Annotated in this window: 41 protein-coding genes and 1 pseudogene (1 of these 42 running past the window's edge); 22 read left to right on the top strand and 20 right to left on the bottom strand. The window is 72.3% G+C overall.

Translation table 11 applies throughout. The features are described from left to right. Both ABZ374_RS29710 and ABZ374_RS29705 read right to left on the bottom strand, forming a co-directional pair. Positions 1–647: the start of a hydantoinase/oxoprolinase N-terminal domain-containing protein gene (locus ABZ374_RS29710; RefSeq protein WP_360316616.1), read on the bottom strand. It extends 706 nt beyond the left edge of the window; the window shows 647 of its 1,353 coding nt (coding positions 1–647); the start codon lies at positions 645–647; its stop codon lies beyond the left edge, outside the window. Then, the gene (locus tag ABZ374_RS29705) at positions 644–1,681 is read right to left on the bottom strand and encodes a DUF917 domain-containing protein (protein WP_360316614.1); all 1,038 of its coding nucleotides are present in this window, start codon (positions 1,679–1,681) and stop codon (positions 644–646) included. Before ABZ374_RS29705 ends, ABZ374_RS29710 begins: the two co-directional genes overlap by 4 nt. Before the next feature lie 91 nt (positions 1,682–1,772). On the opposite strand from ABZ374_RS29705, the gene ABZ374_RS29700 reads away from it, so the two are divergent. From ABZ374_RS29700 to ABZ374_RS29665, 8 genes and pseudogenes are all read left to right on the top strand, one after another. After that, the gene (locus tag ABZ374_RS29700) at positions 1,773–3,200 is read left to right on the top strand and encodes a helix-turn-helix domain-containing protein (protein ID WP_360316685.1); all 1,428 of its coding nucleotides are present in this window, start codon (positions 1,773–1,775) and stop codon (positions 3,198–3,200) included. A 188-nt stretch (positions 3,201–3,388) separates the two neighbouring features. Continuing rightward, on the top strand, positions 3,389–4,561 hold the full coding sequence (locus tag ABZ374_RS29695) for a cytochrome P450 (protein ID WP_360316612.1): 1,173 nt from the start codon (positions 3,389–3,391) through the stop codon (positions 4,559–4,561). Positions 4,562–4,937: 376 nt separating this feature from the next. After that, a pseudogene (locus ABZ374_RS29690) lies at positions 4,938–6,164 on the top strand (M14 family metallopeptidase); the annotation flags it as partial. Then, positions 6,156–6,533 carry a proprotein convertase P-domain-containing protein gene (locus ABZ374_RS29685; protein WP_360316683.1) on the top strand — a complete coding sequence of 126 codons (378 nt, stop codon included), beginning with the start codon at positions 6,156–6,158 and terminating at the stop codon, positions 6,531–6,533. The pseudogene ABZ374_RS29690 and the gene ABZ374_RS29685, both read left to right, overlap by 9 nt. Positions 6,534–6,724: 191 nt before the next feature. Then, complete coding sequence (locus ABZ374_RS29680) at positions 6,725–8,062, top strand: hypothetical protein (protein WP_360316610.1); 1,338 nt, start codon at positions 6,725–6,727, stop codon at positions 8,060–8,062. Positions 8,063–8,144: 82 nt separating this feature from the next. Further along, on the top strand, positions 8,145–9,590 hold the full coding sequence (locus ABZ374_RS29675; RefSeq protein ID WP_360316608.1) for a hypothetical protein: 1,446 nt from the start codon (positions 8,145–8,147) through the stop codon (positions 9,588–9,590). After that, a complete protein-coding gene (locus ABZ374_RS29670; RefSeq protein ID WP_360316606.1) occupies positions 9,590–10,870 on the top strand; it encodes a CHAT domain-containing protein in 1,281 nt (426 codons plus the stop codon). The genes ABZ374_RS29675 and ABZ374_RS29670 overlap by 1 nt, the downstream gene beginning before the upstream one ends. Then, positions 10,867–12,270 (top strand): hypothetical protein, encoded by a 1,404-nt coding sequence (locus tag ABZ374_RS29665; protein ID WP_360316604.1) that lies wholly within the window; start codon positions 10,867–10,869, stop codon positions 12,268–12,270. The genes ABZ374_RS29670 and ABZ374_RS29665 overlap by 4 nt, the downstream gene beginning before the upstream one ends. A 4-nt stretch (positions 12,271–12,274) precedes the next feature. Here ABZ374_RS29665 and ABZ374_RS29660 read toward each other — a convergent pair whose 3' ends face one another. Next, a complete protein-coding gene (locus tag ABZ374_RS29660) occupies positions 12,275–13,426 on the bottom strand; it encodes a hypothetical protein (protein WP_360316602.1) in 1,152 nt (383 codons plus the stop codon). A 225-nt stretch (positions 13,427–13,651) separates the two neighbouring features. On the opposite strand from ABZ374_RS29660, the gene ABZ374_RS29655 reads away from it, so the two are divergent. Continuing rightward, complete coding sequence (locus tag ABZ374_RS29655) at positions 13,652–14,656, top strand: DUF2278 family protein (RefSeq protein WP_360316599.1); 1,005 nt, start codon at positions 13,652–13,654, stop codon at positions 14,654–14,656. Between the two features lie 178 nt (positions 14,657–14,834). Continuing rightward, positions 14,835–16,199, top strand: coding sequence for a S28 family serine protease (locus ABZ374_RS29650; protein WP_360316597.1), 1,365 nt, complete (start codon positions 14,835–14,837; stop codon positions 16,197–16,199). Positions 16,200–16,247: 48 nt separating this feature from the next. Here the strand turns inward: ABZ374_RS29650 and ABZ374_RS29645 are convergent, their stop codons facing one another. The 5 genes from ABZ374_RS29645 to ABZ374_RS29625 form a co-directional block, all read right to left on the bottom strand. Then, positions 16,248–17,417: an alkaline phosphatase PhoX gene (locus tag ABZ374_RS29645; protein ID WP_360316595.1), complete on the bottom strand. Its 1,170-nt coding sequence runs from the start codon at positions 17,415–17,417 to the stop codon at positions 16,248–16,250. A gap of 149 nt (positions 17,418–17,566) precedes the next feature. Beyond that, on the bottom strand, positions 17,567–18,382 hold the full coding sequence (locus ABZ374_RS29640) for a class I SAM-dependent methyltransferase (RefSeq protein ID WP_360316592.1): 816 nt from the start codon (positions 18,380–18,382) through the stop codon (positions 17,567–17,569). Positions 18,383–18,490: 108 nt separating this feature from the next. After that, on the bottom strand, positions 18,491–20,005 hold the full coding sequence (locus ABZ374_RS29635) for an MFS transporter (RefSeq protein WP_360316590.1): 1,515 nt from the start codon (positions 20,003–20,005) through the stop codon (positions 18,491–18,493). Between the two features lie 116 nt (positions 20,006–20,121). Then, complete coding sequence (gene sigJ, locus ABZ374_RS29630; RefSeq protein WP_360316587.1) at positions 20,122–21,132, bottom strand: RNA polymerase sigma factor SigJ; 1,011 nt, start codon at positions 21,130–21,132, stop codon at positions 20,122–20,124. Between the two features lie 422 nt (positions 21,133–21,554). Next, positions 21,555–23,201, bottom strand: a complete 1,647-nt coding sequence (locus ABZ374_RS29625; RefSeq protein ID WP_360316585.1) for an ABC transporter substrate-binding protein — start codon at positions 23,199–23,201, stop codon at positions 21,555–21,557. Positions 23,202–23,535: 334 nt separating this feature from the next. On the opposite strand from ABZ374_RS29625, the gene ABZ374_RS29620 reads away from it, so the two are divergent. Together ABZ374_RS29620 and ABZ374_RS29615 are read left to right on the top strand one after the other, a co-directional pair. Further along, entirely contained in the window at positions 23,536–23,667 is a 132-nt protein-coding gene (locus ABZ374_RS29620) for a hypothetical protein (RefSeq protein ID WP_360316583.1), read from the top strand. Beyond that, on the top strand, positions 23,667–24,776 hold the full coding sequence (locus ABZ374_RS29615; RefSeq protein WP_360316581.1) for a methyltransferase domain-containing protein: 1,110 nt from the start codon (positions 23,667–23,669) through the stop codon (positions 24,774–24,776). Before ABZ374_RS29620 ends, ABZ374_RS29615 begins: the two co-directional genes overlap by 1 nt. A gap of 18 nt (positions 24,777–24,794) precedes the next feature. Here the strand turns inward: ABZ374_RS29615 and ABZ374_RS29610 are convergent, their stop codons facing one another. Continuing rightward, positions 24,795–25,751: a LysR family transcriptional regulator gene (locus tag ABZ374_RS29610; protein ID WP_360316579.1), complete on the bottom strand. Its 957-nt coding sequence runs from the start codon at positions 25,749–25,751 to the stop codon at positions 24,795–24,797. A gap of 69 nt (positions 25,752–25,820) precedes the next feature. On the opposite strand from ABZ374_RS29610, the gene ABZ374_RS29605 reads away from it, so the two are divergent. Then, positions 25,821–26,783, top strand: a complete 963-nt coding sequence (locus ABZ374_RS29605) for an EamA family transporter (RefSeq protein ID WP_360316577.1) — start codon at positions 25,821–25,823, stop codon at positions 26,781–26,783. A 149-nt stretch (positions 26,784–26,932) separates the two neighbouring features. Here ABZ374_RS29605 and ABZ374_RS29600 read toward each other — a convergent pair whose 3' ends face one another. After that, entirely contained in the window at positions 26,933–27,934 is a 1,002-nt protein-coding gene (locus ABZ374_RS29600; protein ID WP_360316575.1) for a hypothetical protein, read from the bottom strand. 71 nt (positions 27,935–28,005) lie between these two features. After that, positions 28,006–29,280: an MFS transporter gene (locus ABZ374_RS29595; RefSeq protein ID WP_360316573.1), complete on the bottom strand. Its 1,275-nt coding sequence runs from the start codon at positions 29,278–29,280 to the stop codon at positions 28,006–28,008. Positions 29,281–29,419: 139 nt separating this feature from the next. Here ABZ374_RS29595 and ABZ374_RS29590 point away from each other — a divergent pair, with 139 nt between their 5' ends. The 4 genes from ABZ374_RS29590 to narI are packed head-to-tail and all read left to right on the top strand — an operon-like array spanning position 29,420 to position 36,396. Continuing rightward, a complete protein-coding gene (locus tag ABZ374_RS29590) occupies positions 29,420–33,265 on the top strand; it encodes a nitrate reductase subunit alpha (protein ID WP_360316571.1) in 3,846 nt (1,281 codons plus the stop codon). Position 33,266: 1 nt separating this feature from the next. After that, on the top strand, positions 33,267–34,982 hold the full coding sequence (gene narH, locus ABZ374_RS29585) for a nitrate reductase subunit beta (protein ID WP_360316569.1): 1,716 nt from the start codon (positions 33,267–33,269) through the stop codon (positions 34,980–34,982). Further along, positions 34,979–35,674, top strand: coding sequence for a nitrate reductase molybdenum cofactor assembly chaperone (narJ, locus tag ABZ374_RS29580; protein ID WP_360316567.1), 696 nt, complete (start codon positions 34,979–34,981; stop codon positions 35,672–35,674). The genes narH and narJ overlap by 4 nt, the downstream gene beginning before the upstream one ends. Then, positions 35,671–36,396, top strand: coding sequence for a respiratory nitrate reductase subunit gamma (gene narI, locus ABZ374_RS29575; protein ID WP_360316565.1), 726 nt, complete (start codon positions 35,671–35,673; stop codon positions 36,394–36,396). The genes narJ and narI overlap by 4 nt, the downstream gene beginning before the upstream one ends. 43 nt (positions 36,397–36,439) lie before the next feature. Here the strand turns inward: narI and ABZ374_RS29570 are convergent, their stop codons facing one another. Both ABZ374_RS29570 and ABZ374_RS29565 read right to left on the bottom strand, forming a co-directional pair. Next, the gene (locus tag ABZ374_RS29570) at positions 36,440–37,744 is read right to left on the bottom strand and encodes a hypothetical protein (RefSeq protein ID WP_360316563.1); all 1,305 of its coding nucleotides are present in this window, start codon (positions 37,742–37,744) and stop codon (positions 36,440–36,442) included. 113 nt (positions 37,745–37,857) lie between these two features. Continuing rightward, entirely contained in the window at positions 37,858–38,490 is a 633-nt protein-coding gene (locus ABZ374_RS29565; protein WP_360316561.1) for a TetR family transcriptional regulator C-terminal domain-containing protein, read from the bottom strand. 96 nt (positions 38,491–38,586) lie between these two features. Here ABZ374_RS29565 and ABZ374_RS29560 point away from each other — a divergent pair, with 96 nt between their 5' ends. From ABZ374_RS29560 to ABZ374_RS29550, 3 genes are all read left to right on the top strand, one after another. After that, complete coding sequence (locus tag ABZ374_RS29560) at positions 38,587–40,011, top strand: cytosine permease (RefSeq protein WP_360316559.1); 1,425 nt, start codon at positions 38,587–38,589, stop codon at positions 40,009–40,011. Positions 40,012–40,088: 77 nt separating this feature from the next. Then, positions 40,089–41,741, top strand: coding sequence for an amidohydrolase (locus ABZ374_RS29555; RefSeq protein WP_360316557.1), 1,653 nt, complete (start codon positions 40,089–40,091; stop codon positions 41,739–41,741). Continuing rightward, positions 41,738–42,841, top strand: coding sequence for a C45 family peptidase (locus ABZ374_RS29550; RefSeq protein ID WP_360316555.1), 1,104 nt, complete (start codon positions 41,738–41,740; stop codon positions 42,839–42,841). Before ABZ374_RS29555 ends, ABZ374_RS29550 begins: the two co-directional genes overlap by 4 nt. 36 nt (positions 42,842–42,877) lie before the next feature. Here ABZ374_RS29550 and ABZ374_RS29545 read toward each other — a convergent pair whose 3' ends face one another. From ABZ374_RS29545 to ABZ374_RS29535, 3 genes are all read right to left on the bottom strand, one after another. Next, positions 42,878–44,167 carry a GAF domain-containing SpoIIE family protein phosphatase gene (locus ABZ374_RS29545; RefSeq protein ID WP_360316553.1) on the bottom strand — a complete coding sequence of 430 codons (1,290 nt, stop codon included), beginning with the start codon at positions 44,165–44,167 and terminating at the stop codon, positions 42,878–42,880. Between the two features lie 444 nt (positions 44,168–44,611). After that, positions 44,612–45,535 (bottom strand): RNA polymerase sigma-70 factor, encoded by a 924-nt coding sequence (locus ABZ374_RS29540; RefSeq protein WP_360316551.1) that lies wholly within the window; start codon positions 45,533–45,535, stop codon positions 44,612–44,614. 159 nt (positions 45,536–45,694) lie between these two features. After that, a complete protein-coding gene (locus ABZ374_RS29535) occupies positions 45,695–46,168 on the bottom strand; it encodes a carboxymuconolactone decarboxylase family protein (protein ID WP_360316548.1) in 474 nt (157 codons plus the stop codon). Positions 46,169–46,372: 204 nt separating this feature from the next. Here ABZ374_RS29535 and ABZ374_RS29530 point away from each other — a divergent pair, with 204 nt between their 5' ends. Both ABZ374_RS29530 and ABZ374_RS29525 read left to right on the top strand, forming a co-directional pair. Continuing rightward, a complete protein-coding gene (locus tag ABZ374_RS29530) occupies positions 46,373–47,344 on the top strand; it encodes an ATP-binding cassette domain-containing protein (protein WP_360316546.1) in 972 nt (323 codons plus the stop codon). A gap of 7 nt (positions 47,345–47,351) precedes the next feature. Further along, positions 47,352–48,164: an ABC transporter permease gene (locus ABZ374_RS29525; protein ID WP_360316543.1), complete on the top strand. Its 813-nt coding sequence runs from the start codon at positions 47,352–47,354 to the stop codon at positions 48,162–48,164. A 40-nt stretch (positions 48,165–48,204) separates the two neighbouring features. Here the strand turns inward: ABZ374_RS29525 and ABZ374_RS29520 are convergent, their stop codons facing one another. The 4 genes from ABZ374_RS29520 to ABZ374_RS29505 all read right to left on the bottom strand — a co-directional run. Continuing rightward, positions 48,205–49,020 carry an alpha/beta hydrolase gene (locus tag ABZ374_RS29520; protein WP_360316540.1) on the bottom strand — a complete coding sequence of 272 codons (816 nt, stop codon included), beginning with the start codon at positions 49,018–49,020 and terminating at the stop codon, positions 48,205–48,207. A 184-nt stretch (positions 49,021–49,204) separates the two neighbouring features. Further along, positions 49,205–50,365: a DUF2156 domain-containing protein gene (locus ABZ374_RS29515; protein WP_360316537.1), complete on the bottom strand. Its 1,161-nt coding sequence runs from the start codon at positions 50,363–50,365 to the stop codon at positions 49,205–49,207. A gap of 248 nt (positions 50,366–50,613) precedes the next feature. Next, complete coding sequence (locus ABZ374_RS29510; protein ID WP_360316535.1) at positions 50,614–54,750, bottom strand: beta-ketoacyl synthase N-terminal-like domain-containing protein; 4,137 nt, start codon at positions 54,748–54,750, stop codon at positions 50,614–50,616. Between the two features lie 5 nt (positions 54,751–54,755). Beyond that, positions 54,756–57,671, bottom strand: a 2,916-nt coding sequence (locus ABZ374_RS29505; protein ID WP_360316533.1) for an SDR family NAD(P)-dependent oxidoreductase, incomplete at its 5' end; no start/stop codon positions are given.

Here is a 57,671-nt window from a genome sequence, read left to right as displayed (position 1 = left end):
GTCAACGCGTCGGCCAGGGCCCGGGTGTGTCGCGACAGCGCCGCGTCCAGGACGGTGCTGTTCTCCCGTTCGATCAGGCCCAGCCCGCCCGAACCGGCGGACAGGCCCACGAACACGTCGGTGCCCGCCTCGCGGCGGATGATCTCGGCGGCCCGGTGCTCCTGCGTGTCGTCGATCGGCGAGAACACCCCGGTGACGGCGAACGCGTCGCACCGACCGGCCAGGCCGGCCGCGAAGCGGGCCACCGCGTCCCGGTCGAGCGCGGTGGCATCGGCGGGGGTCAGGCCGGCGCCGCCCTCGACCATCGCGCTGCCGGCGTGCACGGCCAGGCGCAGGTCGGCGGGCCAGTGGGCGAGCGGCGGCACCGCGTCCGAGACCGGCCCGCCGATCCGCAACACGCCGACCCGGGTCAGGCCCTCGCGCCGGGTGACCGCGTGCGCGGCGCCGCGCAGCCCGATCGCCACGTGGGCCACCCGCGGGGTGCGCGGTGCGTCGCGCAACAGGGCGGCGACGGCGGTGCGCACGCTGTCCACGGGATGCTCGGCCGAGGGCACCTTCACCGTGGCAGCCGGCAGCTCGCCCACCAGCAGGGCGCCGTCGGTGTTGGTGGGGCCCACGTCCACCCCGATCGTGCGCGCGTCGGTCATCGGCCGACCTCCGCCCGGTCGGGCAGGTCCAGTCCGAAGGCCGCGGGGCCGCCGAGTCGAAGGCCCGCCTCGGTGTGCCAGACCGGCGCGCAGTCCAGCGCCAGGAGCGTCACCCGAAGCCCGTAGCGCAGCACCTCGACCGGCAGGGCCTCGCCGGTCCTGGTCTCCACCAGCGCGATGATGTCCGGCGTCAGCACGACGGGCCGGCCGTGCTCCAGGACGGCCAGATACTCCGACTGCGCCTCGACCCGCAACAGCCGGCCGGCGTCTCGGCCCAGGCCCTCGACCAGGATCGCGGTGGTCGGATCGGCGACTCGTTCGATCGCGGCGATCTTGCCGGTGACCACCCGGCGGGCCACCGGCGAGGGGTCCTCGGGCACACCGGCGGCCAGCGCCGAACCCACGGCCAGGGCCCGGCGGACCGACCCGGGCACCGCGTGCCGGGCGACCTGGTCGGCCGTCACCGGGTAGTCCGAGCACGCGGCCTGCCCGCCGAAGGCGTCCAGCGCGGCCCGGACCACCCGCTCCAGCCAGGGGCCGTCGGCGTGGTCGACCACCACGGTGCGACCCCGTTCGTCGGCGAGGACGGCGGGAGTGGCCCGGATGCCGGCGAGTTCGAGCACGTTCTGATCCATCCGGGGGAAGGCCCGGCCCATGCTGTCCGCGTCCAACAGCGGCAGCCCCAGTCGGGCCGCCCAGGTGACCGCGACGCAGCCGTTGGATCCGCCGATCTCGCTGGACAACAGGGCGACCGGCGGTCGGCCCCGGACCTGCTCGACCCGATCCCGCATCCGGCGCGCCTCGGCGACGCCGCCCACCCGCTCGCCCATCACCGGGGAGGAACCGACGGTGCCGACCGTCATCACGGTCGCGTCCGCGGGCAGGTCCCCGGGGTGCAGGACCCGCACCGGCCCGTGTTCGAGGATCGCCTGTCGGGCGCCCGCGAGGGTGACCGACGTGGCGCCGCCACCGCCCGAACCCAGGACGGCGCAGCCCCGCGCGAAGTCCGGAAGCAGTCCGGTGTCGAGTTCCATGGGTCAAAGGTACGAACACGCGGCGTATCGGACGTGTGCCACACGCACCCGATCGAGTCCAACATGTGCGGCCGGCACACTTGGCGGCGTGATGGTACTCGCCGAGTTGCTCGGCGGTCCGGGCCTCGACGATCTCGTCGTGGTGGCCGGGCCGACCGACGCCGTGCCGTTGACCGGCGTACGACTGGAGACGCGCGCGGATCGGCTGGCCCACGCGCCGGCCGGGTGTCTGGTGGTGTTGGCCACCCCGCTGAGCGGCTACCGGCTCGACGTGGCGGTGCGCGATCTCGCGGCGGCCGGCGCGGCGGGCCTGGTGCTGACCGCGATCCCGCCGGATGCGCCCGTCCCGGCCACCGTGCTCGAACTGGCCGATCGGGGCCGGGTGGCGATCCTGCACACCGACGGCGACCTGGCCGCGCTGATCCTGGCCGTCGACCGCACGGTCCGCGGCGGCGCCGCCGACGCCCTGGCCCGGGTGGAGGCCGCCGCCCGCGAGGTGCCGCCCGTCGCGGGCGACCCGGAGCGGGTGGCGCTGGCCGCGTCCCGGGCGCTGGGCGTCCCGGTCGAGTTGCGCGCGCCGGAACCTGGCGAGGCGGGCGCGTCCGCGCGCGGGCCGGACGGCGAGACCTGGCTCAGCGCGCCCGACCGGCCGGGGCCGAGCGGGCGGGCCGTCCGGGCGGTGCTCGCCCTGGGCGCCCTGGCCGCGGCGGCCGGTCCGGCCGACGACGTCCCGGTGCGCTCGCGCGGCCAGTTGTTGGCCGAACTGCTGGCCGTGCCCGAGGCGCAGGCGCTGCGTCTGGGCAGCCGCGGCCGGGCCCTGGGGCTCCCGGTCGACAACTGGCATCTGGTCCTGCGGGTGGAGCCGGTCGCGCTGACCGGCACCGACCGCTACCGCCTGCTGGAGAGCGCCGGACCGCTCGCGCTGCGCCTGCTGCGCTCGGCCGGTGTGGTCGCCTGGAACGCCGCGCGCGTCGACGAGGCACTGATCCTGACCCGCTCGCAACCCACCGACCCGGGCCGCGACGGCATGCGCGCCACGCTGGCCGACGCCGGTCGGCTCCTGGCCGCGCTGCGCGAGCGCGGCCCCGACGCGGACCTGCGCTGCGGCGTGGGCGCGGCCCATCGCGGTGTGCTGGGTCTGCGCACCTCCGCCCGCGAGGCGCACACCGCCCTGTCCCGCTCGGCCGGCGGGTTCGGTCCGGTCGCCGCACACGACGCGGCGGGCCTGGACCGCATGCTCCTGGACTGGTACTCCTCCGACGCGGCCCGCGAGGCGGTGCGCGAACTCCTGGCCCCGGTACTGGCGTTGGGCCCACAGCGCGCGGTTCCGCTGCTGCGCACCCTGCAGGCGTACCTCGATCACCAGGGCTCCCCGGCCCGGGCGGCCGACGAACTGCACCTGCACCGCAACGCGGTCACCAAGCGCGTCCGCAAGGTGGGCGAGCTGATCGGCGCGGACCTGGAGGACCCCCAACAACGCCTCGCGGTACAACTGGCCTGCCGAGCGCACCTGATGTGACCACCGGCCGGTCCTGCGCCCGGGAGGTCGGCGGGCTCGGGCAAGTCGCTTGCCCCGCCCGGTGGTTGGCCTGCTTCGATGCCTTGCACGGGCCTCGTGGTCACCGGATACTGACGAGAGGTTGCAGTCCGTGTTCCGTGGGGGCACGTGCTCCCATGCCCGACCGGCGTCGGAGGGGAGAGCACTCGATGGCCAGGGGCGATCTGCGTCGGTTCCACCGCGATCCGTTGGGATTTCTGGAAGACCTGTCCCGCCGTCGATCCACCGACGTCTTCCCCCTCCCGTGGGGCGGTTGGTGCGCGGGCGACACGGATGCGGCGCTGACGGTGTTGCGCGCCCCGGAGTTCAACGCGGGCCTGTCCACCTTCTACGGCAGCCTGCTGCCCTCGCGAGCGGCGCAGATCGAGGTCGGTCACGGCGTGCGGAACCTCATCCGGGCACGATTACCCGAGTATCGGGACAACCTCGCCGAAGCGGTGCCCCGACTGCCCGCCGCCGGGCGTTGGCCGGAAACCGGCACCGCGCTGGTGTACGAGTGCACGGCCGACCTGCTGCTGCATCCGGCCGCGGCACCGGAGCTGCGACGTCTGCTGGCCCGATCCGTGCGCGCCGGCCTGCTGATCCGCTCGCCGCTGATCCGGGAGCGGGCCCGAGCGGAGATCCTGCGCGTCCGGCTCCTGGCCGCGCTGATCCGGCACATCGGGCAGCGCCGCGGCGAAGGCGTCGACCCCAGCGGGCCGTGCGACCTGCTCGACGCCATCCTCGACGCGTGCCCGCCGGAGACGACCGACGACGCCGTGGCCGAACTGTACGTGCTGCTCTTCCGGTCGATCGTGGGAAACGTCGGCTACGCCGTGGCCTGGACCGTACTGCTGGCCGGTCTGCACCACGCGCCGAGTACACCGGGGGCGCCGTGGCCGTGGCCCACCGACCGGATCGTGCGCGAGGCCGCCCGCCATCGTCCGTTCGTCTGGATGGTCGGCCGCCCCGTTCCGCACCCGATGCAATTCGGCGGGGTGGCACTGCGTCCCGGCGAGATCGTGTCGGTCAGTCCCTACCTCCTGCACCACGACGAACGGCACTGGCGCCGGCCCGATGCCTTCGATCCCGAACGCTGGGCGGATCCGGGCGCACGCGGCCCGTATCTGCCCTTCAGCGCCGGCCCGTTCATCTGCGCCGGCGCGGCCGTCGCGCAGACCATGGCCACCGACGCGGTAGCCGCCCTCGCCGCCGACACCCGGCTGACCGTCCTGGGCGGGCACACCCGTCCGATGGTGACCAACGCCGTCGCCCCGCGGGCGTTCACCCTGAGCCGTACCACCGAGCTCCTCACCCGATCGCACGCACCCGAAAGGAGGTGAACAACATGATGGCCGTCATCCGGCGCATTCTTTCGAACGCCCCGCCCGTGATCTGGAACCCGAAGGATTCCTGGGCGTGATCCGGCCCCGACCCGAACGCCCGCACGGCCGAAGGAGACACGCCGTGCGGGCCGTTCGCCGCTCCGCGCCGGCCGGCACCGCGACGGGCCTGCTCCCCGGCCCGGCGGGACGACGAGGACTCCCCCCTTCACTCCCCGGAGTTCAATGATTACTCTGGGGTAGCACTTCCCTCGGTTCCCGCCATCGATCACGCAATCCCTCCGGCAGCGGAGAAGTCCGCTGCCGCCACGAGGAGGTACCCGTGAAACGTAAACGCCTGTCCGTCCTGACCGCCGCCTTCACCGTCGCCCTCGCGATGGTCGCGGTCAACCCCGACTCCGCCGTCGGGGAGAAGGCACCGTCCTCCGCGGATGCCACCACGTCGGCCCAATACAGCGTCGTCGGCGTGCGAACGACCCAACAGCGCACCGCCATCGCCGCGACCGGCGCGGCCGTCGACGGTGTCGAGGACGGCCGCCTGTTGATCACCGCGACCCCGGAGGAGGTCCGGCGGATCAGAGCGCTGGGCTTCACCGTGAACGCGGAGGCCCCGCCCACACCGGGGGGCCTGATCAACCGGGACTTCCCGCCGTCGGACTCCGGCTACCACAACTACGCGGAGATGGTCACCGAGATCGACAAGGCCGTCGCCAACCACCCGACGCTGATCAGCAAGCAGGTGATCGGGCGCTCGTACGAGGGCCGGGACCTGTACGTGCTGAAGATCTCGGACAACGTCGCCGTCGACGAGGACGAACCGGAGGTGTTGTTCAGCCACCACCAACACGCCCGCGAGCACCTCACCGTCGAAATGGCTCTCTACCTGGTCAAGTTGCTCGGCGACGGCTACACCACCGATCCCAGGATCAAGGCTTTGGTGGACAGTCGCGAGATCTGGATCATGCCCGATGTCAACCCGGATGGCGGCGAGTTCGACATCGCCACCGGTTCGTATCGAAGCTGGCGCAAGAACCGACAGCCCAACTCCGGTTCGAGCAACGTCGGTACCGACCTGAACCGCAACTGGGACTACAAGTGGGGCTGCTGCGGCGGCTCCTCGGGCAGCACCGGCAGCGAGACGTATCGCGGCCCAAGTGCCGGCTCCGCGCCCGAGGTCAGGGCCGTGACCGACTGGGTGCGCGGCCGGATCGTCGGCGGCAAGCAGCAGTTGACCGCGGCGATCGACTTCCACACCTACAGCGAACTGGTGTTGTGGCCGTTCGGTTGGACGTACAACGACGTCGTGCCCGGCATGACCGCGGACGAGTACAACACGTTCTCCACCATCGGCCGGGCCATGGCGGCGACCAACGGCTATACCCCCGAGCAGTCGTCCGACCTCTACATCACGGACGGCTCGATCGACGACTGGTTGTGGGGCGACCAGCGGATCTACGCCTACACGTTCGAGATGTATCCCGCGTCGGGCAACGGTGGCTTCTATCCGCCCGACGAGGTCATCGATCGGGAAACATCGCGGAACAAGGCCGCCGTGCTGCACCTGCTCGACTACGCGGACTGTCCCCCGCGTGCGATCGGCAAGACCTGCGGCGGGGATCCGGGCGGCAAGACGTTCGAGAACACCAACGATGTCGCCATCCCCGACAACGGCCCGGCCGTCTTCAGCGACATCGCCGTCACCGGCGTACCCGGCAACGCGCCGGCCGCCCTCAAGGTCGGCGTCGACATCAAGCACACCTGGCGCGGCGACGTGACCGTCGACCTCGTGGCCCCGGACAACTCCGTCTACCGACTCAAGAACGCGAGCGGCAACGACTCCGCCGACAACGTCATCACCACCTACACCGTCGACGTCTCCGGCGAAGTCGCCAACGGCACCTGGCGATTGAAGGTGCAGGACGTCGCCGCCGCCGACACCGGGAAGATCGACTCCTGGAAGGTCACCTTCTGAGCGAAGGCCGCGACGGGTACCCGGTTCCCCGGCTCCCGGTCGCGGCAACCCGGGCCCGACCCGAGTCCATATCGGGTCGGGCCCGGGCGACGCCGGGTGGGCGTCGAGGCCGTGCCCCGTTTGCCGCGGTCCTCCAAGAGGTGAACCATGGAATGAGGATCGCCGCAACCGCACGGACCGGGAGCCGGACGATGTCTGGTCCTTTTCAGCAGTTTCCGCTCGACGGGGGCGCCACCGCGGATTTGTATCTGCTCCGCTACGACCAGGACGGCGGGCTGCGCAGCCCGCTCGCCGAGCAGGAGATCAAGGACCGGCTCGGCGGAGTCGGTGACGTCTTCCTGTTCTCGCACGGCTGGAACAACATCTTCGCGCAGGCCCTCGATCGGTATCGCAACTTCATCGGCGGGTTCATCGCTCAGCGGCAACAGTTCGCCGTTCCGGTGCCGGCGGACTACAAACCCCTGCTGATCGGCGTCGTCTGGCCCTCGACGAGTTTCGTCATGCCGTGGGAGGCGGGTCCGAAGATCGCCGCCGATCCGGACCCGGACGGGTCACAGGCCCGCCAGGTGGAGGAGATGCTCGGCCTGGTCACCGCGTCGCTGGGGGCCGAGGCGGACGCGGAGTTCGTCGAATTGGTGGACGGCCGCTCGGTGATCGACGCCGACGCGGCGCTGCGTGCGGCGCGGATCGTGCTCGGCGCGCTGCGGACCGGGCCCGATCCGGACGACCATTCGGCGCCGCCCGGCGCCGAGGAATTCCTCACCCTCTGGGCGGCCTTGGACGCCGGCGGGGGCGCGGTCGCACCCGCCGATCCGGACGACTTCGGGGTCGCGGGCGGCCCGTCGCCGGGTCTGGCCGTCGCGGGGGGCGGCGGGTTCGATCCGCGCGACCTGTTGCGCGCGGCCACGGTGTGGAAGATGAAGGCTCGCGCGGGTGAGGTGGGCAGCAAGGGAGTGGGTCCGCTCGTGACGCACATCCTGCGCGAAAGCGGGGTCCGGCTGCATCTGGTCGGCCATTCCTTCGGCGCGAAGGTGGTGTTGTCCGCGCTGGCGTCCGCCGCCCCGAGCCGGCCCGCCCGGTCGATGTTGCTGTTGCAGGCCGCCGTCAACCGCTGGTGCTTCGCGGCGGATGTGGCCGGCACCGGACACCCCGGTGGCTACCACTCCGTACTCGACCTGCTGGAGCGGCCGTTGCTGACCACGTTCTCCGCGTTCGACGATCCGCTGACCAAGTTCTTCCATCTCGCGATGCGCGGAAGCCAACTGGGCGAACCGGGCATCGCCGCGATCGGCGATCCCGAACTGTACGGTGCGCTGGGCGGGTTCGGCCCCGCCGGGGTGGAGGGCAGCTCCGCCCGTCGACCCGCGGCCGTGCCCGGCAGCGAACGCTACGACCTGGGCGGCGGGTTGCGGGTGATCGCCGTGGACGGCGGCATCGCGATCGACGGCAAGCCGGCCGTCGGCGGACACGGCGACGTGAGCAATCCGGCGACCTGGTGGGCCCTGCAGGCCCTGGTGCGGCCCGACTGAGCCACGGTCCGCGCACGCTGCCCCCGGTGACGGCGGCCCCGGCGCGCGGCCCGACGGCACGGCCCGAGTGCGAGGAGCAGTGATGGCCGAGGCCCCCATCGAGAGATGGCACCTGGCGGTGCTCCGGGTGCGGCTCGACCCGGCCCGGTCGTCGCCGATCGTGGCGGCCGAACTGGTCGGGTATCCGCCCCAGGGCGCCACGACCTACTGGCGGGGCGAATTCGACGCCGGCGGGTTCGGGCTTGCCGAGGGCACCGAGCCGCCGACCCGCCTCGACGTGCCCGGCGACCTGGTCGAGGCCGTCACACGTTGCCTGGACGCCGACTTCGGGGCGGATACCGCCCTGTGGTTGCGGCTGGTTCCCCCGTACGGCCACCTGGGCGCGGTGCCGTGGGAGCGCGCCCTGGTCCCGGCCACCGGTCGTCCGCTCGTGCGGGTCCCGGATCGGCTGCCGCCGGGCTCCGACCCGGGACGGGTGTGGACCGTGGCCATCGCCGTTTCCGTGGCGCCGAACGCGCCCTGGGTCGCGGGATACCTCTCGTCGTTCGTCTCCGCCCTGCGTACGTGCGTGCCGAGCGAGGTGGATGTGCACGTGTTCATCGATCGCGGCGGCGAACAGGCGTTGCGCACGCTCCTGCACGAGGGGCCGGACGAGGCGCGGGTACATCTGCACGACCCGCGTGACGCCGTGGCGCTCGACCCGTCCGGGTCGCACCGGCCGGATGGCGACGGCGCCCACCCCGCGCCGGGGCGGGTGTCGTGGGGGGATTGGATCGCCGCCGGGCTCGCCGGGCGGGCGGTGCGGGCGCTGCACCTCATCGCGGACGGCGCGTTCGACGGGGACCGCCCGGTGTTGTCGGTGAGCCCCGATCCGGTGACGCCCACCCCGCGATCCGATCGTGCGTTCGTGAGCGCGGACCGGGTGCGGCGCCTGGCCGACCGGGTCGGCGCGTCCGTGTTGTCCTTCGGCTCGTCTCCGGACAATCCGCACGACGCGGCCACCCGGATCATCGCCGACCACGTCGGATTTCGCCGGGCGGGGCCGACGTTCCACAGCGCGTTGCCGCTGGATCCCGCCGGAGACGCCCTGGCCCGGGCACACGCGTTCGTCGCCGGTGCCCCGGGAGCGGTGCCGATACCGCGCGACCCGTCGCTGTTCGCCTACCTCCAGCCGGAGTTCGTGCGCGCCGCGCTGCGCGACCCGTGGCCCGATCCGGACCGGCCCGGCCAGGTCTGGCTCAGCGGGCGGGCGCCGATCGGGGATTCGAAGACCAGCGACGCGATCCTGCCGATGGCGCTCGGCGTGGCCGGCGGCGACGCGATCACCGCGCGCTACGCGGACGCCGATTCGGTGCCGATGTGGGTGGCCTCGTCCACGCGATACATCGAGAACCAGGTGGCCGCGCTGGTCCGCACGGCGGGTGTGCCGGGCGAGACTCCGGCCGCGAAGCAGGCGTACGACCTCGGGGTCGGGCAGGCCATCGCCGAACTGCGCGCCTTGGTCGACCGGCGCATCCGGGAGTCGTGATGCGCACCGTGCTGGGCTTCGAACCGTTCGGCGGCGACCGCACCGTGCTCAAACTGCGGGAGGCGCCCGACACCATCCCGGGGCTGGGCAACAACGAACTCACCGACGTCACCGACCCCGGCGGCCCGATCGCCGCCCGCGGCGAGGCGCTGTTGGAGCGGTTGTGCCGGCATCCGGTGGTGAGCAGGGGGCTGGACCACGTCCTGGCCCAGTCGCCGGCCGGCGGACCCAAGCCGCTGTACCTGCACCTGATCTCGAACCAGGCCGATCAACTGCCCTGGGAGCAACTCCGCTCCGCCTCACAGGGGTTCATCGCCCTCGACGCGCGCTGGCCGATCGCCCGCATCGCCGCCGTGCGCAGCCCCGTCGATCGCCGCACGTTCGGCCCGCCGTTGACCATCGTCGCCGTGCTGTCCGCGGCGCTGCGCAGTGGCCTGCCCCAACTCCGGGCGTTGCTGGCCGCGATCGCGCTGCCCGACGCCCGGGCACTGGGCACGCACCTGCATGTGATCAGCGCCGAACAGGCCGTCCTGGACGCCGTCGCGGCCGACCCGGCGGCCGACGTCACCGCCGAGCCGATGCCCGCGACCGCACCGGAACTGGCCAGGCGGATCACCGCGGCCCGACCGCAGATCGTGCATCTGCTGTGCCACGGCGGGGCCGCCGGTGGTGTCCGCACCCTGGCCTTCGCGCACACCGCCGACTTCGACGCCGGCGAGCCGGTCGGCTCGGTGCAGCTCAAGCTGCCGGACCTGGTGGTCGCGCTGTTGCCGTGCGCACCGTGGCTGGTGGTGCTCGGCGCCTGCCAGACGGCACAGACCTCGGACACGCTCTCGCTCGCCCACGAACTGGTCTCGCAGGGCCTGCCCGCCGTCGCCGGCATGCGCAGGCTGATCGACCTCAACGACACGGACCGGTTCTGCGCCGCGCTGTATCCGGAGGTGCTCACCGCCGTCCGCATCGCCGTCAAGGACGCCGGCGAGCACGAACTCGACTGGGCCTCGGCCTTCACCGCGCCGCGCCAGGCGATGGCGCAGGCCGATCCGACGTCGACCGACGCGTGGTCGGATCCCGTGCTCTACGTGCAGGACGATCCGCTGCGGATCCTTTCGAGTTCCGCGCTCGGGGTCTCCGACACGGCGAACCTCCAGGGGCAACTGGACACCTTCGAACGGTTCCGGGCGACGCTCGATCCGAGCACCGCCGATCCGACCCTGGTGCAGCGGGTCGACGCGCTGATCGCCGAGTTGCGGGCCCGATTGGCGGGTGACCCTCCATGACCCTGCCCGCGGAGATACAGCTCAACGCCTGGACCGGGGACGAGGTGGCGCGGGCCACCACGGACGAGGACGCGGCCCGCTGGGGTGCCGGTCGGGGCGGCATGCCGCGTTCCCAGGCCGTGTTGCCGTTCGGTCCGCCGGTCGATCCGCGCGACTGGCGTTCGGCCGACGTCGGTTACGGGATCCTGCTCCCGGACGATCGGGAGGCGAATCTGTCCGATGCCGCGAAGGCGGCCGGCGAGGACGCCCCCGCACCGATCCGCGAACTGCTGGCGGCCCGGCCGGACACCGCGGTGCTGCGCTGGAGCCCGGACCTGCCCGACCACCTGCTGCGCCGATACTTCGCGCAGGGCGCACCCCAGGAACCGGCCATCGGGTTGTCCGAGTTCGGCACCGGCCGCGGCCGGCTGCCGAAGTACGTGGCGATCGTCGGCGGCCCCGAGGTGATCCCGTGGTCCGTGCAGTACACCCTGGGCACCCGGCATCTGGTCGGCCGCATCCCGCTGTCCGGGGAGCCGCTCGCCCACTACGTGCATGCCCTGCTGGCCGATTGGAGCGACGCGCCGGCCCACCCGGACCGGGCGCTGAGCTGGACGGTCGACCACGGACCCACCGACATCACCGCGTTGATGCGCGCGGTGATCGCCGCACCGCTGGCGGCTCGGCTCACCCCGCCCCCACTCGCGCGGTTTCGCGACATCACGGCGGCCGAGGCCACCGGCGCCGCGCTGCCGGCCGCCCTGGCCGAGATCCGCCCCGGACTGCTCGCGACCTCCAGCCACGGTCGGACCGGACCGTCGGCCGACCCCGCCGAGATGCGCGCCACGCTCGGACTTCCGGTCGACGGCACACACGTCACCGTGCCACTGACCACGCTGTGCGACGCCATCCCCGGTGGCTGCGTGTGGTACGCCCAGGCGTGCTGCTCAGCCGGCGCCGCCGGGGAGAGCTTCTACGCCGGGCTGCTACCGGTCGGCAGTTCGGCCCTCGCCACGATCGAGGCCGTCGCCGGTCTGGGGACGATGGTGGCCCCCGCGGCGCTGGCACTGCTCGGCCGGGAGGACCCGGTGCGGGCCGTACTCGGGCACGTCGAACCCACCTTCAGTTGGACCCTGCAGGTCGAGGACACCGGCCAGGGACTCGGCGGGCGCCTGGTCTCGGCCCTGTCCACCCACCTGTTCGCGGGCGAGCCGTTGGGCCTGACCCTGGCCGAATACCGGGCCGACGTGGGCGAGTTGCACACCCGCTGGGCGCGGCTGCGGGAACTGCTGGCGGGCGGCGACACCTCGGTCCGCGAGACGTTGACCAGACTGCGGGTGTCGGCGCTCGACCGACAGAGCCTGGTGCTGCTGGGCGACCCCACCGTGGCCCTGCCCGCGCCGGCGCCCGACCACCCGTGACGGCTCAGCTCGGTGGGGTCGGTGCACTGCGGGTCGGTCGGGCGGGGTTGGCCGTCGGACCGCCGACGGCGTTGAGCACCAACTGGGCCTGGTTGTCCACGAAGCGGGTGAACAACTGTTGCGCGTAGCCGAAGATGACGGCCCAGGCGATGATCTGCGCGGACGAGTCGAGCGCGCTCAGCCCGGGAATGAAGTCGCCGCGCATCAGCAACAGGCCCAGCAGGGCGGTGAGCGCGCCGGTGGGGAGCTTCAGCAGGGCCAGCGCCACCGGCACGTTGTACGGCGTCGAGGTGCCGTGGATCCGGCGCAGCGACGCGGCGGCGGCCACCGCGGCGGCGACCAGTCCGACCAGTTCGACCACCGGGTAGTCCCATTTGGAGGCGACGTCGGCGTACATGCGATCCAGGCTTTGCCCGGCGACCTGTCCGCGACCCACCTCGGCACCGGCGGTGTCCGTGGCGGTGGCACAGACGATGCCGACGCCGGTCGGGTTGAAGCACAACGGCACCGTCCCGGGCGAGGCGGCGCCGGCGAGCGCGATCAGCGTGGCGATGATCGCGAGCGCGGCGGTGACGCCGAAGACGATCTGCGCGAAACTGCGAACCCTGAGCTTCTCCTTCAGGTGCACCTGGTGGGCCACGGTCGACGCGTCGACCAGGATCTCGCGCTGGTTCTCGGTCAGCGTGTCGCCCGCGCGCACGGACAGCGCGATCTCGTCCACGTGGGCGCGGCGTTCGTCGCCGAGTGGCAGGTGTTCCTTGATGAAGGCCACGATGCCGGGCAGGTGTGCGGTGATGTCCGCCAACGTCAGGAGCCGCAGCAGGATGACGTAGGCGAGGTCCAGTTGCGTCTGGGCCACCGCGATGTGCGCGGCCGGTCGGCCGTGTTCGTGCGCCAGCGCCTCCTTCGCCTCGTCGAGCGAGGCGAAGGCCCGATCCGCCAGGACCCGATCGCTCGGGTCGAGCGGGCCGGGCACGGTCTTGCTCTTGAGGAGTGCCTCCAACTCGATGACGCGCGAACGCAGTCCTTCCCGCAGTTCCCATTGCCCGCGTTCGTGTCGTCGCCGGGCCCGGGCCCGGATGCGCCCGCTTCGACGGGAACCGCCGAAGGAGGGTTGCGGCGGTGGCTGCTCCGCGGGTGTCGGGTTCGGCTCCATACAGCGACTATGAACGACGGATTGCCCGAATTCGCGCGCGATCGGCGGCTTCGGGTCCGGCATCACCCCGATGGACGTGCCGGGAGCACCGGCCGCGCCGGGTGCGCCGGCAATCGGGGGCGGATCGCCGCCGCCGGTGTGTCGCGGGCGATTTCGGGGTGTTCGTCCGTCACGATGGTCGGGGCCGCCCGGCGCGGAACCGGGCCCGGCGCAAAGGGGATGCCCATGCCGCTCAGGGACTACGGAGTGCTGGCCGCGCGGGCGGTGGCGCGGGTACGAGAAGGCGCCGCCGGCACGCCGCACTACCAGATCCATCTGGCCGACGACGCGGGCACCGCGTACCGTGCGGCGATCAACGTGCTGTCCAAGGAGGCCCCGTCCGAGCTGCTGTTCGTGGTGGTGGAGGACTTCCGCCACCCGCTGACCGACGCGCTGCCGGCCGCGGGCAGCGGGTGGACCGCGCTCGCCTCGCAGCCCGGCGGCGCCGCGCTCGATTACATCCGCAGCAACCTCTTCGACCCGACCACCGCCCGGCCGCTGCCCCCGGACGTGCCCGGCGCGGACAACGACCTGGCCGATCTGCTCGACCACTACGTGCAGCGCGCGATCGGGGACGCGGGGGCCGCGGTCTACGTGTTCGGCCAGCGCTTCGGCCCCGAACCGACCAAGCCGGACAAGGTGTTCGGCTTCGTGCCGGGCAACGGTGTGCACGACGTGCACATGAATCAGGGCAACAGCGCGGAGTTCCGCGGCGACGACGGGGTCTGGCAGGACGGCGGCCTGCTCGTCCACCTGCCGGACGGCCGCTGGGTGGCGGTCTTCCTGGCCTTCCAGTCCCAGGCGTGGCACACCGACGACAACACCGGCCACGCGCTGGACACCGCGCCGCCCCTGCCCGGTTCCGGCGAGGAGCCGATCCGGATCGTCGGGGCGCTGGTCAACGCGCCCGGGCCGGCGCCCGAGGCGGAGAGCGTCACCCTGATCAACGCCTCCCCCGCCGCGATCTCCCTGGACGGGTGGCGGCTGCTGGACCGCAACAAGGTCGCGCTGCCGCTTCCGGCGACGACGCTGGCCCCCGGCGCCGTCCTGACCGTGCCCGGCAACGCGTCCTTCCAACTCGGCAACCGGGGTGGGGCGATCACCCTGCTCGACTCGGCCGGGCTCAAGGTGCACGGCGTCACGTACACCGCGGACCAGGCACGTCGCGAGGGTTGGACGATCGTCTTCTGACCGGGAGGGCGGCGCGACCGTGCAGCTCGGGCATCCCCCGGGCGGGGGAGATGATTCCCCCGTTTCGGGGGTCCGCTCGTATCGGGCCTCCGGCTTTGCTTGAGGCATGACAAAAGCAGCCGGTGCTCAGACTCGAAGCAATCCCCGGGGAGCGCCGTCGATCCGGCGCAACCGTGCAATGCGGCGCGGCGGGCGCAGACTCGCCGTCTACTCCGTGTGCTCGGTCGTGCTCGGGCTCGGGCTCGTCGGTGGCAGCGCGGCGGTCCCGGCCCAGGCGCAGTCGGCGGCCACCGCCCGGGCGGCCGAGGCCGAGGAGACCGACATCCGGGCCCGGATCGAGGCGATACCGGGCATGCGGGTGCTGGACGAGAAGCCGGTCTCGCCGGGCATCCGATACTTCGACCTGACCTACCGTCAACCCACCGACCATGAACACCCCGAACGGGGTTCCTTCGAACAGCGACTCAGCCTTCGGCACGTCTCCACGCAACGGCCGATGGTTTTGTACACCAGTGGTTACGACCTCGGCGCCGGTCCGAGCTTCCGCTCCGAGCCGACCGTCATGCTCGACGGCAACCAGATCTACACCGAGCAGCGCTTCTTCGGCACCTCCCGCCCCGACCCCGCCGACCTGTCCCACCTGAACATCCGTCAGGCGGCGGCCGACCACCACCGGCTGATCCAGGCCCTCAAGCCGATCTACCGGGGTTCGTGGATCTCCACCGGCGGCAGCAAGGGCGGCATGACCACCGTCTACCACCGGCGTTTCTATCCGAACGACGTGGACGGCAGCGTGGTCTACTCCGCGCCCAACAACACCGACGATCGCGACGACACCGCCTACGACGCGTTCCTGGCCGGAGTGGGCACGCCCGAGTGCCGTACGGCGTTGCAGGCGGCGCAGCGCGAAGCGCTGGTGCGACGGGAGGAGATGGTGGCCCGCTACGGGCAATGGGCGCAGGCTAACGGGCAGACCTTCGAGACGCTGGGCAGCGTCGACAAGGCGTTCGAGCTCGCGGTGCTCCGCCTGCCGATGATGTTCTGGATGTACGCGGGCGAGACGAAGTGCGCCGGCGTGCCCACGCCCGCCGCGTCCTCCGACGAGTTGTACCGGTGGATCGACGGGGTCAGCCGGTTCGCGGTCTACACGGACAGCAGCGTCGAGTTCTTCCAGCCCTACTTCTACCAACTGGGCACCCAGCTCGGCTACATGCAGGTCGCGGCTCCGCACCTGACGGGTCTGCTGCGCTACCCGGGCATCCAGGAGGTGCGCAGCTACGTGCCTCGGGACATACCGCTGCGGTTCGAACCGGGGGCGATGCGCGACATCGACCGCTGGGTGCGGTCGCGGAGCAGCAGGATTCTGTTCGTCTACGGCGAGAACGACCCGGTCCGCGCCGAGCCGTTCCGACTGGGCCCGGGCAGCCGTGACACGCAGATCCAGGTGGTCCCGCATGCGGGCCACGGCGTCACGATAGCCGCCCTCGCCCCGGCGGACGCCGCTCGGGCGAGCGCCGCGCTGCGCAGGTGGGCCGGGGTCTGACCCGGGTCGGGCCGGGCACCGGACCCACCTGACGGGGCCGCGGTGACGTCAGGTCGCGTCGCGGAAGGGGCCCGCCACCTCGAAGGTCACGCCGGCTGCCGGGGAGTTGGAGGTGCCGCGTTGCGAGGAGAAGTACAGTCGGCGCCCGTCCGGGGAGAATGCCGGGCCGGTGATCTCGGAGCCGTCGTGGCCGGTGACCTGGAGGAAGGGCGCGACGGTCTCGTCCGGTGTGATCAGGCAGATCTGCATGTCGCCGCCGTCCTCGGCCACGAACAGGTCGCCGTTGGGCCGTCCGGTGATGTTGTCCACGCCGGTCAGGGGCGCGGACCCGGCGGGCACCAGGTCGTCGTCGTAGGCGATGTCCAGGATGCCCGCCGCCGCGTCGTACACCCATACGCGGTTGTCGCCCTTGGTGGTGAACCACACCCGCCCGTCCCGGTAGTGCGCGCCCTCGCCGCCCTTGAACCGGCGCGCCTCCGCGACCTGGTTGCGCGTACCGGTCAGCCAGTCGCCGGGCCGGGGCACGGTGCGCCACGTCACCGGCCCGGTCACCGGCGCGGCCGGGGCGCACAGCACGTCGAGGCGTCCGCGCGCGAGGTCGCCCCATGTGTCGGGGGTGAATCGGTAGAAGCAGCCGTCGGATTCGTCCTCGGTCAGGTAGATCACCCGCCGGTCCGGGTCGGCCGCGGCGGCCTCGTGCTTGAAGCGCCCCATGGCGTCGCGCTTGACCGCCCCGGTCCGGCCGTACGGATCGGTTTCCCACACCCGCCCGAACGCGATCTCCTCGCACGAGAGCCAGGTGCCCCAGGGCGTGGCCCCGCCCGCGCAGTTCACGTTCGAGCCGCCGAGGATGGAATAGGCGCCGCCGATGCTCCCGTCCGCGGCGAAGCGCAGTGCGGATACCCCGCCGACCAGCGGGAGTTCGGAGTTGGAGACGTAGATCCATCCGTCCCCGTCGCGGAAACACGCACCGCCGTCGGGGGCGCCATGCCACAGGTGCGTGGTGCCCGTGACCACCCGCCCGCTCTTCGCCACCACGCGCGAGGCGAACCCGGCGGGCAACCGCACCCCGTTGGCGTCCGGCGCCGACAGCGCGCCGTAGGGCCCGGTGCCCGGCTGCGCCGGCCCCGCGTGCGCGGCGGAGGCCCACAGTGAGCCGCCGAGCACCAGTCCGCCCGTGCCGACGGCGCTGCCCCGCAGGAATGTACGCCGATCCATGTCGTACTCCCTTCCCAGCGGCGGCCCGAACCGCCGCAAGCGACCCCCGTGTTACCAATGGGTACGCTAGGACCGAAGCACCGTCGGAGGAATGCGCGCACGAGTGAAATCCCGGTGACGATCGGGCATGCGGGCCGTTCCGCGTCGGATCAGACCGGCTTGCGGCAGAGGATCTCGCCGTGCGGGACGGAGAACCACCCGTCCTCCTGCCTCCCCCACTCCCGCCAGGCCAGCGACACCGCGTGCAATTGCTCGGCCGTCGCGTGGCCGCCCTCGGTGGCGCGGTCGGCGTACGACGAGGCGAGCGTGCGGTCCGCCCACAGGCCGCTCCACCAGGCGCGTTCCTCCGCGTCGGCGTAGCACCAGGTGCTCGACGACGCGGTGATGTCGGAGCAACCCGCCTGCAGGGCCCAGGACTTGAGCCGCCGCCCGGCATCCGGCGCACCGCCGTTGGCGCGGGCCACCCGCAGATACAGATCCAGCCAGTCGTCCATCCCGGGCGTCGCCGGGAACCAGGCCATCGTGGGGTAGTCCGAGTCACGGGCGGCGATGATCCCGCCCGGCTTGGTGACCCGGTACATCTCGCGCAACGCCTGGACCGGGTCGCCCACGTGCTGGAGCACCTGGTGCGCGTGCACGACGCAGAAGCTGTCGTCCGGATAGTCCAGCGCGTGCACGTCCGCGACGGCGAACTCGACGTTTTCCACGCCCCGTTCGGCCGCCGTGGCCCGCGCCTGTACCAGGATCCCCGGCGCGTGGTCGACACCGGTGACCCGGCCGTCGGGGACCAGCGACGCCAGGTCGGCGGTGATCGTGCCCGGCCCGCAGCCGATGTCCAGGATCTGCATGTGCGGTTTGAGCGAATCGAGCAGATAGGCCGCCGAGTTGGCCGCGGTCCGCCAGGTGTGCGAACGCAGCACGGACTCGTGGTGCCCATGCGTATAGACGGCGCTTTCCTTCGACATGACATCCCCTTCGCGTCCTGGAGCATGGCCCGACACCGCGACACGACGCCGCGATCCGGTACCGACACCGTACGCCCGCGTGTCGAATAATGAGACTCCCATCTCATATCATGGACGTCGAGCCTCCTCGCCTCGGGTGTTGGCGACGAACAGAGCGACCGCCGCCGCACCGGCCAGCAGGAACGCGCCGACCAGGAGTGCTTTCCGAAAGCCCTCGGTGTAGGCGTCCGCCGCCGCGTCGCCGCCCGCCAGTCGCCGGCCGGTCTCCGACGTCGCGACGGCGGACAGGATCGCCAGGCCGAATGCGCCGCCGAGTTGTTGCGCCGTGTTCATCAGAGCCGCCGCCAGGCCCGCCTGATCGGCGGGGACCCCCGCATTGGCGGCGGTGGCGACGCCGACGAAGACGAAGCCGAGCCCGAAGGACATCACGACCAGGCCGGGCAGCAGGTCGGTGAGGTACGAGCCGTGCACCGGGATCCGGGAGAGCAACCCGATCCCGAGCGACGCGATGAGCGCACCGACCACGATCAGCGGCCGGGTACCGACCCGGGCGAGCAGCGGCTGCGCCAGTCCGGCGGCGATCCCCACGCCGACGGTGACCGGCAGGAAGGCGGATCCGGCCTTGATCTCGGAGTAGCCCAGCACCTCCTGGGTGTACAGGGTGAGGAAGAAGAACATCCCGATGAAGCCGGACATGGCCACCAGTTGCGTCACGTTCGCCGCCGCGAGGCCCTTCACCCGGAAGATGGCCAACGGCATCAGCGGGTTGCGACCGACCGCCTCGTTGGCCACGAAGGCCAGCAACAGGCCGCCCGCGACCCCCAGTTCGACGATCGTGCGGGAGGACCCCCAGCCCTGATCGGGCGCCTGCACCAAGCCGTGGACCAGCAACACCAGCCCGCCGGTGGCCAATACGGTGCCGAGGAAGTCGAAGCCGCGCGTCGAGACCCGATGCCGGTCGTCCGGGAGCAGTCGCGGGATGGCGGGCAGGACCAGGGCGCAGACCGGCAGATTGACGAACATGACCCAGCGCCAACCGGGCCCCTCGGTGAGCACCCCGCCCAGGAACACACCGACGGCGGAGGCGAATGCCCCGGTGCCCGCCCAGGCGGCGAGCGCCTTGTTGCGATCCGGGCCTGCGCCGAACGAGGTGGTCAGGATCGACAACGCGGCGGGCAACATCATCGACGCGCCCACGCCCTGGGCGAGCCGGGCACCGATCAACACCGCCGAGCTCTGGGCCAGTCCGCCGATCAGGGAGGCGACGGCGAACACGACGGTGCCGGCGATCAACACCCGACGGCGCCCGATCAGGTCGGCGGCGCGCCCGCCGAGGAGCATCAGACCGCCGTAGGTGATCAGGTAGCCGGACGGCACCCATTGCAGACCCTGGTTGCTCAGGCCGAGGTCGCGCTGGATGCTGGGCAGCGCGATGTTGACGATGGACGCGTCGACGAAGTCGAGGAAGGCCACCGCACACAGCAGGACGAGGGTGAGCCTGCCCCGTGGGGTGGCCAGGAACGAGGCATCGGCGGCCGGATGCGCCGGCTCCGGCGAGTCGGTCGTATTGGTCGGATCGGTCGGATCGGTCGGATCGGTCGAGGTGAAGGTGCCGGTGGACATGGTCGCTCCCGAAGAGATGCGGGCGTGCGGGCATGGGGCGGCGCCGGCGGGCGCGGCCCGAGGTGGGGTCGGATGGTGCTGGGTGCGGTCGTCCGCACGTGGGCGTATTCGGTGGGTCAGCCCTCGGTGTCCCCGGGGCGCCCGTGGGTGTCGTCGTCGGCCGACGCCCCGTGCGGGATCCGGGTGAAGTCGGGGTAGTCGACGGAATCGGCGTCGTCCACGACGTCGAGCGCGGCGCCCCGGAGCTTCTCGGGGTCGGCGATCACGTCGATCCGCACGATTCGGCCGCCCGCCACGGTGAAGCCCGCGATGCCGCTGGGCTGCCGAGGGTTGCCCACCAGGCGTCCCGGGCCGCCGTTGACCACGACCGGGCGCGAATAGGGCAGGAAGAACGGGGCCGACGCGAGCATGTGCCGCGCCACCTTTTCGGCGCCCACCAGGGCGGACGAGGCGGAGTGCCGGCTCGCGCCCAGGTCGATCCGGAAGGAGACGTCCGGATCCAGGGCGGTCATCAGCGCGTCGAAGTCACCCTGCTGCGCGGCGGCCAGGAACGCGTCCACGATCCGGCGTTGCCGCTTGAGGTCGCCCTCCGGCTGGGGCGCGGACTGCACGCGCCGGCGCGCCCGGCTGGCCAACTGCCGGGCCGCCGCCGGGCTGCGGTCGACGATCGGGCCGACCTCGTCGAAGGGCATGCCGAACACGTCGTGCAGCACGAAGGCCAGGCGCTCGGCCGGGTTGAGCGTCTCCAGCACGATCAGCAGCGCGAGACCGATCGCTTCGGCCTCGATGCTCTTGCCTTCGGGGTCGTCCGCGTGCGCATCGGCCGCGCGCACGATCGGCTCCGGCAACCACGTGCCCGGATACTCCTCGCGGCGCAGCCGTCGGGCGCGCAACATGTCGAGGCAGATCCGCCCGACGACCGTGGTCAGCCAGGCCCGCAGGTCGCGGATGTCCGCGTGCTCGTTGCGCGATACCCGCAACCAGGTCTCCTGGATCGCGTCGTCGGCGTCGGTGCGCGAACCGAGGATGCCGTACGCGACGGACCGCAGGTGCGGGCGCAGCTCCTCGAACTGATCGGCCGGCCACGATACGCGCGGCGTGGGCACCGGCCCGGGTTCGTTGTCCATGCGATGTAGACGAACGCCGACCCGAATGTGTGACGCGGCCGGGGCGATCCGTCGGCGGGAAATCGAAAACCGCACCCACCACACGATCCGACCCACTCGGCAAATGCCCAAGCCGCCAGGTCTTTCCGGGCTCTTCCACCCACTCGCCGCGAGTCCGCGAGTCCGCGCGCTCACGTGCTCACGCGCTCACGTGCCGCCGCCCCCGGACGGTGCGCCGTCACCGGGCCCGGCGGCACGCCGGCGGTCACGGCCTGCTCTCGCCGGCCCGACGGCCGAGGCGATCGACCACTCGGGACGCCCTCGGCTCACCGAGGCCGTCACCGCGTCGATCCTGCCCCACCGCCGGGCCGACGGCTCGTACTCGCCGGCCGGCGCCTGCCCCTACCTCGTCGCGAGCCCCCGGGCAGGCGCGGCCGGCGGTGTCACTTGCGGTTGAGACGCAGGGACATCGGGTCGATGCCGGCGCCGTCGATCGTGAAGCCGGCGTCATGGGTGACGAAGTACGGAGACAGCGAGTCGGCGAACGTCACCACGTCGACGCGCTTGACCAACTCGGCCTCGGCCGCCGTCCATTCGGCGCAACCGGCGACATCCGGCTTGGCCATCGCAAGGGCCACCTGGCGCTTGTACTCCGGGTTGTCGATGGAGCCGAAGTTGATCCCGTCGGGTGCCGCCGGACCGCTGAAGAAGGGGACGAGCTGGTCGGGCTGGGTGAGCGTGAGCGGCGTCCAGGAGATGTCCCACTGGCCGGAGGCCAGCACCTCGCCCGTCGTGCCGTTGGTGAGCGGCTTGCGGGTGACCTTCACTCCGAAGGACTTCCACTGTTCGATCGCCAACTCGATGGCGGACAGGAGTTGCGAACCCGCGGTGGTGGGGTGGGGCAGCACGATCGACAGTTGTTTGCCGTCCTTGCTCCAGTGGCCACCCGACTTCTTCCAGCCGGCGGCCCGCAGCGTCTCCGCCGCGCGCGCCGGGTCGTGCGGTGGGGTGTTCGCGCTGACGGCGTCGGCCTGACAGGGCGGCAACATGGTGGTGGCGACCCTGGCCGGCGCCGCTCCCTTGCCGCCGGTGGCCACCGCCCCCAACTGCTTGAGGTCGAGCGCGGCGATCAGTGCCCACCGCACCTGCGGATCGGCGGTGACGTGTCCGGACGCCTCGTTCATCAAGAGCATGCCGAACGGGTCGCGCTGGATCTCGTGCTTGAGGCCGGCCGCCGTCAACCGGATGCGATCGGCACCGTTCACGGGGGCGATGTCGAGTTGCTTGGCCAGGAGCAGATTGGCCCTGGTGGACTCGCTGGCGATGACCTTGAAGACCAGCCGCTCGGGCAGGTCGGTGGAGCGGGAGTTGTCCGGGCCCCAGACGTAGTCGGGTCGTTTGGTGTAGGTGAAATGGTCGCCCGTCGCGGCCTCGGTGAGTCGGTAGGGCCCGGTGCCGTCGGTGGCGTGGGTGAGCAAATCGGGTGTCGCCAGGCCCGAGGGGCAGACCAGCGGCAACCCCGTGGTGCCACGCAGCAGGAACGGGGTGGCCTCGGGGGTGCGCAGCGTCAGCGTGTTGGTGGCGTCGTCGGCGGTGGCGACGGTTCCGGGGGCCACCGTCAGGCCGTACTGCGGCGAGGTGTTCTTCGGGTCGACGATGTAGTTGTACTGGGCCGCGACGGCGGACGCGGTGAGCGGTTTGCCGTCGGCGCAGGTCACGTCGCGCCTGAGGGTGAAGGTCGCGGAGAGGGTGTCGGCCGTCCACTTCTCGGCGACGCCGGAGACGATCCTGCCGTCGGGTGCGACGTTCACCAGCGAGTCGTAGGAGAACCGGGACAGCAGCGACGTGATCTTGGAGAGCGAGGTGAGCGGCGACAGGTTGCCGGGATCGTCGGTGATCCCGATGGTGAGCGTGTCGCTTCCGCCCGCACTCGAACTGCCGGTACCGCCGCACCCGGTGGCGAGCAGCCCCAGCGCGACCGCAGCCGCGGCCGCACGCGCGCCGCCGACCCTCGACGTGGTGCGGGGCAGCGTACGGGTGTCCCGACCCGCCGTCCGGACAGCGGACCCGACCGCAGCGGATCGTCCCATGCTGGATACCTCCTCGGAGAACGGCGCAGGTGCCGCAGAGGACGCTCACGGTAGGCAGCGCCCGAACCCCTCGTATCGTCCACCTGCACGAATAACGACCCTCGATTCCGTCCGAACCACCAACCCCAACCCCACCCCCCTCGGGGCACCCTTCTCGACATCCCTCACCACCGCGCATCCACCTGCCGGCACACGCCCCCGTGCGCGGTGTTCGGCCCCGCGGCCGGGGCCGCGTCGCGAGACGGCCCTGATCCGCCGAACACGGAGTCTTGCGGTAACCGATCGTGGCCGCACACACTCGGAGTGTCACACTTTCGAGGATACGGAGCCCGCCATGGGTGAGCACAACAAACCCCCGGCACCGCAACCCGATCCGCCGCAACCCGATCCCAAGCAGAAGCAGGACGGTGTGTTGCCGGGCATCGGACAACCGGGGCCGGGCCGGCGCAAGAAGGACAAGCCGTAGTGCGCGACAACGCCGCGATCGTGGGCGTCCTCGATGCCGAGGGCGCCTTCCCCGTCGCGTGGGTGCGCGAGGCCATGCTCGCCGTGCCCCGGGAGGCGTTTGCGCCCGATCCGGTGTGGTGTGCCGACGCGGGGTCGGGGCGGTATGCGCCGGTGGATCGCCAAACGGACCCGACGGGTTGGGCCGCGGTGGTGCGGCGGGCGGGACCGGTGGTGACCCAGGTCGACGACGGCGCGGGCGTGGGGGTTCTGGCGAGCAGCTCGCTGAGCGACTACCGCGCGGTGGCCTCCTTCCTCACCGAGCTCGATGTGCGGCCCGGCGACCGGGTGTTGGAGATCGGCACCGGGCCGGGCTGGACCGCCGCGCTGCTCGCCTGGCGGGTGGGCGGCGAGCGGGTCGTCTCGGTCGAGATCGACCCGGCGATCGCCCGGGCCGCGCGCGCCGCCCACGCGCGCATGGGGCTGTCGCCGACGATCCTGACCCGCGACGGCGCCCTGGGCGTACCCGAGGCGGGCACCTTCGACCGGGTGCACGCCACCGCCGCGTTCACCCGCAGGCTGCCCTACCCCTGGATCGCCCAGGCCCGCCCCGGCGCGGTGGTCGTCGCCCCGTGGTCGCCCGGCTTCGGCGCGGGCGCGCTCCTGCGCCTGGTCGTCGACGGCGACGGCACCGCGTCGGGGAGACTCGTGCGCAGCGTCGCGTTCATGGAACTGCGCGGCGAACGCGTCGACGACACCTTCGAGGCGATCCGCGCGGCGGAACCCGCCACCGGCGAGTCGGCGGTGGAGTGGGAGTTGGGCTCACTGCACGGGGACGGGAATTTCACCCACGCGGTCGCCCTCAAGCTGCCCGACGTGCGTTTGGAGACGTTCGGGGGCGGCACGGTGTGGCGACTGTGCGACGGTGCTCGCTCCTGGGCACTGGTCGACGACCGACCGGGCGTCGGGAAGGCCGTCCAGGGCGGACCGAGGCGGCTGTGGGACGAAGTCGACGCCGTGCTCGCCTGGCAGGACACCCATCGCATCCACGGCTACGACTTCGGCATCACGGTCGAACCCGACCGCCAATGGGGCTGGGCCGAACAACCGGACCGACGTTGGGAGATGTAGGGCCGGGTGGTGGTTTGCTCAGGCCCGGGCCGGGTCGTTCGGGGGCGTTGCCTCGGCTGCTCGGCGCAGCAGGAGTTCGGTTACCAGGGCCAGTGGGGGCCAGTTGAGGCGGCCGTGCCGGGTGACCGCGTAGGCGCGCAGCTCGACCTGGGGAAAGGTGAGCGGGAGCAGCCGCACGCCGGGTGGGACGGCGATGCCCTCGGGCAGCAGACCCACGCCGAGGCCGGCGACGATCATGCCCTGGACCAGGTCGAGGCTGTCCGCCTGGTGCGTGACGTGCGGGGTGAAGCCGACGAGCGAGGCGAGGGTACGGATCACCGTCTCGTCGGCGGTGTTGCGCGAGTTGACGATCCAGTCGTGGGTGGCGAAACGGGCGAACACCTCCGCCGTACGAGCCGCGTTCACCCCCGGCGCGCCCTCGCCGTCGGCGACGTGCGCGGGCACGCCCAGGCCCCATCGCGCGGTCCACAACGGTATGGCGCGCACCGTCGGGTCCTCGGGCGCCGGCGCCAGGTTGAAGTCGTAGGTCAGGGCCAGGTCGGTGCCGTCCTCGGCCAGGAGTTGCAACGCCTCGGCGGGTTCGTGCTCGCGGATCAGCACCCGGATGCGCGGATGGTCGGCGGCGAGGTCGGTGACCACGGGCAGCAGGTGGGCGCGGATGGCGGTGGCGAATCCGGCGATGCGCACGGTGCCGCTGGGCTCCGCGCCGGGCGCGAGGTCGTGATGCGCCTCCTCGACGGCGGCGAGGATGGTCACCGCGTGCTCCGCCAGTCGGCGGCCGGCCGGGGTGAGCCGCACCCGACGCCCGTGCGGCTCGATCAGGGTGGCTCCCATGTCGCGGCCCAGCGCGGCGATCTGCTGCGAGACGGTCGAGGTGCTGGTGCCCAGCACGTCCGCGACCGCGTGCATCGAGCCCAGTCGGGCCAGTTCCACCAGCACCTGTAAACGTCGGGTCTCCATGGTGCGATTGTCCACGATCCACGAACGATATGTTTCGGATCGGCACGTGGACACGAACGATGGCGAGGTCATGTACTGGAACACATGAGCACGCCGTCGGCACCACCCACCAGCCGCGAATTCCCTGGCCCGCGCCTGCCGGCAGCCGGCCTCCCGGACGCCGCGACCGGCGCCCTGATGGCGGTCGCGGCGATGTCCACCGTCCAGCTCGGCCTGGCGCTGTCGGTGCCGCTGATCGACCGACTCGGCGCACTGGGCACGGCCGGCCTGCGACTGGCGTGGGCGGGCCTGATCCTGCTGCTGCTGGTCCGACCGCGCCGCCGCGACTTCACCGGTCGGGACCTGTGGGCGTGCACGCTGTTGGGCGCGGTGAGCGGGGGGCTGATGTTGTTCTTCATGCTCGCCGTGGCACGCCTGCCGCTGGGCACCGCGAGTGCGCTGGAGTTCCTCGGCCCGCTGGCGGTGTCGCTGTACGGATCCGGCTCCGGACGCCGGCGCTGGACGGCCCTGGCCGCCCTGGGCGTCGTCCTGCTGACCGAACCGTGGCATGCCGGCACCGACCCCGTCGGCCTGGCCTTCGCGCTGGCGGCCGCGGTCTGCTGGGCCGCGTACATCCTGCTGACCCAACACGTCGGCGACCGGGTCACCGGCCTGAACGGGCTGGCCGTGTCGATGCCCGTGGCCGGGCTGGTCGCCATGCTCGTCGCCGCTCCCACCGGGCTGGGCGACGTGACCTGGTCGCTGTCGCTGATCATGCTGGGGCTGGCGGTGCTGAGCGCCGTGTTGCCGTTCAGCCTGGAATTCCTCGCGCTGCGCCGACTCAGCGCCTCCGCCTTCGGGACGCTGATGAGCCTGGAACCGGCCATCGCGCTGCTGATGGGCCTGGTCGTGCTCGACCAGGTCCCCGGTCCGATGCCCGCGGCCGGCGTCGTCTTCGTGGTGATCGCCGGCATCGCCGTCACCCGCACCGACACCCGCGCCGCCCCCGCGCCCACCCCGCCGGCGACCGCCGACCCGAACGAACTCGGCCCCGCCCAGGTCCGCTGACCAGGCCACCCAGCCCTGCCGCGGCCCGACCCCGGGTCGCGGGGGCCGAGCGCCTGAACGGACCGCGGACGCGGCACGGCGGATCGCGGCGACCGGCGTGGAGTCGTACCCGGAGTCGGCGCTCGTGCCGACCGTCGCCGACCGCCGACTCAGCGGCGGGGGCGCCCTCGGGTCGCCTCGGCGTGGGCCTGTTCGAAGAAGGTCCGGCCGCCGGGGTAGGTCCAGGGAAGGTGGAAGCCCCGGTGGTCGGTCGCCTCGAACCGCGCCGCGAGTTCGGACCAGCGCTGGGACCTGGCCAACGCGTAGCCCAGCGCGCTGTGATCGGACAGGGCGCTGGGGTGTCGCGGCACGGCGTCGACGGGATAGCGGTCCAGGGCGGTGTCCAGGTCCGTCTGCCGGGCGGCGGCCCGCCAGAAGTCGGTGTCGTCGGTTTCCCCGTCCCAGTTCATCCGCAGCGCGTACTCGATGTGCGCCTCGACCAGCAGGATCACCAGCGGCGAGCCGTCCGGCGCGTCCGCCGCGGCCCGGCGCGCGAACGTGTACATGTCGGCGTGCGATCCGCGCCACTTCTCGCACAGATACTGCAACGCCGCGTCGTGACCGGCACGATGCGCCGGGTCGCGTTCGCACAGCGCGTCCCACCGGGCGTCGAACACGGCGCGCGAGACGCCGAGTCCGCGGCATACCCGCAACCACGAGACCCACGGGGTGGGATCGTCCGCGGCGGCCTCGGTCGCGAGCAGGCACGCGCGGTCCGCCTCGACCAACAGCTCGTGGAAATCCGCGAATTCGCGCCCGCTGGTGAGACTCGCCTGCTTCGCGCCGCGGGCGTTCCAGGCCGCGCGCACCGTCGCCGCGGCCATCACCACCAGCGGATCCGGCGATTCGGGCCGCTCGACGCGCCAGGTCCACAACCACTCCGGGTGCAGCGCCGCGACCTCGCCCAGCGCGGTCACCGCGACCACCCGGCGGGCCCAGTCCCGCCCCACCCGCTCCAACAACGCGGCGGCGGGCGCGAAGTCCCCGTCGCGCGGCAGCCCTTGCGCGATCGTGCGGACCTCGTCGTCGTCGAGCGCGGCGTCCCACACGAGCACCGGTGCCGACGCGGCCGAACGCGCCGAGGTGAATCGTCCCCAGAGTGACATGGGCATGGATCCTATGCGCCTTCCTGACCCATCGTCAGGGGGAAAAGCGGAAGCCCCGACCGACCCGCCGGCACGCGCTACCGGCTCTCGGCCTCGGCGCCCGCGGCCGCCCGCCACTCCGGCGACTCGTCCGACTGCGCCGGTCGTCGATCCCGGCCGAGCAGCCGGGCCGCGCAGTAGACCATCGCCGCGAACGCCGCGTCGGACAACAACATCAGGCCGATCGCGTAGGAGCCGGTGCCGCTGTAGACCGAACCCATGATCAGCGGCGGGACGAAGCCGCCCAGACCGCCCGCCGCGCCGACCAGTCCGGTGACCGTGCCGACCTTGTCCTTGGGCGTGAGGTTGGCGACCAGCGCGAACACCGCGCCGCTGCCCGCGCCGAGCATGCCCGCCATCACCAGGAAGGCGATCGTGCCCTGCGGCATCAACTCCGGGGCGAACGCCTGCCACACGGCCGCCACGCCGAGCACCGCGTAGCTCGCGATCAGCACCTTCGCCGGACCGATCCGGTCGGACACCGCGCCGCCGATCGGCCGACACAACACCGCGACCACGGTGAACCCGGCCGCGCGGGTGGACGCCGAGTCCTGGCTCAGCGCGTAGACCTCGCGCAGGTACGTCGGCAGGTACACGCCGAACGCGACGAACCCGCCGAAGGACACCGCGTACAACAGCGCCATCGGCAGCGTCGAGGGCTGCTTGAGCGCGGCGGTGAAGCGTGGCCCGAACAGCCGATCGGGCACGGTGCGCCCGGGCGCGTCGCGCACCACCGCGGCGGCGATCAGGCCGTAGCCGACCAACACGCAGGCGACCAGGTAGAACTGGAAGTTCGGGTCGTCCACCCAGCGCAACAACCGCGGCGTGAAGAACGCGGCGACCGCCGTACCGCCGGTGCCGATGCCGAAGATGCCGATCGCGGTGCCGCGTCGTTCCGGCGGGAACCAGGCGTTGACGTAGGGCACGCCGACCGCGAAGAAGCTGCCGCCGACACCGAGCACGAACCCGACCACCAACAACATCGCGAACGAGTCGAACACGCTCAGCGCCAGCACCGGCAACACGGTCAGGAAGCTGATCGTCGGCACCATCAGCCGCGCGCCGTAGCGGTCGGTCAGCGCGCCGGCCGGGATCCGCCCGAGCGCGCCGACCAGGACCGGCACGGCCACCAGGAACGACTGCTGGAACGAACTCAGCCCGAGGTCTTCCTTGTAGGAGGGACCCAGCGGGCTGATCAGGCCCCAGGCCCAGAAGTTGATCAGGATCCCGAAGGTGGCGACCGCGAGGTTGACCCACGCGGCACGGGGCACCCGGGCACCGGTCGTCCGAGTCGCCGGCCGAGTCTGCTCCACGTGTGATGGTCCCTTCGCGTGTTCTGCGCCCGGGTGGACGGACACGATGAGCTATGCACCCAAATCCCACCATCGAACCTTTACATATAGGACATTGACTCGTATTCAGGACATGGAGTCGTCGCCTCGAAGGGTCACCATGGACACCGGTTCGCCCCTGCCCGCAGACCCGCCGGCCGGCCCACCGCCCGCGGAGCCGGCGGTCGCCGGGCCGCCACCCGTCGATCCGCCGCCGGCTCCCGGTCTGGACGGCCCCGCGAGCGATCTGCTACTGCGCACCGGCCGCTTCTTCCGACGCAACGCGGTGGTCTCGCCGGACCTGCGCAGCCAATACCTCCGGGGCGGCCGACAGGGCGACGTCTTCTACCGCGAGCGCTGGAGCCACGACAAGGTCGTCGACTCCACCCACGGCGTCAACTGCACCGGCTCCTGCCGTTGGAAGGTCTACGTCAAGGACGGCGTGATCACCTGGGAGACCCAGGCCACCGACTACCCCTCGGTCGGACCCGATCGCCCCGAATACGAACCCCGCGGCTGCCCGCGCGGAGCCGCGTTCTCCTGGTACACCTACTCCCCCACCCGGGTGCGCTACCCGTATGTGCGCGGGGTGCTCCTGGAGATGTACCGCGAGGCCAAGGCACGCCTGCACGACCCGGTCCTGGCCTGGGCCGACGTGGTCGACGATCCCGAGCGCCGGCGCCGCTACCAGCGCGCCCGGGGCCGGGGCGGGCTGGTCCGGGCGACCTGGGAGGAGGCGGTCGAACTGGTCGCCGCCGCGCACGTGCACACGATCGGGCGGTACGGACCCGACCGGGTCGCCGGGTTCTCCCCGATCCCGGCCATGTCCATGGTCTCGCACGCCGCCGGCGCCCGGTTCATGAGCCTGATCGGCGCGCCGATGTTGTCCTTCTACGACTGGTACGCCGACCTGCCGGTGGCCTCGCCGCAGGTGTTCGGCGACCAGACCGACGTACCCGAATCGGGCGACTGGTGGGACGCGGCGTACCTGTTCATGTGGGGCTCCAACGTGCCCGTCACCCGCACCCCCGACGCGCACTGGATGGCCGAGGCGCGCTATCGCGGGCAGAAGGTGGTGGTGGTCGCGCCGGACTACGCGGACAACGCGAAGTTCGCCGACGAGTGGCTGCACCCGCACCCGGGTACCGACGCCGCGCTGGCCATGGCGATGGGCCACGTGATCCTCAAGGAGTGTTTCGTCGACCGCACGGTCGAGTTCTTCGACGGCTACGTCAAGCAGTTCACCGACCTGCCGTTCCTGGTCACCCTGACCGAACGCGCCGACGAACCGGGCGCGTACACCCCCGCCAAGTTCCTGCGCGCAGCCGATCTCGCCGAGACCGCGGCGGGGACGGGTGCCGAGCCGGGGACGGCGGGCACGGACCACGACGGCGCCGACTGGAAGACCGTGCTCCTCGACGACGACACCGATCGACCGGTCGTCCCCGGCGGCTCGATCGGCTTCCGCTGGACCGAATCCGGCCGGGGCCGCTGGAACCTGGACCTGGCCGGCGTCCGCCCCCGCCTCACCCTGCACCACGACCCGGCCGCGCACGGCGTCGAGGTGCTCCTGCCCCGCTTCGACACCGACGGGGGCAAGCACGGCCAGGGCCGCGGCGAGGTGCTGCGCCGGGGCGTGCCGGCTCGCCGACTGACCCCGGACGGGCCCCTGGTCACCACCGTGTTCGACCTGCTGCTGGCCCAGTACGGCGTGCCCAGGCCGGGGCTGCCGGGCAGTTGGCCGGCCGACTACCACGACGCGACCCAGCCGGGCACCCCCGCGTGGCAGGAGACACTCACCTCGGTGCCGGCCGCGCGCACCGTCCGGATCGCCCGCGAGTTCGCCGACACCGCCGAGCGCTCCAAGGGCCGCTGCATGATCCTGATGGGCGCGGGCACCAACCACTGGTTCCACTCCGAGACGATCTACCGCACCTTCCTGGCGCTGCTGCAACTCACCGGCTGCCAGGGCCGCAACGGCGGCGGCTGGGCGCACTACGTGGGTCAGGAGAAGTGTCGGCCGTCCACCGGCTGGGCCACGCTGGCGAGCGCCAACGACTGGTCCCGGCCGCCGCGGCAGATGATCGGCACGGCGTACTGGTACCTCAACACCGACCAGTGGCGCTACGACGGCTTCACCACCGACGTGCTGGCCTCGCCGCTGGGCGCGGGCGACCTGTCCGGGATGACCGCCGCGGACTGCCTGGCGACGTCGGCCCGGCTGGGCTGGATGCCCTCGTACCCCACCTTCGACCGCAACCCGCTGGACCTGGTCGACGAGGCCGACCGGGCCGGCGTCGACCCGGTCGAGCACACCGTCGAGGCCCTGCGCAGCGGCGAGTTGGGCTTCGCGTGCGAGGACCCCGACGCACCGCGCAACTGGCCGCGGGTGCTCACCGTGTGGCGCTCCAACCTGCTCGGCTCGTCCGCAAAGGGCGCCGAATACTTCACCAAACACCTGTTGGGCACCGACAGTTCGCTGCGCGCCGAGCAGGCGCCCGCCGGCTCCCGGCCGCGCGGCGTGCGCTGGCGCGAGCAGGCCCCCGAGGGCAAGCTCGACCTGCTGCTCTCGCTGGACTTCCGGATGACGTCCACGACGCTGCTGTCGGACGTGGTGCTGCCGGCCGCGACCTGGTACGAGAAGCACGACCTGTCCTCGACCGACATGCACCCGTTCGTGCACGCGTTCTCACCCGCGATCGACCCGCCCTGGCAGGCCCGTACCGACTTCGAGACGTTCCACGCGATCGCGGCGCGTTTCGGCGAGCTGGCCCGCGAACACCTGGGCACCCGGCGCGATCTGGTGGCCACCGCGCTCCAGCACGACACGCCGGGCGAGATCGCCCAGCCCGGCGGGGTCGCCCTGGACTGGCGGGCCGGCCAGTGTCCGCCGGTGCCGGGCCGGACCATGCCGAACCTGACCGTGGTCGAACGCGACTACCCGGCGGTCGCGGCCAAGATGGCCACGCTCGGGCCGCTCGCCGACACCCTGGGACTGCCGGTCAAGGGCATCACCTTCGACGTCGCCCGCGAGGTCGAGGACCTGGGCCGGCTCAACGGCACCGCCCGAGGTGGCGTCGCCGACGGTCGCCCGCTCCTGGACACCGCGGTGCGGGCCTGCGACGCGATCCTCGCGTTGTCCGGAACGACCAACGGCAGGCTGGCCGTCCAGGGATTTCGCACCCTGGAGAAGCGGACCGGACAGGCGATGGCGCACCTGGCCGCCGAACACGAGGGCAAGCGCATCGGCTACGCGGACACCCAGGCCCGGCCCGAGCCGGTGATCACCTCGCCGGAGTGGTCCGGCAGCGAGGCCGGCGGCCGGCGCTACACCGCGTTCACCCTCAACACCGAGCAGCTCAAGCCCTGGCACACCCTCACCGGCCGCCAACACTTCTTCCTCGACCACGACTGGATGCACGAACTGGGCGAGGCGTTGCCGGTCTACCGGCCGCCGCTGGACATGCACCGGCTGTTCGGCGAACCCCGCCCGGGCCCGGACGGCAACCACGAGGTGACCGTGCGCTACCTCACCCCGCACAACAAGTGGTCGATCCACTCCGAATACCAGGACAACCTGTTCATGCTCTCGCTGTCCCGCGGCGGCCAGAGCATCTGGCTGAGCACCGCCGACGCGCAGGCGATCGGGGTCCGCGACAACGACTGGATCGAGGCGGTCAACCGCAACGGTGTGGTCACCGCCCGCGCGGTGGTATCGCACCGGATGCCCACCGGCACCGTCTACATGCACCACGCCCAGGACCGCACCGTGGGTGTACCCAAGGCGCAGAGCACCGGCAGACGCGGCGGCATCCACAACACGCTCACCCGGGTACTGCTCAAACCCACCCATCTGATCGGCGGCTACGCGCAATTGAGCTGGGCCTTCAACTACCTGGGCCCGACCGGCAATCAACGCGACGAGGTCACCGTGATCCGCCGCCGCTCGCAGGACGTGGAGTACTGAGATGCGCGTGATGGCCCAGATCGCGATGGTGATGAACCTCGACAAGTGCATCGGCTGCCATACCTGTTCGGTCACCTGCAAACAGACCTGGACCAACCGCGGCGGCGTCGAGTACGTGTGGTTCAACAACGTCGAGACCCGCCCCGGCCAGGGCTACCCGCGCCGGTGGCAGGACCAGAAGGCGTGGCAGGGCGGCTGGCGGCTCAACCGGCGCGGCCGGCTGCAACTCGCCTCCGGCGGACGGCTGCACCGACTGTCCCGGATCTTCGCCAACCCCAGGCTGCCGACCATCGCGGACTACTACGAGCCGTGGACCTACGACTACCGCAACCTCACCGATGCCCCGCTCGGCGACGACATCCCGGTGGCCCGCCCCCGCTCGCTGCTCAGCGGCAAGCCGATGGAGATCACCTGGAGTTCCAACTGGGACGACAACCTGGGCGGCACCGCCGAACTCGGCCACCTGGACCCGATGGTGGTCAAGACCCGGGAGAAGGTCGCCGACAAGGTGCGCTTCGAGTTCGAGCAGACCTTCATGTTCTATCTGCCCCGGATCTGCGAACACTGCCTCAACCCCTCGTGTGTGTCCGCGTGTCCCTCGGGCGCGATGTACAAACGCGCCGAGGACGGCATCGTGCTGGTCGACCAGGACGACTGCCGCGGCTGGCGCATGTGTGTCACGGCCTGCCCGTACAAGAAGGTCTACTTCAACCACAAGACCGGCAAGGCCGAGAAGTGCACGATGTGTTACCCGCGGATCGAGGTGGGTCTGCCGACGGTGTGCTCGGAGACGTGCGTGGGCCGGTTGCGCTACCTCGGCGTGCTGCTCTACGACGCGGACGCCGTGCTCGCGGCCGCCTCCGTCGCGGACGAAAAGGACCTGTACCGGGCCCAGTTGGGTGTCTTCCTGGACCCCGCGGAACAGGCCGTGCGGCGGGCGGCCGAGGAGGCCGGCATCAGCCACGAGTGGATCGAGGCGGCCCGCCGCTCGCCGGTGCACGCGCTGATCGCCAAGTATCGGGTCGCGCTGCCCCTGCACCCGGAGTTCCGCACCATGCCGATGGTCTGGTACATCCCACCGCTGTCCCCGGTGGTCGACGCGCTGACCTCGACCGGCTTCGACGGCGAGGAGGCCGGCAACCTGTTCGGTGCGATCGACACCCTGCGGGTCCCGCTCGAATACCTCGCCGAACTGTTCACCGCCGGCGACACCGCACCGGTACGCGCCGCGCTGGAGCGACTCGCGGCCATGCGCTCCTACATGCGGGCGATCAACCTCGACGAGGAACCGGACGAGGCGGTGGCCGCCCTGGCCGGCCTGACCGGGACGCAGATCCGGGAGCTGTACCGGCTGTTGGCGATCGCCAAGTACGACGAGCGGTACGTGATCCCCAGCGCGGCGATCGGCGACGCGCGACGGCTGGAGGAATCCGCGCTGCCCGAGGGATGCAGCCTGGACTTCGAGGGCGGGCCGGGCATGGGCGGCTCCGGCCCGTTCGGCGAGGCGTCCGGCGCCCCGGTGCCGGTGAGCGTGGAGAATTTCCACGCCCTGCGCGACCGGGGCACCGCCGACCGACCCGCCGACACCTCCGGCCGCGGCGGGCGCGTCAACCTGCTCAACTGGGACGGCAACGGGCGGCCGGCGGGGCTGTTTCCCGAACGCGACCGGGCGGACGGCGACCCGGGGGGCCGCGAGCCGGGGGACGGCGCGCGATGAGGGCGCTCGGCGACCGCATTCGAACTCGGGGCCAGGCCCGGGTCGAGGCCCGGATTCGGGCCCGAACCGACGACCTGCACACCACGGCGGTGATCCGTCAGGCCGCCGCGTTGTGTCTGCACTATCCCGACGAGGGCTTTCACGCCCGGGTACCGCTGCTGCGGGCCGCGTTGGCCCGGGTTCCGGGTCCGGCGGCCGACCGGCTGACGGCCTTTCTGGACGACGTGTGCGCTCGGCCGCCGGCCGAGTTGGCCGCGCACTACGTGACCGTCTTCGACCTGCGCAACCGGCGCAGCCTGTACCTGAGTTGGTGGCGCGAGGGGGACACCCGGCGGCGCGGTGCGGCGCTGGTGAACTTCAAGCAGGTCTATCGCGAGCACGGTCTGGAGTTCATCGGCTCGGAACTTCCGGATTTCCTGCCCGCGGTGCTGGAGTTCGCCGCCACCGGCGGTCCCTCGGCCGCCGCGGCGGGCACCGCGCTGCTGTGCGAACACCGGCCCGGCATCGAGTTGTTGCGCTTCGCCCTGCTCGACGCGGACACGCCGTACGCGGGCGTGCTCGAAGCGGTGTGTGCGACGCTGCCCGGCGCCTCGCCCGGGGACCGCGCCCAGGCCCGCGCCCTGGCCCGAACCGGACCGCCGCGCGAGGACGTGGGACTGGACAGCTATCGAGCCCCGGGAGTCGGCCGATGAACACCATGTTGTGGGCGGTACTGCCGTATCTGGCCCTGGTGGTCCTGGTCGGCGGGACCGTCTGGCGCCATCGCTACGACAAGTTCGGCTGGACCACCCGCTCGTCCCAGCTCTACGAGTCGCGCCTGCTGCGGATCGGCAGTCCGCTGTTCCACTACGGCCTGCTGTTCGTGGTCGCCGGTCACGTGGTGGGTCTGTTGATCCCGCAGTCGTGGACGGACGCGGTCGGCATCGGCGAACACACCTATCACGTCGCGGCCACCGCGCTGGGCCTGGCCGCCGCCCTGGCGACCATCGCCGGCATCGCGCTGCTGATCCGGCGCCGGCGCAGCACCGGGCCGGTCTTCCTGGCCACCACCCGCAACGACAAGCTGATGTACCTCTTCCTGGCCGGCACCATCCTCGCGGGCACCGCCGCCACCGTGTGGAACACGGTGGGCCCGCACGAACACAACTACCGCGAGACGATCGCCCCGTGGTTCCGCAGCCTGTCCTACCTTCGGCCGAAGACCGAGTCGATGGCCGCGGCACCGACCACCTACCAGGTCCACGTCGTGCTGGCGATGGTGTTGTTCGCGCTCTTCCCGTTCACCCGCCTCGTGCACGCCTTCAGCGCGCCGGTGGGCTACCTCTTCCGCCCCTACGTCGTCTACCGCACCCGCGACCCCCGGCCGGCGGGCACGTCCCGCCCGCGCCGCGGCTGGGAGCGGGTGGACCAGTGACGACCGGGCCCCGGCCGGTCGGGGTGGGCCATCGGCGGCGGGATCAGAACGAGCCGCCGGCGTCCCCGCCCCAGCCGCCTCCGGCGTCTCCGCCCCATCCACCGAAGCCGCCGCCGGCGTCGTTGCCGAACCCGCCGAAGCCGCCGTCGCCCATTTCCGACGCGCCCGCGTCGGCGGGGTAGCCCATGTTCATCGATGCGCCGAGCGTGGTCCCCAGCAGCAGGCCCGGCAACAACATGCCGCCGTACCAACCGGCGGCCCACGGACCGTAGGCGGGACCGGCCTCCCAGTAGGGGCGACGACCGCCGGGGCCCGGCACCTCGCGAATCTCCGGATCGAGACCGTCGTCCAGGCGCGCCGCGTCGGCGGCGCAGACCGGTACGTCGCGTTCGGCGCCGTCGGCCGGGGCCCAGCGCACGTCCCGCACCGAGGGCCCGTGCCGCGGGTCGAAGAAGCACGGCGGTCGGCGCTGCGGGAGCGGGGCACCCTCGCGTCGGGCCGCCAGGGCCGCGAGGGCGAATCGTCCGTCGTCCAGGGCCTCGCCGACCGCACGCACGTCCCCCGCTTCGCGGGCCGTCGCCAGCGCCGACTTCGCCCGCTCGTAGGCGTCCAGGGCGCTCGTCCAGTCCGCCCGCATCGCGTCGTCGGAGTCGGCCGCGCCCGGATCGAAGGCGGCCCGCTCCAGGGTCTCGCCGTAGGCGGTGATGTCCTCGTCGACCACGGGCCGCACCTGCTCCAGTTCCCGCCGCGCCCGCTCCGCCCGACGGGCGTTCGCCCGCCTGCGCACCAGCAGGATCGTGCCGGCCCCGGCGGCGATCACCACCGCGACCACCGCGAGGCCCGACCACGCCGAGGCACGCCCCTCGCGTGCGGGCGCCGAGCCCTGCCCCGCTTCGGCCACGGCTGCGTCGACGAAGGCGGTGAACAGACCCGGCCCGTCGCCCTGGTGCGCGGCCTGCGCGTCGCTCTTGAGCGTGGCGAGCCGCGCCCGGGACAGGACCGACGCGTCGGCCGCGGCGTCGAAGGTACGGCCCACGGCGATCGCGTACACACCCGGTCGCCCCACCTGCTCACGCAGACCCGACAACACCGCCGCCCGCGAACCGGCCGCCGCGAGCGGCGAATCGGCCGGCACCGCGACCACGAACACCGGCTTCCCGGAGGCCCGAATCCTGGCCCGCAACGCGTCGGCGGTGTCACCGGGCAGCACCTGCGCGGCCGCCGGAACGGTGTACACGGGGTCACTCCGCAGCGCGTCCGCGATCGCCCCGATCCCGCCGCCCGACGCCGCCTGCGCCGACACCGGCGCCGACAGGACCGTCAGCAGGGCAGCCAGGAGCGTCGCCACGACGCCGCCAGCCGCCCACCCCGACCGGCGCCTGCGACGACATACACCTTTTGCCATGATTTAAGGCTACTGCCGTCGGCCGAGGCACCCGGAAGCCCCGAGGCCGCCCCGTGTCACCCCCGGGCGCGGAGCGTGCCCACGGGAAGGTCCAGGAGGCGCTCGGCCGTGGTGATGGTCATGTCGCGCAGGGCGGGGTGGTCGAACGGCACGTCGTCGTTGGTGTAGGCACCCAGGCCGTCGATGTTGACGAGGATGTGCAGGGCCACGCCGAGTGGGTCCTCGGTGGTGAACTCGCCCCGGCGTACCCCCTCGTCGATCAGGGTGGCGAGGGCGTCGCGGGTGAGTTCCTCCTGGGCCCGGACGGCCGCCCGCAGGCCGGTCTTGAACCGGCTGACGTGGCGTGCGTTGAGCCAGAGGCGGCTGAGGTCGGCATAGTCGCCGTCGGTCAGGCGGGTGAGGAAGCGGGCGAGTCGGTCGATCGGGGCGAGCCCGGCCTCCTCGCCCGGCAGCAGCGACGCACGCTCCTTGGTCGCGGCGTGCGTGAACGACTCGCTCACCAGGTCGTCGGCGGCCGGGAAGTAGTGGCCGATGAGCCCGGGGCGCACGCCCAGCTCGTCGGCGACGCGGCGCAGGGTGATGCGTTCGAGTCCCTCTTCGAGAGCGATGCGCGCGGCGATCCGCACGATCTCGGCGCGCCGCTCCTCGGGAGGCTTGCGAATCCGCGTCGGCGGGGGGCTTGACGTCATATCGACCACCCTATTGGATGTGTGGCCAATACCCCATTGGCCACGCGACCAATAGCAGTGGCTGCCAGAGGTGTGCCCCCCGAGAGGTCTCGACGTATGAACCACGCACTCCCAGCGCCGCCGCCCGACGCATCCGCCACCGATCAGGTCGGCCGCCCCGAGACCCGAGGCATCGCTCAGGTCCCCGAGGCCGAGCGCCACGGGCGACCGCGCGAACTCTTCGCCGTCTGGGCCGCCCCGAACGTCAGCTACCTGAGCTTCGTCGTCGGCGCGACGCTGATCCTGATGGGGCTCTCGCTGCCCCAGGCCATCGGCGTCACGCTGGTCGCCAACCTGCTGTGGATCTGTACGGGCGTGCTCGCGGTGAGCGGCCCGGCGGCCGGTACCAGCGGATCGGTCGTCTCGCGCGCCGTATACGGCGTAGTGGGCAACCGGGTCGTCCTGGTCCTCACCGGATGGCTGATCGCCTCCGCGTATCTGGCCCTGAACTGGTCGGCCGCGTCCGTCGCCGGCATCGGCCTCGCCAAGCGAGTCGGCCTCCCCGACAACTCGACCGTCGAGGCGGTGATCGTCTGCACGATCGCCGCCGGCACCCTGCTCATCGCGATCTTCGGTCACGCCACGATCGTGCGCCTGTACGCCGCTCTCAGCGCGTTCCTCACCGTCGTCTTCGTCGTGGTGACCGGCTACGTCCTGGCCCACACCGACTGGTCCTACACCCCCGCCGAACCGCTGCACGGCGTCGCCCTGTTCGGCACCCTCACCGCGGCCTTCACCATCGTGGCCTCCACGCCCCTGTCCTACAGCAACAGCCCGGACCTGGCCCGCTACCTCCCGCGCGATGCCAACCCCGTCGCCATCGCCGGCTGGACCGCCCTGGGCGCGTACCTGCCCAGCGTCGTCTTCACGAGCGTCGGCGCCCTCGCCGCCACCGCCCTGGACATGAGCGACCCCCAGCGCGCGCTGGAGAGCATCCTCCCGGGCTGGTTCATCCCCCTGTTCGTCATCGCCGTCGTCGCCAACACCATGGCCAACAACGGCATGACCGCGTACAGCGCCGGCCTGGCCATCCAGTCCGTCGGCGTGCGCCTGGCCCGGGTCCCGGCCGTCCTGATCATCGGCGTCCTGGGCACCACCATGACGCTCTTCGCGACCCTGGTCTTCGACTTCCTCACCAGCGTCAACACGATGCTCGAACTCGTGGTGGTGGTCACCGGTCCGGCCATGGCGGTGGCCGTGACCGACCTGCTGCTGCGCCGCAACCGCTACGACGGCGCCGCCCTGCTCGCCGAACGACGCGACGGCCCGTTCTGGTACACCGGCGGCGTGCACCCCGCCGGCGTCCTGGCCATCGTCGGCGGCGGCCTCATCGCCGCGACGAGCGTGACCACGACCTTCTGGACCGGCCCCCTCGCCGCCGCCGCGGGCGATCTCGACCTGGCCATTCCGGGCGGGATGCTCGGCGCCGCGGCCATCTACCGGGGCGTGGCCCGCGCCCAGGGATCGATCCCGCGCGGATGAACCGCACCCCGGGCAACCGGGCCGGCTCCGCAGCCGACCGAACCGCGAACACCCCGACCAAGAAAGGGAACCGACCCGTGCACGCCGACGTCATTGTGCTCGCCCGACACGTCGAACACCTCCGCACCGACGCCGATCCGAAGGCGGACGCCGACCCGGACCCGCGCGCGAACGCCGTGGCGATCCGGGCCGGCCGCATCCTCGCCGTCGGCGACACCGGCACCGTCGCCGCACTGCGCGGCCCCGCCACCGTCGTGCACGAGTTCCCGAACGCCACCATCCTGCCCGGCCTGGTCGACGTGCACGCCCACCCCGTGTGGGGATCCATCTCGATCGGCGGCGGTGTCGACCTGTCCGGCGCCCACACCCTCGACCGGGTCTGCGAACTCCTCGCCGCGGCCGTCGCCACGCATCCGCACGACGCGTGGATCACCGGATACGACCTCGACGTCAACGCCTTCCCCGGCGAGCCGAACGGCGCGGTGCTCGGGGAACGCCTCCCCGGCCGCGCCGTCTCGCTGATGACCCGCGACGCGCACGCGCTCGTGGTGAGCCCGCGCGTCGTGGAACTCGTCGGCCTCACCGGCCACGAGACGTTCACCGACGCCTCCTCGATCGAGGTCGGCCCCGACGGCCGCCCCACCGGATACGTGGTCGAACTCCAGGCGATGGACCTGGTGTTCGCGCACTACCCCGACGTGCCCGTGGACACCGCCGCCGAGTACGTCGGCCGCGAGCTCGAACGCCTGGCCCGGGGCGGCCTCACCGGCCTGCACGCCCTGGACTTCGCCGACCCCTCGGAAGCCGTCTATCGACACCTGGAAGAACACGGCGACCTGCCGGTACGCATCCGCTGCTCCCCCCTGGTGGCCGCCGACTCCGGCCCGGACGCCTGGCAACATGTGGTCGGGCTGCAGGGCCTGCACGGCCGGCGCTGGCATGTCGAGGGGGTGAAGTTCATGCTCGACGGAACCGCGGACAACGGCACGGCCTGGTTCGAACACCCGGACACCCACGGCGAGAACTGCGAACCGCTGTGGCGCGACGTGGACGCCTACCGGGCCGCGATGCGGTTCTTCGTCGAGCACGGCATCCCCACCGCCACCCACGCGATCGGCGACCGGGCGGTGCGCTTCGCGCTGGACGTCATCGAGGAGATCGGACCGGTCCCCCGAGCCCCGCACCGCATCGAACACGTCGAGTCCATCCCCGACGACCTGCTCGGCCGGTTCGCCGAACTCGACGTGGTGGCAAGCCTGCAACCCGCGCACGGCACCCGACACACCCGCGGCGACGGCACCGACAACTGGTCGCGGCGGATCGGCCCGGACCGCGCCGCGCACGGCTGGCGCACCCGCGACCTGGTGGACCACCGCGCCGTCGTGGCACTGGGCTCCGACTGGCCGATCGGCCCGGGCGACCCGCGGGTGGGCCTGGCCGACTGCCAACTGCGCCGCCCGGTCGAGGAACCGGAGACCAGGCCCGTACAGCCGGAGCAGGCGCTCACCGCTCGTGAGGCGTACACCGGCATGACGCTCGCCGCCGCCCACGCCGGCGGCGCTCGCGATCGACTCGGCCGGATCGCCCCGGGTTACCTCGCCGACCTCACCGTGCTGGCCGCGAACCCGCTCGACCTCACTCCCGAGGCCCAGGCCGACAATCCCGTACTCGCCACCGTCGTCGACGGCGACGTACTCCTGCACACCGACCTCGCCGAGGAGCGCCCGTGACCGTCGCAGCCGACCCCCGCCCCGGACCGCGCCTGCATGTCACCGTCGCCGACACCGACCCGCGCAACCGCGGTATCGCCCGCGGGCAGGCCCTGCGCGCGGGCATCCACGGCGCGATCGAGATCTACGACCGGCTGTTCGCCCTCGGCGGCATCGGTGCCACCCGGGTGCGCGACGACGCCGAGCGTGCCCTCGACGCGATCGACGCGTTCCGCCCCGGCGTTCGCGCCGAGATCGAGGGCGTCGCGCACGGCGCACACGTGCCGCCGTGGCGCGTCGCGGCCCTGAACGCACGCACCGAGATCCTCGCCCGCAGCACGACGGTGCCCCCGGGCGAATGCACCACGCTGGTGCGCCGGTTGGGCTCCGCCGACTCCCCCGCCGCCCGCACCTTCGGCATCCAGACCTGGGACTGGCACGTCGAACTCGCCGACCACTGGCACACGTTCGCCTCGCGCGGCGGCAGGCACCACGTGGTCGGCCTGACCGAACACGGCATCCTCGCCAAGATCGGCATCAACAGCGCCGGCCTGGCCCTGCACTTCAACATCCTCGGGCACGTCCGCGACGGCGTCGGCGGCATCCCCATGCACGTACTCGCGGCGATCGTCCTCGAAGAGGCCGCCGACGTCGCCGAGGCACGCGAGATCGTCCGCAGCGCGCCGATCGCCTCCTCGGGATCGTTCGCGCTCTTCGACCCGGACCGGGCGGTGCTCCTGGACCTGAGTCCCGCCGGCGTCTTCCCGATCGAACCGGACGACGGCGTGCTGTTGCGCACCAACCACTTCCTCACCCCGATCCCCGCGGCGAACGAGAAGACCTGGCTCTACCAACCCGACTCGATCGAACGCCACGACTTCGTCCGCGCCCGGCTCACCCGGCGGGGCGCGCCGAACACGCCCGACGAACTGGTGGGCCACCTGATCACCGGTGCCGGCGAACCGCCCGTGACCTGCGTCCCCGACCCGGACATGCCGCTCGGCCAACGCTGGGCCACGCTGGCCACCGTCGTCCTCGAACCCGCCGGCCGCACCGCGCGCGTCCTCGACGGCACACCCGCCGACGCCGCTTCCCGGACCTGGCGCACGCTCACGGCGTGACGTCCCCTCGCCCGGGGCGCCCGCGGGCGTCCCGGGTCAGCGGGGGCGCATGCGGGCGGCGAGCATCGCGATGTCGTCCTCGCCCGTCTGGGGAGCCAAGCCGAGCAGGACCGCGTCGAGGAGGTCCTCCAGAGCGCCGGCCGTGGGTGGGCGCAGGGCCGCGAGGCCGGCGAGCGAATCGTCGATGTCCCGGTCCCGGCGCTCGACCAGGCCATCGGTGTACAGCAGCAGGGTCTCGTCGGGCAGCAGCGCACGGGTGGCCTGTTCGTAGCCGCCGACACCGGTGCCCAGGGGCGGGCCGGTGGGGATCTCGACGAGTTCGACGGGCCGGCCGGCGGCGATCAGCGCCGGGGGCAGGTGGCCGGCGCTGGAGAACGTCCAGCGCCGGCGCCCGGGGTCGGCCAGCGCGAGCAGGCACGTGGCGGGGCGGGCCGACTTCTTCTCGTCGATCAGTGCGTCGAGTCGGCGCAGGATCCGGTGCGGGGGCAGGTCCATCGCCGCGACCTGGCGCAGCGTGGAGCGGTAGTTGCTCATGTCGACGGCGGCCTCGATGCCGTGTCCCATCACGTCGCCCATCACCAGGAGGGTGCGGCCGAAGGACAGCCGTACCACCTCGTACCAGTCGCCGCCGACCACCGAGGTGCTTCCGGACGGCAGATAGCAAAAGGCCACGTCGAGGTTGGGGTGGGGTGCACCGGGTTCGGTCAGGAGTGCCCGCTGCAGCTCCACCGCGATGCCCTGGGCCTGCGTGTAGCGGCGCGCGTTGTCGATGGCGACCGCGGCGCGGGCGGCCAGGTCCTGCACGAGGCGGATCACCTCGGCGGTGAAGTCGTGGGCGGAATCCGGGGCTCGGGCGAGCAGCAGGACGCCGACGATGCGGCCGTGCGCCATCAGCGGGACGGCGAGGGTGGTGTCGATGCCGGCGGCGCGCAGCGCGGTCGCGGTATCGGCAGGGTCGTTCGACGCGGGGCCGGCGGGCCCGGGCGTCGTCACCGGCACGCGGGTGTGCAGGCTTTGTCCGACCGCGGACTCCGCCCCGTGTCGTACGGACGCGCCCGGCGGGGCGAGCGAGGGGAGCCGGGTACGCAGGCCCGGGACGCAGGCCAGGGCGGCTCGACGCAGCCGTGCCCGGCCGGGCGGGAGCACGTCGGCGGGCCCGGCGGCATCGGGCGGGACGAGGTCGACGATGGCCAGGTCGGCCATCGCGGATACCACGAACTCGGCCAGTTCGGCGCAGGTGGTGTCGATGTCCAGGGTGCTGCCGATCCGCGTCGTGGCGGCGTCCAACAGGGCCAGACGGCGGTGGGCCGGGTCGGCTTCGGTCACGGCGGCGACGATACCGGTGGCACGGCCTCGGATGTCGACCAGCCATCGACACAAGCGGACAAAATGGGGCATGCAACCCATCGTATGCCGACCCGTTCCGGCCGATCGGCCACCGCCGATCCAGCGGGCCCGGTCGACACACCCGGCCCGATGAAGGCGGCGGCAGGGCATCGCGACCCCGGCAACGGCAACGGTCGGCTCGGACCGGGAAGATCGTGGCGCGCCGGGGCCGAACCTCTGCGTCGGCGCCACGGTGACGCTCCCGGTCGGAGCCGAGGCACCGCACCACCGTTGCCTCACGCCCCTTCCCGGCGCACCGCGCGAACTACCGCCCGGAGCTGCCGCCTTCACCGATCGCGAGGGCGAACTCGCACACGCCGAGCGCCCTTTCACTCCCCCGCCGCCCCACGACTCACCCACGGGCGGCGGTGTCGGTGGCCGCGCTCAGGTCGTGGCGCGACGGGCCTGCCGCACCTCGTGGTGGACCGCCCAGGCGTCGCCGAGCGGGCCGAGGTGGCCGAGTTTGTCGGGGTTGCTCACCCCGCGGATGGTCCGGATCCGCCCGTCGACCACCTCGACGACCATCGTCTGCAGGATCCCGCCGTCCCGGTCCCGGATGATCACGCCCGGTTCGCCGTTGAGCTCCGCCGGCTCGAACCGTACGTCGACCCGAAGCAACCACGGACCGAACAGCCCCAGCAGCCGGGCCACCTTCTCCGCACCCACCACGATCCTGGCCAGTTGCGGGGCCTTGCCGCCGCCGTCCCCGACCAGTTGCACATCCGCGGCCAGCAGATTCTGCAGCCCGCCCACGTCGCCGTCCTTCAGCGCGTCGAAGAACCGCGTCGCCAGCTCCCGCCGTTCCCCGCGGTCCGCTTCGAACCGCGGCCGCCCGGCCTGCATGTGCCGCCGGGCCCGCACCAACAGTTGCCGACAGGCCGCCTCGGAACGCCCCACCGCCGCGGCGACGTCCTCGAACCCGAAGGCGAAGACCTCCCGCAGGACGAACACCGCCCGCTCCAGCGGACTGAGCCGTTCCAGCAACACCAACGCCGCCATCGACACCGAGTCGGCCAGCTCCAGCGAGCGCGCCGGGTCCTGGTACGGATCGTTCAGCAGCGGCTCGGGAAACCACGGGCCGACGTACTCCTCCCGCCGCACCCGCGCGGAGCGCAACACGTCGATCGAGATCCGGGTCACCACCGCCGACAGGAAGGCCTTGGTCGACGTGGGCCGGGTCGCCGAACCGTCGAAGCGCAGCCAGGTCTCCTGCACCGCGTCCTCGGCCTCACCCACGCTGCCCAGGATCCGGTAGGCGATCGAGAACAGCAGCGGACGCAGTTCCTCGAAGTCCTCGACCTTGCTCACGCCGACTCCTCTTCTTCCCCACCGCCGTGCGACCCGTCGTACCTGCCGACGCGGGCGGTTTCCATGATCGACCGCGCCGTCGGCAGGTCACGGTAGCGCCCCCGACCCGGGGCCGAGGCATCGCTCCCGGCCCCGGGACTCGTGCTCCGCCCCGCGCTTTCAGTGCATCTGTCCGGGCTGGTAGTCGCCGGCCGGCTGCCGGGTGATGATGTTCATCCGGTTCGCCAGGTTCATGAACGAGATCAGCAACACCAGCGCGACGAGCTGCTCCTCGTCGTAGTGCTTGGCGGCGCTCGCCCACACGTCGTCGCCGACACCGCCGGCCGCGTCCGCGACCCGGGTCCCCTCCTCGGCCAGCTCCAGTGCGGCCCGCTCGGCCTCGGTGAACACCGTCGCCTCCCGCCACGCCGCCACCAAGTTCAGCCGCAGCGCGGTTTCCCCGGCCGCGGCGGCGTCCTTGGTGTGCATGTCGATGCAGACGGCGCAGCCGTTGATCTGGCTCACCCGCAGCGACACCAACTCCAGTGTCGCGGCCGGCAGCGCCGAGTCCTTCATCGCCTTGCCCGCCGTCATCAGGTGCTTGAAGACCTTGCTGTCGGTCGCCCCGGCGAAGAAGTTCAGTCGCGCGTCCATGGTGTGCTCCCTCGTGGTCGTTCGCTGCCTACACACCCTGAGACGAGGCGACCCGTTCCCCTGTGACACGGCCGAATGTGACCTGCGTCTCCCACCGACGGCGCACCCGCGGTCGGCGTGTTCACCCGTCTCCCCGGTGGGGATGCGGGCGGGGACGGGTCGGGCCATCATGAAGACCGCCCGAGGAGAAGGCGGCATATATCCATGATTGTTGCGGAAAACCTCACCAAGAAATACGGCACGAAGACGGCTGTGGACGACATCAGCTTCGAGGTTCACCCCGGACGGGTCACCGGGTTCCTCGGCCCCAACGGTGCGGGAAAGTCCACCACCATGCGGATGATCCTGGGCCTGGACCGGCCCACCGCCGGCCGGGTGACGGTGGACGGTCGGGCCTACCGGCACCTGGTCGCGCCGATGTTGGAGGTCGGGGCGCTGATCGACGCCAAGGCCCTGCACGGCGGCCGAACCGCCCGGGACCACCTGGTGGTCCTGGCCAAGTCGAACGGCATTCCGCTGTCCCGAGTGAACGAGGTGCTGGACACGGTCGGCCTCGCCTCCGTCGCCCGGAAACGCTCCGGCGGCTTTTCCCTGGGCATGGGTCAGCGCCTGGGCATCGCCGGCGCGCTGCTCGGCGACCCCCGGGTGCTGCTCTTCGACGAGCCCGTGAACGGGCTCGACCCCGAGGGGATCCTGTGGATCCGGAACCTGATGAAGCGCCTGGCGAGCGAGGGCCGCACGGTCTTCGTCTCCTCGCACCTGATGAACGAGATGGCCGTCACCGCCGACCATCTCCTGGTCATCGGGCGCGGCCGGATCCTGGCCGACACGGGCGTGGCGCAGTTCATCACGGAGAACTCGATCAGCCACGTGAAGGTGCGCTCGCCGCAGGCGGACCGGCTCGCCGAGCTCGCGAGGGCCGCGGGCTGGGAGGTGACCCGGGACCCGGCGGGTGCGCTGCTGGTCCAGGACGTGAGCACCGACCAGGTCGGTGACCTGGCCGGGCACAACGGGCTGTTCCTGCACGAGTTGGCGAAGGTCGAGGCTTCGCTGGAGGAGGCGTTCATGCGGCTCACCGCCGACAGCGTCGAGTACCACACCGGCGGCGCGCCCCGGGAGGCCGACCCGGCCGTCCCGGGTTGGGGTCCGCCGACCACCGCCGACCGGATCGGATGAGGCTGCCATGACGACGACCGTGCCCACCGCGGCCAAGCACCCACCGCGGCTGACCTTCGGCCGAATCCTGGACTCCGAGTGGGCCAAGATCACGACCGTGCGCTCGACCCTGTGGACGCTGCTCGCCCTGTTCGCGGTGAGCGTCCTGATCAGTTGGGGCATCGCCGCCCTGGCGGCGGGCGAGGTGGCCAAGGACGTGGCCGCGGGAAAGAAGAACGACGCCCCCGATCTGCTCACCGTGGGCGTCGCGTTCGGCCAGATCGCCGCGCTGGTGCTCGGGGTGATGTCGATGACGGCCGAGTACTCGACCGGCATGATCCGCACCAGTCTGACCGCGGTGCCCTGGCGCGCCTCGATGCTCGCCGCCAAGGCGTTGGTCCTGGCCCTGGTCCTGTTCGTGGTCGGGGCGGTCACCGGGTTCTGCTGCTACTTCCTGGCCAACCTGATGCTGGAGGCCAAGGACATCGGGGTCGACATCGGCGATCCCGGCGTGGTTCGGGCGCTGATCGGCACGGGTCTGTATCTGGCCGTGCTGGGCCTGTTCGGGATGGCGCTGGGCGTGCTGCTGCGGCATACCGCCGGCGCGATCACCCTGGGCATCGCGCTGATCTTCGTGGTCGGCGGCGTGGTGGGCCTGATCCCCGGCAAGACCGGCGACTGGATCGCCAAGCTGATGCCCGCCAACGCCGGCAGTCAGGTGATGTCGGTCCGGGCCGGGGACAAGATGTTGCAACCGTGGCCGGGCTTCGCGGTCTTCGTGGCCGAGACCCTGCTCCTGCTGCTCCTGGGCACGCTGTTGTTGGAGAAGCGCGACGCGTGATCGCCGCGACCGCGACCGGCCCGCCGACCGCGCGTTCCGCTCAGGACACGTCGGCCAGGAAGCCGGTCACGGTCGCGACGTACTGTTCGGGGTGCGTCGAGTGCGGGACGTGCCCGGCTCCGGTGAGCGTGGCCACCCGCGCGTGGGCGATCGCGTCGGCGAGCCTGTCGATGATCCCGGGGAACCACGGCGGACTCGCGGTGCCGTGACTCAGCAGCACCGGGGCGGTGAGGTCGGAGATCGCGGCGAGGTCGATCGAGGCCCAGCGCGGATCGTTCTGCTCGTCCAGGAACGTGGCGGCGTTGCCGATGAAGGTCTCGCGTACCGGATCGGGCAACCGTTCCCACATCCCGGGTCCGAGCGCGACCTCCTCGACGAACCGGTACGCCGCGCCTCGGTCGTCGCCCGCGCGCAGGCTCTCCGCCACCGCGTCGATCCGACCCTGCGTCTCGCGGATCAGCGGTGCGAGTTGCGGATCGCCCGCCACGATGTCGAGCAGCGGCGGCTCGTGCGCGACGAGACTGCGGAACAACTCGGGCCGGCGGGCGGCCGACCCCAGCGCCGTGGAGGCGCCGAAGGAGTTCCCGACCACGTGCGCGGGCGCCGGGTCGAGCCACTCCAGCAGCGCCGCCAGGTCGTCCTCGTCCTGGACGCGCGAGCCCGGACCGGCCGGGCCGGTGCTGCGGCCGTGGCCCCGGCGGTCGTAGGTCACCACGCGGTAGGACTCGGCCAGCGCGGGAACGACCGGGCGCCACCCGTCGTGGTCGGTCCAGGAGCCGTGCACCAGCACGAGCGGCACACCGTCGCCCTCGACTTCGTAGTACAGGTCGGCGCCATTCACCCGGGCGTGCGGCATGCCGATTCTCCTCGCTCGATGCACCGATTTCACGTACCACCATCGACGAACCTTTGGCGGGGACACGGCATTCCCGTGCACCGACACCTTCCGCCGGGTTGCCCGCCTCCGTCGACGGGGCCGAGCGGGACCGGTGGCCCGGCCCGGCGCCGGCCGGCTCCGGCGGAGGTGGCGAGCCCGGGAGTCACACCACCCGGGTGGCTCGTAGCAGGCGCCATACCGCTGCCGGCCGGACCCGGTCCTGGAAGGCCAGGTACTCGGGTTCGCTCACGTGTGGGGCCCACTTGAGCTTGAACGCCTCCTGCGTGCGCGCCGGGTAGAGCCCACGCTTGGTCCCCTGTCGGATCGCCCACCCGAGCAGCGCGGACGCACCGGGCACCTCGTGCTCGTCGGCCAGCCCGACGAACGGCGCCAGGCCGAGATGCAGCCAGCCCGCGCCCTCCTCGGTGAAGCGGTTCAACGCCGTGAGGGTGATCAGTTCGTGGGTGCCGACGGGGGCCTGCGGGCGGCGGCGGGACAGGTCGCACAACCACCCGGGGCGACTTCCCCAGGCCGGCGCGTAGGTGATGTAGGCGACGATCTCGTCGCGGTGTCGGGCCAGGAACGTGCGGCGCAGCGGCCCGCCGATGCCGCCGTGTTCGCCGACCATGAAGGACAGTTGCCGTACCAGGCGCCCCTTGTCCCGGAGCCACTCGCGGTCGATCTGCTCCAGGGTGCGTCGATCGGGCAGCGCCTCGGCGCCCACCTCCGTGACGGTGACGCCCTCGCGTCGGGCCCGGGAGACGTTCTGCCGGACCTTGGCGAGGGGTTTGCCGCGCAGTGTGAAACGGGACAGGTCGACGCCGTAGGAGACCCCGAGCTGGTTGACCGCGAAGCCGCGATCGGCGTAGAGCGCGATGTCGTGCGACCGAAGCTGGACCGCCGTCAGTGCCTTGCGTCGGCCGGGGCCGCTGCCGAGCATGTGCAGGTACTCGTCCAGCAGGGCGCCTCGTTGCCCGGGCGCCGCGAAGGGGCCGCCGAACTGGATGTGCTGCCGCCGTCCCGGCAGATGGGCGACCAGGCCCGGGACGCCGCTCCCGTAGTAGTGCCGCGTCCGGGTGTTGACCGCCAGGAAGGCGCTCGGATGGTCGGCGTGGGCACGCAGCACCTCGATCGGGTTCCGCTCGCTCGACTCCGCCGCGGCGGCCCGCCTCGCCTCCTCCGGGCGACCGTCGGTCCGGGGTCGATGCTCGCCGATCACGCCGCCCTGCTCCGGCAGCACACCGCTGCGGCCGTCGCTGTCCGTACCGTTTTCCCGGCGCCGGTCGATCCGGACGGAAGACGGCTCTTCTGTGCCGAAGGTCATGGCTTTCCTAAGCTGAGGCGGTCATTTCGCAAGGACAAACGAGCCGTTCGGACGTGCTGACACGCCCTCGCTCCGAAATCGCCGGGAGTTTCACTCGATTCGGAGTTCGTCGAGGTCGCACCGGTCACGGCGGATCGTGGTGGGTGGCCGAGGACGGGGCGATCGGGCGAACACGCGTCGAGCCGGACGCCGGTGGGCGGGATCCCTGGGGAATCCCGCCCACCGCCGTCGATCGTGCCCCGGTACCGCTACGGGCGATTCTCGACCGTGATCGCGTCGCCGTCCGAGTGCACCACGAGTTGGTGCCGGGTGTCCGGACGGTCGGACAACCAGGCGACCCGGTTCGCCACGTCCACCACGACCCGGGCCGGGTGTTCGCCGTGGGCTCGGGCCACGTGCTCACGCATCGCGACCTCCTCCGCGTGCAGCCGGGCCGGGGCCCCGGCCGGCAGGCCGTAGACGTAGGCCAGCCCGCCGGTCGGCCAGTCGGCCTGTTCCAGGACGGCCCGGTCCAGCCGGCTGGCCTCGCCGACCACCTGGGACAGGCTCATCTTCGGTGCGGCTCGGCGCTCCAGGAGGAACGCCCGCCGATCCGCGCCGGATTGCAGTTCCAGCACGCTCGGTGGCGAGACCATGCTGACGTTGCGGAACGCGGCACACAGCCGGTCCCCCGCCAGGACCTGGAAGTCGACGAACAACAGATCGCCCTCGGCTCCGGCCGGACGCGCCTCCACCCGCAGGTGCCCCTCGGTGGGGAACGGGGCGAAGAGGTCCATCCGGACCAGGCCGTGTGGATAGGGCACCACGTTGGGCCCGACCTGGGGGTAGGGCAGCCAGAACACCCGGTCGGCGATGATGTGCGTCGCCGCGTCGAGCAACCCCGGATGGGTGAAGGTACCGGGCACGGAGCCCCGTCGCGCGTCCAGGATTCCGACCGCGCCGGCGCTGCCGTAGCCGACCTCGGTGAGGTAGCGGAAGGCCGGGCCGTGCGGCAGGCGGTTGGTCAGGTACGGCAGTTCGGCCTGTCGGGCGTCCGTGAGCGGCGGCAACGGAGCGGGCGTGTCGGGTCGGTCGAACGTGATCGTCGCCTCGGCGACGAGTTCGAACCGGGACAACGCCTCGTTCCGGGCCGGCCGCCACATCAGCAGGCTGACGTGCACGTCCCGACCACGATCGGGCAACGGCTCGACCCGGGTGAGCAGTTTGGTCGGACTGACCACCGGGATCCAGCGCTGAAGGCGCAACTCCCGCAGTCCGGTGGCCTGTAGACCGGTGTAGGTACTGGCCGCCCGGAACAGGTGGTCCACCGTGCACATCATCGGCAACACCGGCAACGTCCAGGTGGGACAGTGGTCCAGCACCCACGGATCGCCGTCCGGGCTGACCACGAACTCGTGCTCGGCCGGGCCGGGTTGCGGCGTCGGGATCGGCGCGACGACCTCGGTGACCGGTGCGGCCGGTTCGACCGGTGCCGCCGGCAGGATCGGGCCGCCCGGCCCGCCTTGCCCGACCTGCGGGCTCGGCACCGGCGCGGTGTCGGCCGGACCCGCCGGCTCCGCCACGAGCGTGTGCGTCTCGGCCCGCTGCGGCTGTTGGAACAGGCCGGCGACGTCGAGCAACGCCCGGGTCGCCTGCCGCTGCACCTCCAGGAACAGCAGGTGGTTCTCATGCCGGGTGTTCAGGAACTGTAGGTGCGATCTGCCCACGACTCGCTGGTGGGCGCTGAGCGCGGTCGGTACGAGGGTGTCCTCGACCGGTACCGGCACGTCGATCGGGGCCGGCGCCGCCACCGGAGCCGGAGCCGGAGCCGGGACCGGCACCCGGGTCGCCACCGGCGCGGGCACCGCGATCTCGGCCGCCGGCACCGCGCGGGCCGCGGGCAGCGCCACGAGTTCCCGCGTCGGTCGCGCGTCCTGGAGCCGAAGCACCGTCCGGAGATCGAAGAAGGCGATGCTGGACAACCGCCGCGCGGGCGTCTGTCCGGCGGCCCGGCGGCCCAGGGTCGCCGAGCCCGTCGCGGCCGGAGCCGTATCCCCCGCGGTCAACAGGAGTTCGGCCGCCGACGCCCCGAGCGGGGAGACGGTCACCTTCGCCGTGGCCAACTCCGGCCGCGGCAGTGCCCGGGCGCCCACGACCGGCACGCTGCGGTGGTACAGCGCCACGGTCGCACACGCGACGCCGAGCAGGCCGGCGGCGCAGTGCGGGCGACCGAACAGACCGGCCGGATCCAGTTCGGCCGGCGCGTTCGACGACGGTTCGAGGTCGCCGACCACCAGGTCGACGGCGGTCGGCGCCGGGCCGGCGGCCCGGTCCTCGGCCTGCGGGTCGATCAGGGCGAGGATGGGATCGCCGTCCCGGCGGGCGTGGTCGAGGCGCTTCAGCGCCAGCACCACGGCCGCGTTGCCCTCGGCTCCGGGGAGTCCGAGGTCGCGTACCACCGCTCGGTGCACCACGGTGGAGGCGAGGTCGACCGCGCCCACCAGCGCCGCGTCGCTCGCCCCGCTGCCGATCGCGTCGACCGCCAGGTCGAGCGCGCGGATGCCGGAAGCCTCCTCCGCACAGACCGCGACGCTGGCGTCGGTCAGCCGCAGTTGCGCACTGATCCGGTTGGCGGCGATGTTGCCCAGGCCCCCGAGGGACCACGGCGGGCAGTTCAACGGGTCGGCGACGCGGTCCTCGGAGGACGCCTCCGCCGCCGCCGACCGGCGGGCCTCCAGCGTGGTGCGGTTGTGCCAGACGGAGAACTCGGCGTGCACGGTCGCGCTGCCGACGCCGACGAGCACCATGGTGCGCTCGTCGGGCAGTGTCACCGCGCGGGCGGCATCGCGGGCGGCCTCCAGGACCAGCAGGTGTTCGCCGGAGGTCTGCAGCATGTCGTTGGGCGGCATCCGCAGGCCGTCCACCCGCAGTTCGACCGTACGCGGTGGCCGCAACCTGGGCTCACCGCCCAGCAGGGCCTCGACGAAGTCGCCGGTGGTGTCGCCGTCGCCGACGCGGGCGCCGAGGCCGACGATCGCCACCTGGTGCCGCCGCCGTCCGGCGGGGCCGGGCACGGCCACGCCGGGGAAGGAGGTGGCCGCCCGGTCGGCGGTGTTCCAGGCGTCCACGACCAGGTGTGCGTTGACCCCGCCGAAGCCGAAGCCGCTGACCGCGGCGCGCCGCAGCCCCCGCCACTCCTCCGGCCGGGCCAGCGGCCGCAGCGGTGTGCCGCGCATCGCCTCGTTGGCCTCGTCGGCACCCACCGTCGGCGGCAGCGTGCCGTGCTCCATCGCGCCCAGCACCTTGAGCAGGGCGGCGCCGGACGCGGCGGTGAGCGGATGGCCCAGGTTGCCCTTGACCGAACCGATCGGCAGATCCGTGCGTTCGCCGAAGATCCGGGCCGCGCAGCCCAGTTCCACGGTGTCCCCGACGGCGGTGCCGGTGGCGTGGCATTCCAGCAGGGACACCGTCTTGGGGTCGATCCCCGCGGCCTGGTAGGCCAGGCTCATCGCGCGTTGTTGCTGACCTCCGTCCGGGACGAGCATGCCGCCCCGGCCGCCGTCGTTGGTCGCGCCGATGCCGCGGATCACGCCCAGTACGGGCACGTCCGCGCTCAACGCGTCCTCCAACCGCATCAGCGCGACCATCGCGGTCCCCTCGGCGGGGACCAGGCCGTCGGCCTCCCGGTGGAAGGGCCGCGAGCGGGCGCTGGGGCTCAATGCCCCCAGCCGGCCCATGCCGTGGCTGATGATCTCGGGCGCGCCGCCGTTGAGCGCCCCGGCGACCATCAGGTCCGCCTGCCGGAAATGCAGCTTCCGGCAGGCGAGTTCGATCGCGTACAACACCGAGGCGCAGGCCGCTTCCAGGACCACCGCGCCCGCGCCCAGGGCGAAGGCGCGGGCCACGAGTTGTGCCGGGAGCCCGAAGCAGAACCGGCTCATCGGGATCGGCGCGTGCCGGCCGTGCCGGGGCCAACCGGCCCCGACCTCGGCAGGCTGGGAGCGCAGCCAGACGTCCTCGGCGTAGGCGACCATCGACGTGGTCGGACAGGAGATGTTGCCCAGCACCAGGCCGGTGCGTCGGTGCAGGCCGAGCCGATCGACCTCGGCGAGCGCCTGCCGGGTCGCGTGCACGACCCAGCGCACGGTCGGGTCGAGGCCGTTGAGCTGCTCGGCGTCGATGGCCAGGCCGGACGGGTCGAAGCGCTCCTCGAACCCGGTGACGTGGCCGAATACGGTGCTCGCGGGGTCGGCCCCGCTCCACTGCGGCCCGGCGGTCGGGCGGTCGATGGAGAACGGGGTCAGCCGGACCGCGCCGGAGACCACGGTGTCCCACAGTTCGGCGGGATTGTGTGCCCCGGGCAGGACGCAGCCGCGTCCCACGATGGCGATGGCGGGGAAGTCCATGCCCCTCACGCGTCCGTCGAGATCAGCGCGGCGGCTCGGTTGGAGGTGGACAGGTCCGGCCGGTAGACCATCTCGACGCCGCGGAGTACGGCCAGGACCCGCTCCGCGCCGTCCTGTTCGACGGTGAGCCAGATGTCGCACATCGCGTTGTCGGTGCCCTGCACAACGCTGTGCACGGTGCACTTCACCGGCCCCTCCACGGCACCGGTCGACAACACGAGCACCTCACGGATGCCCATCGGCAGCGACTGCACGCTGGCCGAGGACAGCACCCACAGGCAGGCCATCTGGAGCGCGCCGTCCATCACCGCGGGGTCGGTCTGCCAGGTGTCCTGCGGCCAGTCGAGCTTTCGTACTCCGACCAGGTCCGAGGCCGCTCCGGTGGAACTCAGCCCGGTGATCGTGTGGATGGCGTGAAAGCGCGGGCCGTGGAAGAGCATCGCCCCGTCGTAGACGGCGCTGCCCGGGTGTACCTCGAAGCTCTCGTCGGCGGGTTCCGCGGTCGGGGCGGTCGGCACCGCTCCCTCGCCCGGACCCGCGAGGGCCGCGTAGTGCAGGGCGCCGTCGAGGCTCTTGAGTTCCAGGCGCAGCGGCGCGTCGGCGTGGCCGCCGTCGGGGCGCACATGCACCCGGAGGCGGGTCTCCTCCGTCCCGAATCTGTCCAGCGCGATGGTGCGCAGCACGCGCAGGTCGCGCACCAGGACCGAACCGTGGTCGGGCAGCGCGGTCCGGGCCGCTCGGGCGAACCATTCCAGGACCAGTGCCACCGGCACCACGGGGCGTCCGGCAATGGTGTGGTCGACCAGGTAGGGGTGGGTTTCGGCGCCGACGACGATGTCCGTGACGTTCGTGGCGTCGCCCGCGTCGCCGGCGGGGCCGGCCGTGCCGGCGGCGATCGAGACGCAGGCCGGGCCCGGCTGTTCGAGTTCGGTCATGAACGCCTTGACGCCGGCGGTCTCTTCGAGGAGCGGTACGCCGAGTCGGCGGAAGTGTTCGGCGTGGGCGGGGGAAACCATGCCGGCGGCCCAGGGGCCCCAGGCCACGGCCTTGACCATGGATCCGGGACGGTGTGCCGCCTCGGTCGCGGTGATCTGCTCCATCGCCTGGTTGGCCGCCGCGTAGTCGCATTGCCCTGCGGTGCCCAGTCGCGCGCTGACCGAGGAGAAGGCGCACACCAGGCGCACCGGGTCGGCGGCGGTCAGTTCGAGCAGGGTGCGGAATCCGCGCACCTTCGTGTCGTAGACGGCGGTGAACTGGGCCTGGGTCTTGGCCGAGATGTTGCTGTCGGCGATCACCCCGGCGGCGTGGATGATGCCGGTGATCGGGCCCCAGTCGCGGCGTACCTCGGCCAGCGCGTCGAAGACCCGCTCACGGTCGGTCGCGTCGGCGGTGACGTATCGGGTCTCCGCGCCGGCCACGGCCAACTGCTCCAGGGTGCCGCGGATCTCGCGGGAGGCGAGTACTCGGCCGGAGGCGTGGGCGAGTTCGGCCAGGGTCGGGGTCGCGCCGGTGCGCTCGTCGCGACGGCTGCCCAGGATCTGCCGGATGGCGCTCTCGTCCGCGGCGCCGCGCAGCTCGTCGTCCTCGTCCACGGGGCGGGTGCGGCCCAGGAGCAGGAACTTGGGCCGGTGGGTGCGGGCCAGGGCCAGCAGGCAGGACGCGGTGATGCCGCGGGCCCCGCCGGTGACCACGACCACGGGGTCGGCCCCGAGGTCGAGCGCTCGCGGTGCCGCGACCGGTTCGGTGGTGCCGCGCAGGAGTGCGCGCGAGCCGTCCGCCGCGAGCGCGACGTCGGTGGTGTCGTCGCCGTGCAGGAGCTCGGTGGCGATGGCCTGGGCGATGTCCTGCGGGGCGCGCGCGGCCCGGTCGATGTCGATCGTCTTGATCGAGGCGTGCGCCCACTCGTTCGCGGCGGTGCGGGCGAGCGCGGCGATGCCCGCGCAGCCTTCCCGGCCGCGGTTGCCGGAGGTGCCGAACGCGCCGCCGGTGTCCTGGACGACGACCAGGACGCCGCCTCGGCGGTCCATCGCCTCGGCGATGGTGTGCAGGGTCGTGAAGACCTCGCGGGTGGGGGCGTCCGGGTCCTGCTCCGGGTCGATCTCGCGCAGGCCGGCGAGGGCGATCACGGCGGTGGAGTCGGCGGTGACCCGGTCCGCGACGGTGGCCTTGATGCCTTCGCGGCGCAGGGTCTCCGCGAGGCATTCGGCGACGCCGGTGCCGTCGTCGGTGATCAGCAGCGGTTGTTCGCGCAGGCCCTTGAGCGGGGCGCCGGTGGCGGGCTCGACGGGTACCAGGGCGGTGCCGGTGCGCAGCACCGTGAACTGCGGTGCCACGTGCTTGGCCTGCGCGGGGATCTGCTCCTGCGTCCGGACCACCGGCGCGGCGGGGGCGGCGGCCGGGGCCGGCGCGGGGGCGCCCTGGGGGGTGCGCAGCGAGGTGATCTTGTCCGCGATGGCGGCGATGGTGCGCAACCGGGCCAGGTCGGCCGGGTCCACATTGGCCTCACCCGGGAAGTGATCGCGCAGACGGGTCAGGATCTGCACCCGCTTGATCGAGTCGACCCCCAGGTCCACCTCCAGGTCCATCTCCGGCGTGAGCATCTCCACCGGATAACCCGTCAACTCCGCCACGATCGCCAACGCCACCTCGGCGCCGCTCTCCTGAGCCGCAGCGGGAGCCGGAGCCGGGACGAGGGCCTGCGTGGGGGCCGGCACGGCGGCGCCGTCGGGGGTGCGCATCGAGGTGATCTTCTCGGCGATGGCGGCGATGGTGCGCAACCGGGCCAGGTCGGCCGGGTCCACATTGGCCTCACCCGGGAAGTGGTCCCGCAGACGGGTCAGGATCTGCACCCGCTTGATCGAGTCGACCCCCAGGTCCACCTCCAGGTCCATCTCCGGCGTGAGCATCTCCACCGGATAACC

This window comes from Embleya sp. NPDC005971 (assembly GCF_040629175.1).
Taxonomy (GTDB): Bacteria; Actinomycetota; Actinomycetes; order Streptomycetales; family Streptomycetaceae; genus Embleya.
The sequence above is the reverse complement of the archived record's forward strand: the minus strand, read 5'-3'. Positions and strand labels throughout refer to the sequence as shown.

Bases quoted from the DNA above. Each gene is read 5' to 3' on its own strand.
- ABZ374_RS29705 (WP_360316614.1), bottom strand. From the start codon at position 1,681: ATGGAACTCGACACCGGACTGCTTCCGGACTTCGCGCGGGGCTGCGCC.
- ABZ374_RS29700 (WP_360316685.1), top strand. From the start codon at position 1,773: ATGGTACTCGCCGAGTTGCTCGGCGGTCCGGGCCTCGACGATCTCGTC.
- ABZ374_RS29695 (WP_360316612.1), top strand. From the start codon at position 3,389: ATGGCCAGGGGCGATCTGCGTCGGTTCCACCGCGATCCGTTGGGATTT.
- ABZ374_RS29680 (WP_360316610.1), top strand. From the start codon at position 6,725: ATGTCTGGTCCTTTTCAGCAGTTTCCGCTCGACGGGGGCGCCACCGCG.
- ABZ374_RS29675 (WP_360316608.1), top strand. From the start codon at position 8,145: ATGGCCGAGGCCCCCATCGAGAGATGGCACCTGGCGGTGCTCCGGGTG.
- ABZ374_RS29670 (WP_360316606.1), top strand. From the start codon at position 9,590: ATGCGCACCGTGCTGGGCTTCGAACCGTTCGGCGGCGACCGCACCGTG.
- ABZ374_RS29665 (WP_360316604.1), top strand. From the start codon at position 10,867: ATGACCCTGCCCGCGGAGATACAGCTCAACGCCTGGACCGGGGACGAG.
- ABZ374_RS29660 (WP_360316602.1), bottom strand. From the start codon at position 13,426: ATGGAGCCGAACCCGACACCCGCGGAGCAGCCACCGCCGCAACCCTCC.
- ABZ374_RS29655 (WP_360316599.1), top strand. From the start codon at position 13,652: ATGCCGCTCAGGGACTACGGAGTGCTGGCCGCGCGGGCGGTGGCGCGG.
- ABZ374_RS29650 (WP_360316597.1), top strand. From the start codon at position 14,835: ATGCGGCGCGGCGGGCGCAGACTCGCCGTCTACTCCGTGTGCTCGGTC.
- ABZ374_RS29645 (WP_360316595.1), bottom strand. From the start codon at position 17,417: ATGGATCGGCGTACATTCCTGCGGGGCAGCGCCGTCGGCACGGGCGGA.
- ABZ374_RS29640 (WP_360316592.1), bottom strand. From the start codon at position 18,382: ATGTCGAAGGAAAGCGCCGTCTATACGCATGGGCACCACGAGTCCGTG.
- ABZ374_RS29635 (WP_360316590.1), bottom strand. From the start codon at position 20,005: ATGTCCACCGGCACCTTCACCTCGACCGATCCGACCGATCCGACCGAT.
- sigJ (WP_360316587.1), bottom strand. From the start codon at position 21,132: ATGGACAACGAACCCGGGCCGGTGCCCACGCCGCGCGTATCGTGGCCG.
- ABZ374_RS29625 (WP_360316585.1), bottom strand. From the start codon at position 23,201: ATGGGACGATCCGCTGCGGTCGGGTCCGCTGTCCGGACGGCGGGTCGG.
- ABZ374_RS29620 (WP_360316583.1), top strand. From the start codon at position 23,536: ATGGGTGAGCACAACAAACCCCCGGCACCGCAACCCGATCCGCCGCAA.
- ABZ374_RS29605 (WP_360316577.1), top strand. From the start codon at position 25,821: ATGAGCACGCCGTCGGCACCACCCACCAGCCGCGAATTCCCTGGCCCG.
- ABZ374_RS29600 (WP_360316575.1), bottom strand. From the start codon at position 27,934: ATGCCCATGTCACTCTGGGGACGATTCACCTCGGCGCGTTCGGCCGCG.
- ABZ374_RS29590 (WP_360316571.1), top strand. From the start codon at position 29,420: ATGGACACCGGTTCGCCCCTGCCCGCAGACCCGCCGGCCGGCCCACCG.
- narH (WP_360316569.1), top strand. From the start codon at position 33,267: ATGCGCGTGATGGCCCAGATCGCGATGGTGATGAACCTCGACAAGTGC.
- narJ (WP_360316567.1), top strand. From the start codon at position 34,979: ATGAGGGCGCTCGGCGACCGCATTCGAACTCGGGGCCAGGCCCGGGTC.
- narI (WP_360316565.1), top strand. From the start codon at position 35,671: ATGAACACCATGTTGTGGGCGGTACTGCCGTATCTGGCCCTGGTGGTC.
- ABZ374_RS29565 (WP_360316561.1), bottom strand. From the start codon at position 38,490: ATGACGTCAAGCCCCCCGCCGACGCGGATTCGCAAGCCTCCCGAGGAG.
- ABZ374_RS29560 (WP_360316559.1), top strand. From the start codon at position 38,587: ATGAACCACGCACTCCCAGCGCCGCCGCCCGACGCATCCGCCACCGAT.
- ABZ374_RS29535 (WP_360316548.1), bottom strand. From the start codon at position 46,168: ATGGACGCGCGACTGAACTTCTTCGCCGGGGCGACCGACAGCAAGGTC.
- ABZ374_RS29530 (WP_360316546.1), top strand. From the start codon at position 46,373: ATGATTGTTGCGGAAAACCTCACCAAGAAATACGGCACGAAGACGGCT.
- ABZ374_RS29525 (WP_360316543.1), top strand. From the start codon at position 47,352: ATGACGACGACCGTGCCCACCGCGGCCAAGCACCCACCGCGGCTGACC.
- ABZ374_RS29520 (WP_360316540.1), bottom strand. From the start codon at position 49,020: ATGCCGCACGCCCGGGTGAATGGCGCCGACCTGTACTACGAAGTCGAG.
- ABZ374_RS29515 (WP_360316537.1), bottom strand. From the start codon at position 50,365: ATGACCTTCGGCACAGAAGAGCCGTCTTCCGTCCGGATCGACCGGCGC.
- ABZ374_RS29510 (WP_360316535.1), bottom strand. From the start codon at position 54,750: ATGGACTTCCCCGCCATCGCCATCGTGGGACGCGGCTGCGTCCTGCCC.